Annotated in this window: 56 protein-coding genes and 1 other RNA gene (2 of these 57 cut by a window edge); 38 read left to right on the top strand and 19 right to left on the bottom strand. The window is 64.7% G+C overall.

Annotated features, from left to right (window positions below):
- On the top strand, window positions 1–503 hold the final stretch of the coding sequence (locus RBA41_RS10260; protein ID WP_306623536.1) for a glycoside hydrolase family 9 protein. It extends 1,234 nt beyond the left edge of the window; only the last 503 of its 1,737 coding nucleotides appear in the window; its start codon lies off the left edge, out of view; the stop codon is at window positions 501–503.
- 141 nt (window positions 504–644) lie between these two features.
- Here the strand turns inward: RBA41_RS10260 and RBA41_RS10255 are convergent, their stop codons facing one another.
- From RBA41_RS10255 to RBA41_RS10235, 5 genes are all read right to left on the bottom strand, one after another.
- Window positions 645–1,709, bottom strand: a complete 1,065-nt coding sequence (locus RBA41_RS10255; protein WP_306623534.1) for an oxidoreductase — start codon at window positions 1,707–1,709, stop codon at window positions 645–647.
- Between the two features lie 2 nt (window positions 1,710–1,711).
- Complete coding sequence (locus tag RBA41_RS10250; RefSeq protein ID WP_306623532.1) at window positions 1,712–3,196, bottom strand: S8 family serine peptidase; 1,485 nt, start codon at window positions 3,194–3,196, stop codon at window positions 1,712–1,714.
- A 9-nt stretch (window positions 3,197–3,205) separates the two neighbouring features.
- Window positions 3,206–3,505: a hypothetical protein gene (locus tag RBA41_RS10245; protein ID WP_306623530.1), complete on the bottom strand. Its 300-nt coding sequence runs from the start codon at window positions 3,503–3,505 to the stop codon at window positions 3,206–3,208.
- Between the two features lie 87 nt (window positions 3,506–3,592).
- Window positions 3,593–4,063, bottom strand: coding sequence for a tRNA (uridine(34)/cytosine(34)/5-carboxymethylaminomethyluridine(34)-2'-O)-methyltransferase TrmL (gene trmL, locus RBA41_RS10240; RefSeq protein ID WP_099874399.1), 471 nt, complete (start codon window positions 4,061–4,063; stop codon window positions 3,593–3,595).
- Window positions 4,064–4,083: 20 nt separating this feature from the next.
- Window positions 4,084–4,818: a ComF family protein gene (locus RBA41_RS10235; protein WP_306623528.1), complete on the bottom strand. Its 735-nt coding sequence runs from the start codon at window positions 4,816–4,818 to the stop codon at window positions 4,084–4,086.
- A gap of 109 nt (window positions 4,819–4,927) precedes the next feature.
- Between RBA41_RS10235 and RBA41_RS10230 the strand changes: the two genes are divergently transcribed.
- The 7 genes from RBA41_RS10230 to RBA41_RS10200 all read left to right on the top strand — a co-directional run bounded on the left by RBA41_RS10230 (window position 4,928) and on the right by RBA41_RS10200 (window position 10,961).
- Window positions 4,928–5,851, top strand: a complete 924-nt coding sequence (locus tag RBA41_RS10230; RefSeq protein ID WP_306623526.1) for a methyltransferase domain-containing protein — start codon at window positions 4,928–4,930, stop codon at window positions 5,849–5,851.
- Between the two features lie 414 nt (window positions 5,852–6,265).
- Entirely contained in the window at window positions 6,266–7,450 is a 1,185-nt protein-coding gene (gene coxB, locus RBA41_RS10225; RefSeq protein WP_445352070.1) for a cytochrome c oxidase subunit II, read from the top strand.
- Window positions 7,451–7,463: 13 nt separating this feature from the next.
- On the top strand, window positions 7,464–9,059 hold the full coding sequence (ctaD, locus tag RBA41_RS10220; protein WP_099874403.1) for a cytochrome c oxidase subunit I: 1,596 nt from the start codon (window positions 7,464–7,466) through the stop codon (window positions 9,057–9,059).
- 69 nt (window positions 9,060–9,128) lie between these two features.
- Entirely contained in the window at window positions 9,129–9,233 is a 105-nt protein-coding gene (locus tag RBA41_RS10215) for a cytochrome oxidase small assembly protein (protein WP_229413311.1), read from the top strand.
- A gap of 6 nt (window positions 9,234–9,239) precedes the next feature.
- Window positions 9,240–9,794: a cytochrome c oxidase assembly protein gene (locus tag RBA41_RS10210; protein WP_306623523.1), complete on the top strand. Its 555-nt coding sequence runs from the start codon at window positions 9,240–9,242 to the stop codon at window positions 9,792–9,794.
- Window positions 9,795–9,802: 8 nt separating this feature from the next.
- Window positions 9,803–10,027, top strand: a complete 225-nt coding sequence (locus RBA41_RS10205; protein WP_306623521.1) for a DUF2970 domain-containing protein — start codon at window positions 9,803–9,805, stop codon at window positions 10,025–10,027.
- Window positions 10,028–10,100: 73 nt separating this feature from the next.
- Window positions 10,101–10,961 (top strand): cytochrome c oxidase subunit 3, encoded by an 861-nt coding sequence (locus RBA41_RS10200; protein WP_306623519.1) that lies wholly within the window; start codon window positions 10,101–10,103, stop codon window positions 10,959–10,961.
- Between the two features lie 136 nt (window positions 10,962–11,097).
- Here the strand turns inward: RBA41_RS10200 and RBA41_RS10195 are convergent, their stop codons facing one another.
- On the bottom strand, window positions 11,098–11,298 hold the full coding sequence (locus RBA41_RS10195) for a twin transmembrane helix small protein (protein ID WP_306623517.1): 201 nt from the start codon (window positions 11,296–11,298) through the stop codon (window positions 11,098–11,100).
- Window positions 11,299–11,334: 36 nt separating this feature from the next.
- Here RBA41_RS10195 and RBA41_RS10190 point away from each other — a divergent pair, with 36 nt between their 5' ends.
- The 6 genes from RBA41_RS10190 to RBA41_RS10165 are packed head-to-tail and all read left to right on the top strand — an operon-like array spanning window position 11,335 to window position 16,358.
- A complete protein-coding gene (locus RBA41_RS10190; RefSeq protein WP_306623516.1) occupies window positions 11,335–12,063 on the top strand; it encodes an SURF1 family protein in 729 nt (242 codons plus the stop codon).
- Window positions 12,041–12,646 (top strand): SCO family protein, encoded by a 606-nt coding sequence (locus RBA41_RS10185; protein WP_374709523.1) that lies wholly within the window; start codon window positions 12,041–12,043, stop codon window positions 12,644–12,646. Before RBA41_RS10190 ends, RBA41_RS10185 begins: the two co-directional genes overlap by 23 nt.
- A 3-nt stretch (window positions 12,647–12,649) precedes the next feature.
- On the top strand, window positions 12,650–13,795 hold the full coding sequence (locus RBA41_RS10180; RefSeq protein ID WP_306623515.1) for a COX15/CtaA family protein: 1,146 nt from the start codon (window positions 12,650–12,652) through the stop codon (window positions 13,793–13,795).
- The gene (cyoE, locus tag RBA41_RS10175; RefSeq protein ID WP_306623514.1) at window positions 13,792–14,685 is read left to right on the top strand and encodes a heme o synthase; all 894 of its coding nucleotides are present in this window, start codon (window positions 13,792–13,794) and stop codon (window positions 14,683–14,685) included. The genes RBA41_RS10180 and cyoE overlap by 4 nt, the downstream gene beginning before the upstream one ends.
- The gene (locus tag RBA41_RS10170) at window positions 14,682–15,269 is read left to right on the top strand and encodes an SCO family protein (RefSeq protein WP_306623513.1); all 588 of its coding nucleotides are present in this window, start codon (window positions 14,682–14,684) and stop codon (window positions 15,267–15,269) included. Before cyoE ends, RBA41_RS10170 begins: the two co-directional genes overlap by 4 nt.
- Before the next feature lie 27 nt (window positions 15,270–15,296).
- A complete protein-coding gene (locus tag RBA41_RS10165; RefSeq protein ID WP_306623512.1) occupies window positions 15,297–16,358 on the top strand; it encodes an AI-2E family transporter in 1,062 nt (353 codons plus the stop codon).
- Window positions 16,359–16,482: 124 nt separating this feature from the next.
- On the opposite strand, the gene RBA41_RS10160 is transcribed toward RBA41_RS10165, so the two are convergent.
- Both RBA41_RS10160 and RBA41_RS10155 read right to left on the bottom strand, forming a co-directional pair.
- Window positions 16,483–17,823 (bottom strand): hemolysin family protein, encoded by a 1,341-nt coding sequence (locus RBA41_RS10160; RefSeq protein WP_306623511.1) that lies wholly within the window; start codon window positions 17,821–17,823, stop codon window positions 16,483–16,485.
- A 58-nt stretch (window positions 17,824–17,881) separates the two neighbouring features.
- Window positions 17,882–18,790 carry a LysR family transcriptional regulator gene (locus tag RBA41_RS10155; protein WP_306623510.1) on the bottom strand — a complete coding sequence of 303 codons (909 nt, stop codon included), beginning with the start codon at window positions 18,788–18,790 and terminating at the stop codon, window positions 17,882–17,884.
- 105 nt (window positions 18,791–18,895) lie between these two features.
- Between RBA41_RS10155 and RBA41_RS10150 the strand changes: the two genes are divergently transcribed.
- The 5 genes from RBA41_RS10150 to RBA41_RS10130 all read left to right on the top strand — a co-directional run bounded on the left by RBA41_RS10150 (window position 18,896) and on the right by RBA41_RS10130 (window position 27,343).
- Window positions 18,896–19,930 carry a DUF475 domain-containing protein gene (locus RBA41_RS10150; RefSeq protein WP_306623509.1) on the top strand — a complete coding sequence of 345 codons (1,035 nt, stop codon included), beginning with the start codon at window positions 18,896–18,898 and terminating at the stop codon, window positions 19,928–19,930.
- 107 nt (window positions 19,931–20,037) lie between these two features.
- Window positions 20,038–20,613 carry a TerD family protein gene (locus tag RBA41_RS10145; protein ID WP_306623508.1) on the top strand — a complete coding sequence of 192 codons (576 nt, stop codon included), beginning with the start codon at window positions 20,038–20,040 and terminating at the stop codon, window positions 20,611–20,613.
- A gap of 55 nt (window positions 20,614–20,668) precedes the next feature.
- A complete protein-coding gene (locus RBA41_RS10140; protein WP_306623507.1) occupies window positions 20,669–21,364 on the top strand; it encodes a TIGR00266 family protein in 696 nt (231 codons plus the stop codon).
- Between the two features lie 17 nt (window positions 21,365–21,381).
- Window positions 21,382–21,963, top strand: a complete 582-nt coding sequence (locus RBA41_RS10135) for a TerD family protein (protein WP_306623506.1) — start codon at window positions 21,382–21,384, stop codon at window positions 21,961–21,963.
- A gap of 232 nt (window positions 21,964–22,195) precedes the next feature.
- The gene (locus RBA41_RS10130; protein ID WP_306623505.1) at window positions 22,196–27,343 is read left to right on the top strand and encodes a RecQ family ATP-dependent DNA helicase; all 5,148 of its coding nucleotides are present in this window, start codon (window positions 22,196–22,198) and stop codon (window positions 27,341–27,343) included.
- 46 nt (window positions 27,344–27,389) lie between these two features.
- On the opposite strand, the gene ggt is transcribed toward RBA41_RS10130, so the two are convergent.
- The 5 genes from ggt to rpoH form a co-directional block, all read right to left on the bottom strand.
- A complete protein-coding gene (gene ggt, locus RBA41_RS10125) occupies window positions 27,390–29,138 on the bottom strand; it encodes a gamma-glutamyltransferase (protein WP_306623504.1) in 1,749 nt (582 codons plus the stop codon).
- A 6-nt stretch (window positions 29,139–29,144) separates the two neighbouring features.
- The gene (locus tag RBA41_RS10120) at window positions 29,145–29,570 is read right to left on the bottom strand and encodes a hypothetical protein (protein ID WP_306623503.1); all 426 of its coding nucleotides are present in this window, start codon (window positions 29,568–29,570) and stop codon (window positions 29,145–29,147) included.
- Between the two features lie 142 nt (window positions 29,571–29,712).
- The gene (locus RBA41_RS10115) at window positions 29,713–30,447 is read right to left on the bottom strand and encodes a PEP-CTERM sorting domain-containing protein (protein ID WP_306623502.1); all 735 of its coding nucleotides are present in this window, start codon (window positions 30,445–30,447) and stop codon (window positions 29,713–29,715) included.
- Window positions 30,448–30,627: 180 nt separating this feature from the next.
- The gene (locus RBA41_RS10110; RefSeq protein WP_306623501.1) at window positions 30,628–31,122 is read right to left on the bottom strand and encodes a PEP-CTERM sorting domain-containing protein; all 495 of its coding nucleotides are present in this window, start codon (window positions 31,120–31,122) and stop codon (window positions 30,628–30,630) included.
- Window positions 31,123–31,367: 245 nt separating this feature from the next.
- Window positions 31,368–32,267 (bottom strand): RNA polymerase sigma factor RpoH, encoded by a 900-nt coding sequence (gene rpoH / locus RBA41_RS10105; RefSeq protein WP_054266431.1) that lies wholly within the window; start codon window positions 32,265–32,267, stop codon window positions 31,368–31,370.
- A 454-nt stretch (window positions 32,268–32,721) separates the two neighbouring features.
- Here rpoH and RBA41_RS10100 point away from each other — a divergent pair, with 454 nt between their 5' ends.
- Both RBA41_RS10100 and RBA41_RS10095 read left to right on the top strand, forming a co-directional pair.
- On the top strand, window positions 32,722–32,871 hold the full coding sequence (locus RBA41_RS10100) for a hypothetical protein (protein ID WP_306623500.1): 150 nt from the start codon (window positions 32,722–32,724) through the stop codon (window positions 32,869–32,871).
- 122 nt (window positions 32,872–32,993) lie between these two features.
- On the top strand, window positions 32,994–34,013 hold the full coding sequence (locus tag RBA41_RS10095) for an Rpn family recombination-promoting nuclease/putative transposase (RefSeq protein ID WP_306623499.1): 1,020 nt from the start codon (window positions 32,994–32,996) through the stop codon (window positions 34,011–34,013).
- A gap of 87 nt (window positions 34,014–34,100) precedes the next feature.
- Here the strand turns inward: RBA41_RS10095 and ftsX are convergent, their stop codons facing one another.
- From ftsX to RBA41_RS10075, 4 genes are all read right to left on the bottom strand, one after another.
- Window positions 34,101–35,021 (bottom strand): permease-like cell division protein FtsX, encoded by a 921-nt coding sequence (gene ftsX / locus RBA41_RS10090; protein WP_306623498.1) that lies wholly within the window; start codon window positions 35,019–35,021, stop codon window positions 34,101–34,103.
- Complete coding sequence (locus tag RBA41_RS10085; RefSeq protein ID WP_306623497.1) at window positions 35,018–35,692, bottom strand: cell division ATP-binding protein FtsE; 675 nt, start codon at window positions 35,690–35,692, stop codon at window positions 35,018–35,020. The genes ftsX and RBA41_RS10085 overlap by 4 nt, the downstream gene beginning before the upstream one ends.
- A gap of 6 nt (window positions 35,693–35,698) precedes the next feature.
- The gene (gene ftsY, locus RBA41_RS10080) at window positions 35,699–36,850 is read right to left on the bottom strand and encodes a signal recognition particle-docking protein FtsY (RefSeq protein WP_306623496.1); all 1,152 of its coding nucleotides are present in this window, start codon (window positions 36,848–36,850) and stop codon (window positions 35,699–35,701) included.
- Between the two features lie 134 nt (window positions 36,851–36,984).
- Window positions 36,985–37,926 (bottom strand): MerR family transcriptional regulator, encoded by a 942-nt coding sequence (locus RBA41_RS10075; RefSeq protein WP_306623495.1) that lies wholly within the window; start codon window positions 37,924–37,926, stop codon window positions 36,985–36,987.
- 302 nt (window positions 37,927–38,228) lie between these two features.
- On the opposite strand from RBA41_RS10075, the gene RBA41_RS10070 reads away from it, so the two are divergent.
- The 9 genes from RBA41_RS10070 (at window position 38,229) to RBA41_RS10030 (ending at window position 45,417) form a co-directional block, all read left to right on the top strand.
- The gene (locus RBA41_RS10070; protein WP_306623819.1) at window positions 38,229–39,527 is read left to right on the top strand and encodes an NAD(P)/FAD-dependent oxidoreductase; all 1,299 of its coding nucleotides are present in this window, start codon (window positions 38,229–38,231) and stop codon (window positions 39,525–39,527) included.
- The gene (locus RBA41_RS10065) at window positions 39,514–40,320 is read left to right on the top strand and encodes a DUF1365 domain-containing protein (RefSeq protein WP_306623494.1); all 807 of its coding nucleotides are present in this window, start codon (window positions 39,514–39,516) and stop codon (window positions 40,318–40,320) included. The genes RBA41_RS10070 and RBA41_RS10065 overlap by 14 nt, the downstream gene beginning before the upstream one ends.
- Window positions 40,317–41,549: an SAM-dependent methyltransferase gene (locus RBA41_RS10060; RefSeq protein ID WP_306623493.1), complete on the top strand. Its 1,233-nt coding sequence runs from the start codon at window positions 40,317–40,319 to the stop codon at window positions 41,547–41,549. Before RBA41_RS10065 ends, RBA41_RS10060 begins: the two co-directional genes overlap by 4 nt.
- 1 nt (window position 41,550) lies before the next feature.
- Entirely contained in the window at window positions 41,551–42,087 is a 537-nt protein-coding gene (locus RBA41_RS10055; RefSeq protein WP_306623492.1) for a chalcone isomerase family protein, read from the top strand.
- Complete coding sequence (locus RBA41_RS10050) at window positions 42,084–43,319, top strand: MFS transporter (protein WP_306623491.1); 1,236 nt, start codon at window positions 42,084–42,086, stop codon at window positions 43,317–43,319. Before RBA41_RS10055 ends, RBA41_RS10050 begins: the two co-directional genes overlap by 4 nt.
- 18 nt (window positions 43,320–43,337) lie before the next feature.
- The gene (locus tag RBA41_RS10045; protein ID WP_306623490.1) at window positions 43,338–43,892 is read left to right on the top strand and encodes a DUF3833 domain-containing protein; all 555 of its coding nucleotides are present in this window, start codon (window positions 43,338–43,340) and stop codon (window positions 43,890–43,892) included.
- Window positions 43,889–44,656, top strand: a complete 768-nt coding sequence (locus RBA41_RS10040) for an SDR family NAD(P)-dependent oxidoreductase (protein ID WP_306623489.1) — start codon at window positions 43,889–43,891, stop codon at window positions 44,654–44,656. The genes RBA41_RS10045 and RBA41_RS10040 overlap by 4 nt, the downstream gene beginning before the upstream one ends.
- Window positions 44,653–45,087, top strand: coding sequence for a nuclear transport factor 2 family protein (locus RBA41_RS10035; RefSeq protein ID WP_306623488.1), 435 nt, complete (start codon window positions 44,653–44,655; stop codon window positions 45,085–45,087). The genes RBA41_RS10040 and RBA41_RS10035 overlap by 4 nt, the downstream gene beginning before the upstream one ends.
- A gap of 102 nt (window positions 45,088–45,189) precedes the next feature.
- Entirely contained in the window at window positions 45,190–45,417 is a 228-nt protein-coding gene (locus RBA41_RS10030; protein ID WP_306623487.1) for a hypothetical protein, read from the top strand.
- 107 nt (window positions 45,418–45,524) lie between these two features.
- Here the strand turns inward: RBA41_RS10030 and RBA41_RS10025 are convergent, their stop codons facing one another.
- Window positions 45,525–47,228, bottom strand: a complete 1,704-nt coding sequence (locus RBA41_RS10025; RefSeq protein WP_306623486.1) for a thiamine pyrophosphate-binding protein — start codon at window positions 47,226–47,228, stop codon at window positions 45,525–45,527.
- A gap of 191 nt (window positions 47,229–47,419) precedes the next feature.
- Here RBA41_RS10025 and RBA41_RS10020 point away from each other — a divergent pair, with 191 nt between their 5' ends.
- The gene (locus tag RBA41_RS10020) at window positions 47,420–47,584 is read left to right on the top strand and encodes a CNNM domain-containing protein (RefSeq protein WP_306623485.1); all 165 of its coding nucleotides are present in this window, start codon (window positions 47,420–47,422) and stop codon (window positions 47,582–47,584) included.
- On the top strand, window positions 47,577–48,623 hold the full coding sequence (locus RBA41_RS33585) for a CNNM domain-containing protein (RefSeq protein WP_445352069.1): 1,047 nt from the start codon (window positions 47,577–47,579) through the stop codon (window positions 48,621–48,623). Before RBA41_RS10020 ends, RBA41_RS33585 begins: the two co-directional genes overlap by 8 nt.
- Here the strand turns inward: RBA41_RS33585 and RBA41_RS10005 are convergent.
- The gene (locus RBA41_RS10005; RefSeq protein WP_306623484.1) at window positions 48,616–50,040 is read right to left on the bottom strand and encodes a pectate lyase family protein; all 1,425 of its coding nucleotides are present in this window, start codon (window positions 50,038–50,040) and stop codon (window positions 48,616–48,618) included. The two genes, RBA41_RS33585 and RBA41_RS10005, sit on opposite strands and share 8 nt — an antisense overlap.
- A gap of 167 nt (window positions 50,041–50,207) precedes the next feature.
- On the opposite strand from RBA41_RS10005, the gene rnpB reads away from it, so the two are divergent.
- The 6 genes from rnpB to RBA41_RS09975 all read left to right on the top strand — a co-directional run.
- An RNA gene (rnpB, locus tag RBA41_RS10000) (RNase P RNA component class A) lies at window positions 50,208–50,560 on the top strand.
- Window positions 50,561–51,129: 569 nt separating this feature from the next.
- Entirely contained in the window at window positions 51,130–51,558 is a 429-nt protein-coding gene (gene mraZ / locus RBA41_RS09995) for a division/cell wall cluster transcriptional repressor MraZ (RefSeq protein WP_054266448.1), read from the top strand.
- A gap of 12 nt (window positions 51,559–51,570) precedes the next feature.
- Window positions 51,571–52,533: a 16S rRNA (cytosine(1402)-N(4))-methyltransferase RsmH gene (gene rsmH / locus RBA41_RS09990; protein ID WP_306623817.1), complete on the top strand. Its 963-nt coding sequence runs from the start codon at window positions 51,571–51,573 to the stop codon at window positions 52,531–52,533.
- Complete coding sequence (gene ftsL / locus RBA41_RS09985) at window positions 52,530–52,802, top strand: cell division protein FtsL (RefSeq protein WP_306623483.1); 273 nt, start codon at window positions 52,530–52,532, stop codon at window positions 52,800–52,802. The genes rsmH and ftsL overlap by 4 nt, the downstream gene beginning before the upstream one ends.
- A complete protein-coding gene (locus tag RBA41_RS09980; protein WP_306623482.1) occupies window positions 52,799–54,583 on the top strand; it encodes a peptidoglycan D,D-transpeptidase FtsI family protein in 1,785 nt (594 codons plus the stop codon). The genes ftsL and RBA41_RS09980 overlap by 4 nt, the downstream gene beginning before the upstream one ends.
- A 20-nt stretch (window positions 54,584–54,603) precedes the next feature.
- Window positions 54,604–55,067: the beginning of a UDP-N-acetylmuramoyl-L-alanyl-D-glutamate--2,6-diaminopimelate ligase gene (locus tag RBA41_RS09975; protein WP_306623481.1), read on the top strand. Its footprint extends 1,069 nt past the window's final position; the window shows 464 of its 1,533 coding nt (coding positions 1–464); the start codon lies at window positions 54,604–54,606; its stop codon lies off the right edge, out of view.

The following is a 55,067-nucleotide window of genomic DNA, read 5'->3' as shown; positions in this document are numbered from 1 at the left end:
GCATCGATGGCCTGGCCGCGGCGCTGACCGCCAAATGGCGCGCCTCGGCCTATGGCGTGGCGATGCAGGGGACCGACTTTGTCTGGGGCAGCAATGCGGTGGCGCTGAACCAGTCGATGATGCTGCTGCAGGCGTATCGCCTGAACGGCAAGCGCGATTACCTCGACGCGGCGCAGGCCGGCCTCGATTATGTTTTGGGCCGTAACGCCACTGCGTATTCGTTCGTGACCGGGTTCGGGGCGCGCCAGGTGCGCCATCCGCATCACCGGCCGTCGATGGCCGACCAGGTGGCGGCGCCGGTGCCGGGCTTTCTGGCTGGCGGGCCGCATGCGGGCCAGCAGGACAAGGGCGACTGCAAGGCGCAATACCCGTCTGCGCTGCCGGCGCTGTCGTATATCGACGACGACTGCAGCTACGCCAGCAACGAAGTGGCGATCAACTGGAATGCGCCGCTGGTGTACGTGTCGGCGGCGCTCGACGTGCTGGGCGGGGCCGCGCCGTGAAACGGGACGACCCGTACGTGATGCTGGCGATGCTGGTGCGCCAGGAGCAGTTGCTTCAGTTCGAGTTTTTCAACAGCGACATCGTCGAACTTGGGTCCCCGCCGAGTGCCGCCTTGGCGCGGGGACGACGGGTCTACTGTTCTATTCAAACGCCACGCTACGCTGCTGCGCGTGGCTTTGCATGGCCATGCGGATGATCTTGATCACCGCCAGGCCTTCGCGCGCCGTCACCGGCAGGCTTTTGCCGTGGGCGATGGCGTCGAACACGCGCTGATAGTATTCCTGGTAGCAGCCGGGCAGCGATTGCGCCTTGCCGGTCACCGTCAGCGCCCCCTTCACGAAACTGAGCTGCGCGTGCAGCGATTCCGGTTCCACGCCCCAGCCGGGCGCGCCGGGACGTTCGCCGCGCATCAGTGCCGCTTCCTGCGGGTCCATCCCATGCTTGATGAAACTGCCCGTATCGCCATGCACGGTGAAGCGCGGCCCCGCCTGCAGCACCAGCGAGGACGCGTGCAGGATCACGCGGCGCGCGCCGTAGCGCATGGTCAGGTGAAAATAGTCGTCGGCGGCGTCGCTGCCGCTGTCGGTGCTGCGCTGCACACCGATGTCGCAGTTGACGCAATCGGGATTGCCGAACAGGACCAGCGCCTGGTCGATCAGGTGCGCGCCCAGGTCGTACAACATGCCGGAACCGGGCAAATTCTGTTCGCGCCAGCGTCCGCGCACAGTGGGGCGGTAGCGGTCGAAATGCGCCTCGTACATGTTGATGGGCCCGAGCAGGCCCGCTTCGATGGTCTGGCGCAGGGTCAGGAAATCGCTGTCCCAGCGCCGGTTGTGGAATACGCTCAGGTGCAGCTGCCGCTGTTCGGCCAGCGCGATGAGCTCGGCGCCTTCGTCGAGGGTGATGGTGAACGGTTTTTCCACCACCACGTGCTTGCCGGCCAGCAGCGCCTGCCGGGCCAGCGGCGCATGGCTGGCGTTGGCGGTGGCGACCACCACCAGATCGACCTCGCCCGACGCCATCAGCTCGGCCGGGTCGGCCACCACCTCGACATCGGGAAAGTCGCGCAGCACGCGCTCGCCCTGGCTGGAGCACACGCGGGTCAGGCGCAGGCCCGGCACCGAGGCAATCAGCGGCGCCTGGAAGGTGGCGCCGGAAAAGCCGTAGCCGATCAGCCCGACCCGTACTTCGCTTGCTGAATCCATCGCTACGCCTGCTGCCAGGCGGCGAAGGCGTCGACCAGGCCGGCCCCGGTGGCGCCATCGATGCCCGGTCCGGCCTTGATGCCCTTGCCTTCCGGATCGCTTGACGGGCTGGCCGAGCCGTCGCGCACGTCGATGGCGGTGCGCACCAGCAAGGCCTTGATCTCGGCGGGCGTGAGCTTGGGGTTTTTCTGCAGCAGCAGGGCGCACACGGCCGCGATCTGCGGGGCCGAGGCCGAAGTGCCGCTGAACACGGCCCAGCCGTCGCCGGCGGTGGTGCCGTCATGCTCGGCGTTGCCGGTATCGATGTCGGCCCCGGGCGGGACCGGCAGCATGATGTAGTCGGCATTGGGCAGCATGCCGACCAGGCCGCACACATCGGGCACGTGGCGGCCTGAATAGATGCCGCTGGTAAAGGCCGACGCGTAATCGGACGCTTTCATGGCGCCGTCTTCGGCCACGAAGGTGCCGCCGACGCTGAGCACTTCCGGCATCGAGGCCGGGAAAGCGTAGTGGCCGTTGCCTGCAGAAAAGACCACCAGGATGCCGCTGGCAATCGCCGCCTGGATTTCCGCTTCCAGCGGTTTCAGCCCGTTCGGCAATTCCTTCAGTTCGGAGGTGCCATTGTTGTCGCGCAAGTCGTAGCACATGCTCACAGTAATGACGTGCGGCCTGTGCTTGAGCGCTTCCTGGAAGCCTTCGAGGATGCTGGCGCCGCCGTTCGGATCGGCATCGTCGCCCAGCTTGACGCCGATGAAGGTCACTTTCGGCGCCACCGCGAACACATTGGCCGACTCGCCCGTGCCATGGCTGCCCGGATCGGTGTGGCGGTTGGTGGCCGAGGGCGCCAGCACCACCGAGGAGGTGAAGCCGTTGCGCGTGAAGAAGGGATGCGAATGGTCGAAGCCGGTATCGATCATGGCCACCCGGATGCCTTCGCCGTGGTGACGTTCCTTGTGGATATGGGTCGCGTTGAGCTTGGCCGGCACATCCTTGAGCACGTCGAGGTGGTAATAGCCGACCGCCGGCGGGCGCGCGCTGGTGCCCGGGTCGGCCAGGTAGATATGGGGCCACTGGATATAGGCGTCATCGATCAGCGCCGAGAGGGCGGGATCGGGATTCCATGGAGCGCCCTTGGCCGGGTAAAACACGCGGTCGCTCGAATAGCTCTGCTTCTGGCTCAGGTTGAACGGGGTCAGGCGCGTGCCGAATACTTCCTCGAACTGGGCCACGGTGCCGCGCACCGATACCGTCATGCGCCCGCGTCCGGAGACGATGAAGCCGCGCTGGCGCAGCGCCTCGATCGCCGATTCCATTTCGCCGGGGGCGGGCTCGAAGCTGAGGATGCTGCGCGAAGACAGGCGCGCCGCCAGCTTGGTCGGACCGGCGCTGGCGCCGCCCTTGAAGGTGACGGCGATGCGCAGCTCGGCGTCGGGCGGCGCGGGCTCGTTCAGGGCAGGGCGGGGCGGGCTGGGTTTGAAAGGCTGCATGGATTCCCCCTAGGTAGGTTGGCTCGTCGCCGTGTGGCGTGGAGCGATGGTAATCAGGCTGACGGCGTGTTCCAGATCCGCCGGAATCGCGAGTGCCGGTGTGGATGTTACATCGGATGCGAACCCAGCCCTTACATTTGGAATTGGTCCGAATAATTTTTCTGCGTCGGCCAGCGAGGTTTCAGCCGAGATGGTGGCCATGCCGCAGGCGGTCACGTGCATGCCGTGCGCCTCGAGCAAGGCGCACAGGGCGGGGTCATCGCTGCGATCGCGGGCGGGATCGCGCAGCAGGAGCTGGAGCTTGATCATGACGGAGCGGACAGGGGAACGCTGATGTCATGATAGTAAGGCTTCGCGGAAATTTTTGCCGGACTGATGCAATCGTGCGGCAGCTTCTCACGCGCCGCCGGCGTAGCCGTTCTGGCGCCATGCCTCGAACACCACCACGGCCACCGTGTTCGATAGATTCAGGCTGCGGTTGTCCGGGCGCATCGGCAGGCGGATGCGTTGTGCTGGAGCGAAAGATTCACGCAGTGCGGGCGCCAGGCCGCGCGTTTCGGCGCCGAACACGAAGACGTCGCCCGGCAGAAACTTTGCTTCGGCGAACGGCGACGAGCCGTGGGTGGTCAGCGCGAACATGCGCGCCGGGTCGGGCTGGCAATCGCTCAGGTACGCTTCCCAGTTCTTGTGGACCTTCATGGTGGCGTAATCGTGGTAGTCGAGCCCGGCGCGCTTCATCTTGGCGTCGTCCAGCGGGAAACCCAGCGGTTCGATCAGGTGCAGCTGCGCCCCCGTGTTGGCGCACAGGCGGATGATGTTGCCGGTATTCGGCGGGATTTCGGGTTCTACCAGTACGACGTGGAACAAGTCATTCTCCTTTTGTAAAGTCAGTGCGGCGGCGTGCGCGCAAACACCAGATTGCTCACGCGCGCGGCGCCGAAGCGCTTGAGCGTGGCCGCCAGCGCATTCAGTGTGTGTCCGCTGGTCATGACGTCGTCGACCACGCCGATGTGGCGCCCGCGCACGTGCGCCAGCATGTCCGGCGCCACCAGAAATGCATGGCGCATATTGTTCTTGCGCTCCTGCGCCGTCGCGCCCGATTGCGCCGGCGTGTCGAGCCGGCGCAGCGTCAGCCGCGGCTGCAGGGGGATGCCCAGCAGCGCCGATAGCGGCCGGGCAATTTCGAGCGCCTGGTTGTAGCCGCGCTCGCTCAGCCGCGCCGGGCCCAGCGGCACCGCACACAGAAGCTCGGGCAGCGCGAAGCCGGGTGCGGCCAGCACCGCCCTGTGCAGCGTGCCCGCGCACCAGGGCGCCAGCGCGAGGGCGCCGCCGAACTTGAGCCGCAGTACCAGCTGGTCGAGCGGACTGGCGTAGTCGCTGGCGGCCACGGTGGCGTCGTAGGCCGGCGCATCGGCCAGGCAGGCGCCGCAGGCCAGACCGGCGTCGGCGGCGCCGAGCGGATTGGCGCAGCAGCGGCAGCGCGCCGCGCCGGCGGCCACGAACTGGCGCGCGCAGGGCGCACACACAGGGGCGTCGGCGCCGCCCCCGCACAGGGCGCAGGAGGAGGGCAGCAGCGTGCGCAGCATGCCTGCCATGGTGTCGCGCTGCGGCCACGCGCTCATCGGACTGCCCTTTCAAAATGGGAATGCGGCAAACGGGAATACGGCAAACGGGAATACGGCAAACGGGTACACTGCCGGCATTATCTCATCTCAGCTCATTTCACCCTCCATGGCTACCCCCGATACCCTGAGCGCGCCGATCGACCTGGCGCGCGTGCGTACCCTGTTCTCGCGTCCGCAGCGCGTGGAACGCTCCGATTTCCTGCGGCGCGAGATCGCCGCCCGCATGCATGAGCGCCTGATGCTGGTCAAGGTGGCGCCCAAGCGCGTGCTCGACGCCGGCTGCGGCAGCGGCGCCGACCTGGCGTTGTTGCAAAAAGATTATCCCGCCGCCCACATCGTCGGCCTCGACGCGGCCGCCGCCATGATCGAGGCGGCCAAAACGCCGGCCTCGGCCCTCAAATCGCTCAACCAGATGCTCAGCCGGCTGTTGCCGGGCAAGGCCGGGGTCGATTTGCTGTGCGGCGATTTCGGCAGTTTGCCGTTCGGACCGAATTCGGTCGACCTGGTGTGGTCCAACCTGGCCTTGCACTGGCATCCCCAGCCCGACCGCGTGTTCGCGGAATGGCGCCGGGTGCTGCGCCAGGATGGCTTGCTGATGTTTTCCAATTTTGGCCCGGATACCCTGTGCGAGCTGCGCACGGCCTTTGCCGAGGCCGATGCCGGGACCGGCCCCACCCCGCACGTGCTGCCTTTCGTCGACATGCACGACTTCGGCGACCAGCTGGTGGAGGCCGGGTTTTCCACCCCGGTCATGGACATGGAAGTCATCACGGTCACCTACGACACGGCCGCCGCCCTCTTGGCCGACGCCCGCGCGCTGGGCGGCAATCCGCTCGCCACGCGCCGGCGCGGCCTGTTCGGACGCGCGGCCTGGCAGCGCATGCTGGCGGCGCTGGAGCGGCAGCGCCGCGCCGACGGCAAACTGGGCTTGACATTCGAGGTGATCTACGGCCACGCCTTCCGTCCGGCGCCGCGCGTGACGGCCGCCGGCGAGGCGATCATCCGGTTCGAGCCGCGCAAGGGGCGCTGATGGTTCGTCAAGCGTTTTAGGTGCGGGCCTGCCACTTGTACCAGACATGGTACAAAAGGGCCGTCAAAGCGGGGCAAACAGGCGACGGCTGACCCGTTTCGGCAGGATTTTCCCTTGATGAGGGTGGGTATCCTTGAGTATAATCAACGACTAATTTTGTCGACTGTGTTGTTCAAGGCCGTAAATCGCGGTGCTGGTTCAGCGGTGCAGCAGTCGAAAGCGATAGCAAGTCAGCGTTCATCAGTGTGCTTTGTTCACCTATGGCCGATGTCAGGGTTCCAGTCGGGTCCGCCGTGCCGTGAGCGCGCCGGGACGATATGGGCCCTTTTTGTGCGATGGTTTCGGAGCGCCGTCATCCGCTCAGGATGCTCGGCGTAGAAAAAATATTTTTATTTTTGGGTGGTTGGGGAAAACATGACATATGCAAAGCGACTTCAGGCCTTGATGTTCGGTCTGGCAATTTCGGCCAGCATCCCAGCGCTGGCCGCACCGGTGGAGGGACGTCCGGTGGATTACCAGCTGAACCTGCAAATGCCAGTGACGAAGATTGCGTCGGAAATCAACGACCTGCACACCTGGATGATGATCGTCTGTATGGTGATCTTCGTCGCGGTGTTCGGCGTGATGTTCTATTCGGTCTTCAAGCACCGCCGTTCGCTGGGCCACAAGCCGGCCACCTTCCACGAATCGACCGCTGTCGAGATCGCCTGGACCGTCGTCCCTTTCCTGATCGTGATCGTGATGGCGCTGCCGGCGACCAAGACCGTGGTGGCGATGAAAGATACCTCCAACGCCGACATCACCATCAAGGCCACCGGCATGCAGTGGAAATGGGGCTACGACTACCTGAAGGGCGAGGGCGAAGGCATTTCCTTCCTGTCGAGCCTGTCGACCCCGCGTTCGCAAGTCGGTTCGCCCGGCGTGGAGCCGACCGAAGCGCGCGGCGTCAACTACCTGATGGAAGTCGACAATGAAATCTACGTGCCGGTCAACAAGAAGATCCGCATCGTCCTGACCGCCAACGACGTCATCCACGCCTGGATGATCCCGGCCTTCGGCGTCAAGCAGGATGCGATTCCCGGTTTCGTGCGCGATACCTGGTTCAAGGCCGAGCAGATCGGTGTCTACCGCGGCCAGTGCGCCGAGCTGTGCGGTAAAGAACACGCCTTCATGCCGATCGTGGTCAATGTCGTCTCCGACGCCGACTACACCAAGTGGGTCGAAGGCGAGAAGAAGAAAATGGCTGCCCTGGCCGACGATCCATCGAAAGTGTGGACCATCGACGAACTGAAGGTCAAAGGCGAAAAAGTCTACACCACCAATTGCGTGGTCTGCCACCAGGCCAACGGCAAGGGTGTGCCGAACGCGTTCGCCGCGCTCGACGCTTCGCCGATCGTGCTGGGCGCGAAAGCGGAACAGATCAATGTGCTGCTGCACGGCCAGAAGTCGGGCAAGTACCCGACCGAAATGCCAGGCTGGAAACAATTGTCGGATTCTGATATTGCTGCGGTGATTACCTACACCCGCAACAACTGGTCGAACAAGGCAACGGAAAATATCGTTCAACCAGCCGAAGTCCTGGCTGCACGTAACAAGTAATCGGGAGTAACTCATGAGCACAAGCACACTAGATCACGCACACGGCCATGACCACGATCATAGCCACGATCATCCGACGGGCATGACCCGCTGGCTGTTCGCCACCAATCACAAGGATATCGGTACCCTGTACCTGTGGTTCTCGCTCATCATGTTGCTGTCCGGCGGCGTGCTGGCGCTGATGATCCGTACCGAACTGTTCAAACCGGGCCTGCAATTCTTCCAGCCCGAGTTCTTCAACCAGCTGACCACGATGCACGGCCTGGTGATGGTGTTCGGCGCGATCATGCCGGCCTTCGTCGGTTTCGCCAACTGGATGATCCCGCTGCAAGTGGGCGCTTCCGACATGGCGTTCGCACGGATGAACAACTTCTCGTTCTGGCTGCTGCCGCCCGCGGCCATCCTGCTGGCGACCTCGTTCCTGGTGCCTGGCGGCGCAACCGCTGCCGGCTGGACCCTGTACGCGCCGCTGTCGACCCAGATGGGACCCGGCATGGACATGGCGATTTTCGCGATGCACCTGATGGGCGCGTCGTCGATCATGGGTTCGATCAACATCATCGTCACCATCCTGAACATGCGCGCTCCCGGCATGACCCTGATGAAAATGCCGATGTTCTGCTGGACCTGGCTGATCACCGCCTACCTGCTGATCGCCGTGATGCCGGTTCTGGCTGGCGCGATCACCATGACCCTGACCGACCGTCACTTCGGCACCTCGTTCTTTAACGCCGCCGGCGGCGGCGACCCGGTCATGTACCAGCACATCTTCTGGTTCTTCGGTCACCCCGAGGTGTACATCATGATTCTGCCTGCGTTCGGTATCGTCTCGCAGATCCTGCCGGCGTTTGCCCGCAAGCCACTGTTCGGCTATGCCTCGATGGTCTACGCGACCGCCTCGATCGCGATTCTGTCGTTCATCGTCTGGGCTCACCACATGTTCACCACCGGCATGCCAGTGACCAGCCAGCTGTTCTTCATGTATGCAACCATGCTGATCGCGGTGCCGACCGGCGTTAAGGTATTCAACTGGATCGCCACGATGTGGAAGGGTTCGATGACCTTCGAGACCCCGATGCTGTTCTCGGTCGGCTTCATCTTCGTGTTCACCATGGGTGGCTTCACCGGCCTGATCCTGGCCGTGACCCCGATCGACATCCAGCTGCAGGATACCTACTACGTCGTGGCGCACTTCCACTACGTGCTGGTCGCCGGTTCCCTGTTCGCCCTGTTCGCCGGTTTCTACTACTGGTCGCCGAAGTGGACTGGCCACATGTACAGCGAATTCCGCGGCAAGATGCACTTCTGGCTGTCGCTGATCACGTTTAACATCACCTTCTTCCCGATGCACTTCCTGGGCCTGGCGGGGATGCCGCGCCGCTATGCGGATTACCCGGCGCAGTTCACCGACTTCAACACGATCGCCACCATCGGCGCGTTCGGTTTCGGCCTGTCGCAGGTGTACTTCCTGTTCTGCGTGATCCTGCCGACCATCCGTGGCGGCGCCAAAGCGGCCGACAAGCCATGGGATGGCGCTGAAGGCCTGGAGTGGACCGTGCCGAGCCCGGCCCCGTTCCACACCTTCGAAACACCGCCGACGGTAAAGTAACGGTAAAGTAATACAGCGGCGCGGGCAGCGAGTTGTTGCCCGCGCCACTGAACTTGTAAGTGATACGCCATGTCCGATCCAAAAAAACCGAACAATGCAAGAACCGGCCTGATTCTGGCCGTGCTGGCGGCGTTTTTCTTTGCCATGGTATTTATCAAACGTATTTGGCTGTGAGCTGACGTGGCAACTGAAGAATCCGGAAAGCTCAAGCTCAATCGCACCATGCTCGGCAAGCTGCTGGTCGTGGCGGTCATCATGTTCGGTTTCGGCTACGCCCTGATTCCCGTGTACAAGCACTTGTGCGAAATGCTGGGAATCAACGTACTGACCCAGTCCGATGGCACGGTAACGTACGACAAGAATACCCAGATCGACACCTCGCGCAAGATCACGATCGAGTTCGATGGCAATTCGCAGGGTCCGTGGCGTTTCCGCCCGACCACGAGCTCGATCGAAGTCCATCCGGGTGAACTGACCACCGTGCTGTACGAGGTGGTCAATACGCAAAACCGGACCGTGCAGGCGCAGGCGATTCCCAGCTTCGCGCCGCAACTGGTGATGCAGCACTTTAAAAAAGTCGAGTGCTTCTGCTTCAAGCAGCAGACCTTGAAGGCGAATGAAGCGAAGCAGATGCCGGTGGTGTTCTACATCGATCCGGCCCTGCCGCGCAACGTGAAGACGATGACCTTGTCGTACACGTTTTTCGAGATTGCCGGTACCCAGGCAGCAAAGTAAGGGCCGCCATGACGGATGTGAAGCAAGGCGAAGAAAGCACGACCGGCGCCAAGGCGTCTTTCGGCGCCACGATGAAAGCGGTGTTCTGGTCTTTCCTGGGCATCCGCAAGCGCAGCGATTACGAAAAAGATTCGGCCAGCCTGAATCCGGTGCATGTGGTAATTGCCGGATTGATTGGGGTGATGTTGTTCATTGGCGTGCTGGTGGCATTGGTGAAATTTGCCGTGTCGTAAAATCAGCCGCCCGATTAAGTTTTTACAAATTAGCAATAAATTCACCGCATACAGTTTGATTTAGGAGATGAAGATGAGTTCACCACACGCCGCCGCACCGTATTATTTTGTGCCGGGCCCGTCCAAATGGCCGATGGCCGCCGGCTTGTCGCTGCTCGTCACGATGATCGGCGCTTCGGCCTGGGTCAATGACGTATCGTGGGGCCCGGTGGTCAATATTGCCGGCATCCTGGCCACCTTGCTGGTCATGTACTTCTGGTTCGGCGACGCCATCGGCGAATCCGAAGCGGGCCAGTACGGCAAGCGCATCGATCTGTCGTTCCGCTGGTCGATGAGCTGGTTCATCTTCTCCGAAATCATGTTCTTCGGCGCCTTCTTCGGCGCCCTGTTCTATGCGCGCACCATCACCACGCCGTGGCTGGGCGACCTCGATCACAAGATCATCTGGCCTGATTTCGCGGCCCAGTGGGGCGGCGCCAGCCCGGCCGGCACCATCGACAGCTTCACGACCATGGGTCCGTTCCCGATCCCGACCATCAATACCGCGCTGCTGCTGCTGTCGGGCGTGACCCTGACCATTTCGCACCACGCCCTGCGCGCCGGCCACCGCGCCAAGACCGCGGTATGGCTCGCCGCTACCATCGTGCTCGGCTTCGTCTTCATGGGCTTCCAGGCCTACGAGTACATGCACGCTTACCAGGACCTGAACCTGAAACTGACCTCGGGCATCTACGGTTCGATCTTTTACCTGCTGACCGGTTTCCACGGTTTCCACGTGACGCTCGGCGCGATCATGCTGTCGGTGATCCTGTACCGCGTCATGAAGGGCCACTTCACCGCCGAGAACCACTTCGGCTTCGAAGGCGCCGCCTGGTACTGGCACTTTGTCGACGTCGTCTGGCTCGGTCTGTACGTCGTCGTCTACTGGCTGTAAATGGCGGCATGCAGCGGAGGGTGCGCCCTCCGGCAGGTTTAGAACAAGAAAAACCGGGGACAGTCCACCAAGCGGTGGCCTGTCCCCGGTTTTTTGCGGTTGGGAATAACCTTGACGGGCTGAGGGTCGCTCAGTATCAGCGAATGCCGGTCGGCGCGATCCAGCCCATCTTGTAGCTGCCCAGCAGCAACAGGAACAGGGTGACCGAGAGGCCGACGCGCATCGCCAGCGCGTGCACCGTGCGGTTGCTCTTGCCCTTGTCGCGCATCAGGAAGAACAGGGCCGAGCCCAGGCTTCCGATGATGAGCATGAAGGCAATAGCGACGAGGATTTTCATAATGAGCTCGAATTTTTTGAGTAAGGCACCATTGTAATGCGTATCCGCTTCCGGTTTCGGGCGATCCCCTTCGTGGCCACGATGCTGCTGGTGGCGCTCGGCATCGCCCTGGGGCGCTGGCAGGATGGGCGCGCCGCCGAGAAAATCGGCCTGCAGCAGACGATCACGGCGCGCGCCGGCGCCGCCCCGCTGGTGCTCGGCGCGGCCGCGCTCACGCCCGCCCAGGTCGAGCTGCGCCCGGTCACCGTCACCGGCACCTTCGTGCGCGACTGGCCGCTGTTCCTGAATAACCGTCCGCAGGAAGGCAAGGCCGGCTTTTACCTGCTGATGCCGCTGCGCATCGAGGGCAGCGATATGCATGTGCTGGTGGCGCGCGGCTGGCTGCCGCGCTACACCGGCCAGTACGACCGCCTGCCGGAGTTCGATACGCCGGCCGGCACGGTGACCGTCACGGGCCTGGCGCGCGCTGGCATGGGCAAGGTGATGCAGCTCGGAACGGCGGCGCCGGTCGCGCCCAAGGCCATCCTGCAAAACCTGACGCCGGCCGAGTTTGCGCAAGCGAGCAAGCTGGCGGTGCAGCCCTTCTTTATCGAGCAAAGCGGCCCGGCCCCGGCCGGCGACAAGCTGGTGCGCAACTGGCCGGCCCCCTCCCTGAACGTGGAAAAACACCAGGGTTATGCATTTCAATGGTATGCGCTGGCAGTCATGGCGCTGCTCTTTTTCGTGATTACAGGATTTCAACGTGGAACAAAACAAAACGACTAAAGCAAGTCAATGGAGCGGCCGCTGGAAACTGCTGGCCGTGGTCTTCGTGTGCGCGGCGCCGATGCTGTTTTCCTACCTGACCTATTACGTGATCAAGCCGACCGGGCGCACCAACTACGGGACCCTGATCGAGCCGCAAAAGTACCCGATCCCGCCGGCGATGGGCATCACCACGCTCGACGGCAAGCCGATCGCGCTCGACGCCTGGAAAGGTAAATGGATCATGCTGCAGGTCGGCCCGGGCGAGTGCCCGCAAGCCTGCCGCGACCAGCTGGTCGCGATGCGCCAGCTGCGCCTGATGCAGGGCAAGGAAATGGAGCGCATCGAGCGCGTCTGGCTGGTGACGGACGCGACCCCGATCGACACCATGCTGATCCGCGTGGTCGACGGCACCCGCATGCTGCGCGTGCCGGCCGCGGCGGTGACGTCCTGGCTGCCGGTCGAGGCGGGCGGCAAGGTGGACGAGCACATGTACCTGATCGACCCGATGGGTCACCTGATGATGCGCTTCCCAAAGCAGCCTGATCCGGCCAAGGTGAAGAAGGACATGTACAAGCTGCTCAAAGCTTCCGCGATCGGTTAAGCGATGCAGCTCTCGTCCATGGTGCAACTGGGGTTGATCGGCCTGCTGGCGGCCTGCCTGCCGCTGGCGATGGTCTGGATGTCGTCCGACCCCAACAAATACCGCAAGCTGGTCTGGGTCACGGTGTTCCTCACGTTCGACCTGATCGTCTTCGGCGCCTTCACGCGCCTGACCGATTCGGGCCTGGGCTGCCCGGACTGGCCGGGCTGCTATGGCGCCGCCAATCCTTTCCTCGCGCATGCCGAGATCGTCGCCGCCGAAACCTTGATGCCGACCGGTCCCGTGACCGTGGTCAAGGCCTGGATCGAAATGATCCACCGCTACCTGGCGATGGGCATTGGCGTGCTGATCGTGGCGCTGATGGGAACCGCCTGGGTTCAGTGGCGCAAGACGCGCCGCACCGAGTTCGCGCCCGGCCTGCCGACCACGCTGTTCGTGTTCGTGCTGATCCAGGGTGCCTTTGGCGCCTGGACCGTGACGCTCAAGCTGCAGCCGGTCATCGTCACCATCCACCTGCTGCTGGGCATGGGATTGCTGTCCATGCTGGTGTGGCTGGGTGCGCGCCAGAACCGTGCCGCCGCGCTGGCGCATGGGCGCTTTACCGCGCCGGCGGCTGCCACACCCTCCGGCGCGCCCACCATGCTGGGCCGCCTGGCGCTGGCCGCCGCCGTGGTGCTGACGATCCAGATCGCCCTGGGCGGCTGGGTCAGCACCAACTACGCGACCCTGGCCTGCCTTGATTTCCCGCTTTGCAACGGCAAAGTGGTGCCCGAGATGGACTTCGAGCACGGCTTTACCCTGTGGCGCGAGCTGGGCAAGACCGCGGCCGGCCACTACCTGCCGTTCTCCGCCCTGACCGCGATCCACTGGGTGCACCGCAACTTCGCCTTCGTCGTGCTGGCCGTGCTGGGCCTGGCGGCGTGGCGCGCGCGCGCCCATCCGGGCGTGGCCAGGCATGCGCGCGGGATCGCCATCGTGCTCGCCGTCCAGGCCGCGACCGGCATCGCCACCGTCTACCTGAACTTCCCGCTGACCATCGCCGTGCTGCATAATGCCGGCGCCGCGCTGCTGGTGCTGATGGTGACCATGTTAAACTACAAGATCAAGTACCCCTCCGGCCCGGTACTGCAAGCAAGCCACCACCAATGACAACCCAGACCGCAACACATAAAACCGCCAACCGCGCCGCCCAGTACTGGGCGCTGACCAAACCGAGAGTCACCCAGCTGGCCGTGTTCTGCGCCGTGATCGGCATGCTGCTGGCCACCGAAGGCATGCCCGACTGGCGCATTCTGGTGCCGGCCACGGTCGGCATCTGGCTGCTGGCCGGCGCCGCGTTCGCCGTCAACTGCCTGGTCGAAGCCGAGATCGATGCGCGCATGGCGCGCACCGCGCGCCGCGCCACCGCCATGGGCGAACTGACCAAGACCCAGACCCTGATCTTTTCGGCCATCATCGGCGGCGCCGGCATGGTCGTGCTGTACACGATGGTCAACCCGCTGACCATGTGGCTCACCTTCGTGACCTTTGTCGGCTACGCCGTCATCTACACCATGATCCTGAAACCGGCCACGCCGCAAAACATCGTCATCGGCGGCCTGTCGGGCGCCATGCCGCCGGCGCTCGGCTGGGCCGCGGTGGCCAACGACGTGCCGATGCAAGCCTGGCTGCTGGTGCTGATCATTTTCCTGTGGACCCCGCCGCACTTCTGGGCGCTGGCCATGTACCGGCGCGACGACTATGCGCGCTCGGGCCTGCCGATGCTGCCGGTCACGCACGGCATGAATTTCACCGGTTTCCACGTCTGGCTGTATTCGATCGCGCTGGCGGCCACCACGGTGCTGCCGTACGCGGTGCGCATGAGCGGACACATCTACCTGGCCGCGGCCGTGGTGCTCAATGCCGTGTTCCTGTGGCATGGCTGGCAGGTGTACCGCCACTATTCCGACCAGGTGGCGCGCAAGGCGTTCACCTGGTCCATCATTTACCTGTCGCTGCTGTTTGCCGCCTTGCTGCTCGACCACTACGTCAAAATATGATCAAAAAATTGCTCGCCCTGTGCGCGCTGGGCCTGCTGCTGGCCGCGTGCGACAAACCGGCCGCCAAGGCGCCCGCTTTCCAGAATACCGACCTGACCGGCCTGCCGTACGCGCGCGAATTCGCGCTGACCGATCACAACGGCAAGCCGCGCACCCTGGCCGACTTCAAGGGCAAGGTGGTGGTGATGTTTTTCGGCTTCACCCAGTGTCCGGACGTGTGCCCGACCACCATGGCCGAAATGGCGGCGGTGATGAAGGAACTCGGCCCCAAGGCCGACCAGGTGCAGGTGCTGTTCGTCACCATCGACCCCGCGCGCGACACCAGGGAGTTGCTGGCCCAGTACGTGCCGGCGTTCGACCCGCGCTTCCTCGGCCTGTATGGCGATGCCGACGCCACGGCCAAGGTGGCCAAGGAATTCAAGGTGTTCTACGCCAGGGTCGACGGCAAGGCCGAGGGCAGCTATTCGATGGACCACACCGCGGCCAGCTATGTGTTCGACCGCAACGGCAAGGTGCGCCTGTTCGTGCGTCATGGCAAGGGCCCGGGCCCGATCGTGCACGACATCAAACAATTGCTCGACTGATCCACCTACTTATCTGACGGGGCGACCATGGACCAAGCACGCGGCAGCAAGAATTACGCCTACATGGGCGCCATCGCGCTGCTCACCATCGGCTGCCTGTACGTGCTGCGGCCGTTCCTGGCGGCGATCCTGTTCGCCGCCGCCATCGTCATCTCTTCCTGGCCGATCTACCTGTACGTGCTGGGGCGCATGCGCGGCCGCCGTACCCTGGCCGCGCTGACCCTGACGTTGACCTTGACCTGCCTGGTGATCCTGCCGATCGCGCTGGTCGCCTACAACCTGGCCGACGATATCGGGCGCTTTTACGAGCAGCTCAAAACCGCCGTTGCCACCGGCCACGTCGAGCCGCCGGCCTGGCTGCGCCAGATTCCGCTGGTCGGCGAAACGCTGTACACCTATGTGGGCAACCTGGTGTCGAGCCGCGAACAGATGATGGAACTGGCCCAGCGCCTGCTGGAGCCGGCGCGCCACTACCTGCTGGGCGGCGGGATCGTGCTCGGCGCCGGCGTGGCGCAGATGAGCCTGGCCGCGTTCGTCAGCTTTTTCCTGTACCGCGACGGCCACACTTTGCTCGTCGCCATCGGCGTGGCCATGGACCGCATCATCGGCGAGCGCGCCCAGAGGATCGCCAGCACCGTCAGCCAGACCGTGCGCGGCGTCATGTACGGTTTGCTGGGAACGGCGCTGGCGCAAGCCCTGGTGGCCGCCATCGGCTTTGTGATTGCCGGGGTGCCGGCGGTGCCGCTGCTGGCCGTGGCCACCTTTGTGATGTCGCTGGTGCCGGTGGGCCCGCCGATCATCTGGGGCGGGGCGGCGATCTGGCTGTTCAACCAGGGCCAGACCGGCTGGGCCATCTTCATGGTGGTGTGGGGCTTGGTGCTCATCAGCGGTGTCGACAACGTGGTCAAGCCAATGCTGATCAGCCGCGGCAGCAGCCTGCCGTTCCTGCTGGTGTTGCTCGGAGTATTGGGCGGGGTGCTGGCCTTCGGTTTCGTCGGCCTGTTCATCGGCCCGACCCTGCTGGCGGTGGGTTACTCGCTGATGCGCGAATGGACCGGCATCGAGCCGGCGGTCGTCAACGCCGTCTAGGCAGAATCCCATTCCATCCGGTGTCAGACCTGACACCGGGCGCGGCCGGCACAATCACAATTGCCGTCATTGATTAGTGAAGCCGGGATCGTATCCGACCCCGGACCTGCCTCCGGGAGTGTGCCTAGTCCTGCTCGTCGGTGTCGATGGTGCGCTCGATCTGCGGGATCACCTTGATGAGCACGATGCGCGGACCGTTCATCTTCTTGACCACGATGTCGAAGTGCGGGAATTCGATCCGCTGGCCCTGCTTGGGAATGTCGCCCAGCTTGACCATCAGCAAACCACCCACCGATTCCACTTCATCCAGTCCCAAGGTCTCGTTATCGATATCGATGCCGAGAATGCGTTCGAGCGAGAAGATCGGCAGGCTGGCCTTGCCGATCAGGGTGCCGTCCGGCTGGCGCAGCCAATCGTTTTCGTTGAGGCGGAATTCGTCACGGATTTCCCCGACCATGGCGCCGAGCAGGTTGTCGAGCGTGATGAAGCCGACCGGGCGCTTGCCCTTTTCACCGATCAGCGCAAAGTGCGGCGCACCGTCGCGGAAACGGCGGAACATTTGCTGCGCCGGGGTGCGCGCCGACATCGTCTCGACCGGGCGCAGGAACTGGTTCAGGTCCTTGATCGGACGCCCGGCTTGCTGGGCGAAAAACAAATCCTTCAGGTGAATCACGCCGAGCACGTCTTCGCCATTGGCATCGAAGTAGGGATAGCGGCTGAAACGGTTCCTCACCACGGTCTGCAAATTGTCTTCGAGCGACTTGCTGGCGTGCAGGGCGATGACTTCATTGATCGGACGCATCAGGTCGGCCACCGACAGCTGGCTGAAGTCGAGCGACTGGGCCAGGATGTGGCGCTCGTCGCGGGTGAACTTTTCGCCGGGCTGGCTGGTGCGCAGGATCAGCTTGAGTTCATCGGTGGAATAGTGCGCGTCATGCCCGCCCGGACCGGACAGGCCCGCCAGGCGCAGCACCATGTTGGCGCTGCCGTTGAGCACGTAAATGGCGGGGTACATCGACCAGTAGAACACGTACAGCGCCGGCGCGGTCCACAGGCCGACCACTTCCGGATTGCGGATCGCCAGCGATTTCGGGGCCAGCTCACCGACCACGATGTGCAGGAAGGAAATCACGCTGAAGGCGACCACGAACGATACCGTATGGATAATTTTCTCGGAGTCGATGCCGATCATGCCGAATACGGGTTCGAGGATGCTGGCAAAGGCCGGTTCGCCCACCCAGCCCAGGCCCAGCGAGGCGAGCGTGATGCCCAGCTGGCAGGCCGACAGGTAGGCATCGAGCTGGCCGTGGACCTTGCCCAGCAGGCGCCCGCGCAGGCCCTGGCTCTTGGCGATGGCGCGCACGCGGGTTTTTCGGAGCGTGACGATGCCGAATTCGGCCGCCACGAAAAAGCCATTGAGCACGACCAGGAACAGGGCGAGCAGGACCAGTAAGGCATTTTGCATAGAGAGTGGTGTTAGTTTTTCGCTTGGCCACAGGGGACCGGGATGGACATTGTACCGTTCATGGCGTGCTGAACACACCCTGATGCACGGCCGAGAGGATCGCTTCGACCGCCGGATGCTTGATTTTACGTTCGTTCGAGATGGCGTAGACGTGCTCGCGCACCTGCGGCACGTGGCCGGCCAGCACCGCCCCGAACTGGTCGGCCAGGTCGGTGGCCAGGGCCGCCGGCGCGAAAAACAGGCCGGCGCCGCGCCGTCCGAAGGTGTTGAGCAAGGCGTTGTCCTCGAATTCGCCCACCACGTCGGGGCGCACATTGTGCAGCTCGAACCATTCGTCGATGCGTCCGCGCAAGGCGTTGTTGCGGGTCGGCAGCAGGAATGGCGCGCCGTTCAGGCTGCCCGGAAAGCCGTCGGAGTAGGCCCCGGCCAGGGCCGGCGTGCCGACCACGATGGTGTCGCTCTCGAACAGCATGTGGCTAAATACGCGCAGGGTGGTGCCCGAGCGTACCGCGCGGTCGGTCAGCACCACGTCCAGCTTGTGCAGGGCCAGGTCGGCCAGCAGGGCCTCGAACTGGTCTTCGTAGCACACCAGGCGCACCGGCGTGGCCAGGTGCAGGGTCGCCTCGAGCAGGCGGAAAGCGGTCAGCTTGGGCAGGGAATCGGAAATGCCGACGGTGAGCCGGGTGCGTCCGCTGTCGGCTTCGCCCAATGCTTCCTGCAACTGTTCGCCCAGCAGGAAGATCTGGTCGGCATAGGCCAGCGCCAGGCGCCCGGCCTCGGTCAGCTGCAGGCCGCGGCCCTGCTGCATGAACAGGGCCTTGCCGATCGATTGCTCGAGCTGGGTGAGCTGGGTGCTGATGGTCTGGATCGCCAGTCCCAGGCGCTCGGCGGCGCGCGTGACGCCGCCTTCCTTGGCCACCACCCAGAAGTAGTACAGGTGGCGAAAATTCATTCCAGTATTTTTCATGCTTCGGTTTTTCAGAAGTAATAGTCAGATTATCTCCTATTTTTAAAAGTGTTGCTTAGGGATACACTGCATGCATCAAAATAACAGTAGAGGGAAACCCCGCTTATGAAGCATTTCAGAATTTCATTCCTCGTCACCTTCGTCTGCCTTGCGGTAGCCGGATGGTGGGGCTACCAGAACCACGGGGTGAGCGGCATGTTCACGGCGCTGGGCGTGGCGGCCATCCTGGGCATCATGGAAGTGTCGCTGTCGTTCGATAACGCGGTCGTGAACGCCTCCGTGCTCAAGACCTGGGACGATTACTGGCAAAAGCTGTTCCTCGGCGTCGGTATCATCATCGCCGTGTTCGGTATGCGCTTGCTGTTCCCGCTGGTCATCGTGGCGCAAGCTGCCGACCTGGGCATCATCGAAGTGTGGAACCTGGCGCTGTCCGATCCCAAGGCCTACTCGGCGCACCTGACCGCCCACCATGCGGAAGTGGCGGCCTTCGGCGGTATGTTCCTGTTGCTGGTATTCCTGAACTTCCTGCTCGACGATGAAAAAGAAACGCACTGGCTCGGTAGCCTGGAAGAAAAGCTCGGTTCGCTCGGTAAAGTCGGCTCGATCTCGGTGATGATCGCCCTGGGTACCTTGATGGCCAGCATGACGATGGTCGCCGAAGCGCAAAAGATGGTCGTGCTGATGGCCGGTCTGTGGGGGATCTTGATTTACGTGGGTGTGGATACGATCAGCAGCCTGCTGGAAAGCGAAGACCAAGGCAGCAATGTCGGCGACATGGTCAAGCGCGGCGGTATCGGTGGCTTCCTGTACCTGGAAGTGCTCGATGCATCGTTCTCCTTCGACGGCGTGATCGGCGCGTTTGCGATCACCACCGACGTCGTGATCATCATGCTGGGCCTGGCAATCGGCGCGATGTTCGTGCGTTCGATGACGGTGTTCCTGGTCAAGAAGGGCACGCTCGACGAATTCGTCTACCTGGAGCATGGCGCACACTATGCGATCGGTATCCTGGCGCTGATCATGTTGGCAAGCATGAAGTTCCATGTGCCTGAAATCTTTACCGGCCTGATCGGTGTGGCCTTCATCGTTGCCTCGCTGTGGTCGTCGGTGCGTCACAAGAAACTGGAGCTGGCGGCGTAATCATCCTGCTCAGCCCAGCGTAATACAAACGCGGCAGACTGAGGAACACCAGTTTGCCGCGTCATTCACCCGGTGTTCATTGTCTTACTAACTTTTGGAGAATCAAAATGCCAGTCAGCTTGCAAAAAGGCGGTAACGTCAACCTGAGTAAAGAAGCCCCCGGCCTGACGAAAATGATCGTCGGCCTCGGCTGGGACACCCGCGCCACCGACGGCAGCGCGTTCGACCTGGACGGCGCGGTCTTCCTGCTGACCGCCAGCGGCAAGGTCCGTTCCGACGCCGACTTCATCTTCTACAACAACCTGAAATCGGCCGACGGCTCGATCACCCACTCGGGCGACAACACCACCGGCGCCGGCGACGGCGACGATGAAAGCGTCACCATCGACCTGGCCAACGTGCCGGCCGATATCGACAAGGTGGTGCTGGCCGTGACGATTCACGATGCCGAGACACGCCGCCAGAATTTCGGTATGGTGTCGAAAGCGTTCGTCCGCTGCATCAACGCCGCCGGCAACGCCGAAATCGCCCGCTACGACCTGTCGGAAGACGGCTCGACCGAAGCGGCCATGATCTTCGGCGAAGTCTACCGCGCTGGCGCGGACTGGAAATTCCGCGCCATCGGCCAGGGTTTCCAGGGTGGCCTGGGCCCCCTCGCAACGAGCTACGGCGTCAACGTTTAAGGTGTTTTGCGGCCCGCGCGCTAGTGCCGGCGCGGGCCGCCAATAAGGAGCACACATGCCAGTTTTTACAGTCACAGGCGATATCGACCCTTTCCTGCACGTGTCCATGACGCGCGGCGAGACGATTTACTGCGAATCGGGCGCGATGGTCATGATGGAGGCCGCGCTCGACCTCAAGGGCAAGATGCAGGGCGGCATCGGCAGCGCGCTGATGCGGCGCTTCGCCAACGGCGAATCGTTCTTCCAGCAGCACATCGAAGCGGTGCGCGGCGATGGCGACTGCCTGCTCTCGCCGACCCTGCCGGGCGCGATGCAGATCATCGAGGTCGGCCAGCGCCAGTACCTGCTCAGCGACGGCGCCTTTGTCGCCGCCAGCGCCAAGGTCGAGCTCAAGGTGCGCACGCAAAGCCTCGGCAATGCGCTGTTCGCCGACAGCGGCGGCTTTTTCGTCACCGAGACCAGCGGCACCGGCCAGCTGATCGTGTCCGGCTTCGGCGCCCTCAATGAGCTGGTGGTCGAGCAGGGCAAGGACATCACGATCGACAACTCGCACGTGGTCGCCTGGGACAGCAGCCTGCACTACACGCCGTCTATCACGACTGGCAACAGTGGCGGCTTTTTAGGCAATCTGATCAACAGCCAGACCAGCGGAGAGGGCATCGTGCTACGCTTCTCCGGCAATGGCAAAGTTTATATTTGTTCGCGCAACCGTGCCTCGTTCCAAGCCTGGGCGGCAGGCAGCGCGCGCTAAACACAAGGAGTCATACCATGTCAGTCAATCTGCAAAAAGGCCAGAAAATTTCTCTGGATAAAGAAGCCGGCAGCACCCTGACCCGCATCACCATGGGTCTGGGATGGGATGCCATCAAGACCAAGGGCTTGTTCGGCTTCGGCGGCAAGAGCCAGTCGGTCGACCTCGACGCATCGTGCCTGCTGTTCGACGAGAGCAACCGGGCGATCGATGCGGTCTGGTTCCGCCAGCTCAAGAGCAAGGATGGCAGCATCGTGCACACGGGCGACAACCGCACCGGCGCCGGCGACGGCGACGACGAGCAGATCCTGGTCGACCTGACCCAGGTCCCGGCCAGCGTCAAGTCGCTGGTGTTTACCGTAAACAGCTTCACGGGCCAGAATTTCTCGCAGGTCGAAAACGCCTACTGCCGCATCATCAACGGGGCCGACCAGAAGGAAGTGGCGCGCTTCAATTTGTCCGTGCAGGGCGACCACACGGCCCAGATCATGGCCAAGCTGTACCGTCACAACGGCGAGTGGAAAATGCACGCGATCGGCGAAAACGGCAGCGGCCGTACCTTCGACGAACTGATGCCGAAGATCACCCCGCACCTGTAAGCCTGTCAGCCGGCGCGCCGGCCGGGCCTAGCCTGGCCGGGCCGGGCCTGACCCGGCATGGCGCTTTGCGCGGCCAGCGCCCCGCACCATTCCCCGTTTCCATGCGATGCGGGTTTTTGGCGCGGGGCGCTTCTTTTTTGTGCGTTGGTCAAGGGCGCGCTGCTAGAATCGCACTCGGAACAGCCAGCGAGGACCGACCCGCGGTGCGCCACTCTTCATTGCAAAGCGTTGTATGACCCTTGACCTCACCTGCGTGCCCGCGCAGCCGGATCCGCCATCAGCGGGCATCGCGCCACGCTGCCTGTCGGTCGACCTGGAAGTGGGCCTCAAGGATGGCCGCATTCACCAGTTCGCCGCCGTGCGCGGCGATACCGGTGCCGCCTTCGTCTTCACCGAAGGCAACTTTCACGCGGCGCTGGCGCAACTCGACGACTTCGCCGACCCGGTGGCCTTCCTGCTCGGCCACAACCTGATCAAATTCGACGCCATCCACCTGGCCGCTGCCGCGCCGCACCTGCGCCTGCTCAAGCTGCCGATGGTCGACACGCTGCGTCTCAATCCGCTCGCCTTTCCGCGCCATCCGTACCACCACCTGGTCAAGCACTACAAGGAGGGCCAGCTGCGGCGCGGCAGCCTGAACGACCCCGAACACGATGCGCGCCTGACGCTGCAGCTGTTCGCCGACCAGCTGGCCGCCTTGCGCGACATGCAGGACAGCGCGCCGGACCTTCTGCTGGCCTGGCACTGGCTCACCACCGGCGCCGATACCCTGTCCGGACTGAACTCGGTGTTCATGATGGTGAGGCGCGCCGCGCGCCCGGGCCAGGCCGAGGCCATCGCCGCCATCCTGCGCCGCCTCGATGGACAGGCTTGCGTGACCGAGGCGCGCGCCGTCGCCGCCGACGCGCCCGCGCTGGGCTGGGCGCTGGCGTATGCGCTGGCGTGGCTCTCGGTCGCCGGCGGCAGTTCGGTCATGCCGCCCTGGGTGCGCCACCAGTTTCCGCGGGCGGCGCAACTGGTGCGGCGCCTGCGCGACAGCGCCTGCGGCGCTGCGGATTGCACCTGGTGCGGCGAGCGCCACGACCCGCGCAAGGAACTCAAGCGCTGGTTCGGCTTCGATGCCTTCCGCCCCGAACCGTGCGACGGGCAGGGACGCCCGCTGCAGGAAGCGATTGTCGACGCGGCCATGCGCGGGCGTCACGTTCTCGGTATCCTCCCGACCGGTACCGGCAAGTCGCTGTGCTACCAGATCCCGGCCCTGTCGCGCTACGACAAGACCGGCGCGCTGACGGTCGTCATCTCGCCGCTGGTGGCGCTAATGGCCGACCAGGTAAGCGGGATGGAAGCGCGTGGTATCGGCTGCGCGGTGGCGATCAACGGCCTGCTCTCGATTCCGGAGCGGGCCGCCGCCCTGGACCGGGTGCGCCTGGGCGAGGCCGGCATGGTCATCGTCTCGCCCGAACAGCTGCGCAGCCGCGCCTTGCGGCGTGTGCTGGAGCAGCGCGAGATCGGCGCCTGGGTGCTCGATGAAGCACATTGCATCTCGAAATGGGGCCACGATTTCCGTCCCGACTACCGCTACGTGGGCCGTTTCATCCGCGAGCGCGCCGGCGCCGGCGACATTGCCCCGGTGCTGTGCCTGACCGCGACCGCCAAGCCGGATGTGGTGGCCGACATGCTGGCGCACTTCCGCGACAAGGTCGGCATCGACCTGACCGTGCTCGATGGCGGCGCCAGGCGGGTCAACCTGTCGTTTTCGGTAGTGCCGACCACCCCGGCCGAAAAATTCGCGCACATTCATCAGTTGCTGGAAGCCGAACTGCCCGCGCACGCGCCCGGCGGCGCGATCGTCTACTGCGCCACCAAAAAGCAGACCGAGGAAATCGCCGCTTTCCTGCGCCAGAAAGACGTGAGCGCTGGTCACTTCCATGCGGGCCTGCGTGGCATGGTCAAGAAAGACACCCAGCACGCCTTCATCGCCGGTGAGCTCAAGGTGATCGTCGCCACGAACGCCTTCGGTATGGGGATCGACAAGCCGGACGTGCGCCTGGTGATCCATGCCGACATTCCCGGCTCGCTCGAAAACTATCTGCAGGAAGCCGGGCGCGCCGGGCGCGATTGCGGCGCCGCCCGCTGCGTGCTGCTCTACACGGTGGAGGATGTGGAGCGCCAGTTTGCCATGTCGGCGCGTTCGCGCCTGTCGCAGCAGGATATCCAGGTGGTGCTCAAGGCGATCAAGCGCCTGGAGCGCAAGAAACACGGCGACGCCGACATCATCGCCACGGCCGGCGAAATCCTGACCGAAGACGCCGCCGGCGACTTCGCGCGCGACTCCACCACCGACGACACCCGCGTGCGCACCGCCATCGCCTGGCTGGAAGAAGCCCGGCTGCTCACGCGCGAGGAAAACCAGGTGCAGATATTCCCGTCCTCGCTACGTGTGGCCACCCTCGAAGAAGCTGAAAAAAAGCTGGCCGGGTACCCGCTCTTCAAGGAAAAACGCGACGCCTTGCTGGCGCTGGTGGACGCCCTGATCGGCGCCGATGCCGATCAAGGCATCTCCACCGACGAATTGATGAACGCCTCCGGCCTGTCGGCCGAAAAGGTGCGCGCCGCGCTGTATGAGCTGGAACAGTACAAGATCGCCAGCAACGACACGGCGCTGACCGCCTTCGTTCACGTGGCCGTGGAGATGTCGTCGAAACGCTTGCTCGAACAAGCCTGCGCACTCGAGGTGGCGCTGCTCGACGCCATGCGCGAAGGCGCGCCCGACCTGGCCAAGGGCGGCACCTCGGTGCTGCACCTGCGCCACGCCAGCCAGCGCCTGAAAGACGCCGGCCTGGCGCATGCCTTGCCCGACAAGCTGCTGCGCATCGTGCGCAGCATCGCCAACGACGGCCATGGCGACGATGGCGTGGGCAGCTTCAGCGTGCGCCAGCTCGACGCCGAGAGCGTGCAGGTCACCTTGCAGCGCAGCTGGAACCTCATCGCCGGCACCGCCGCCCTGCGGCGCGACGGCGCCGCCAAGCTGCTCGGGCACCTGGTCGCCAGCCTGCCGGCCAGCGCGCGCGGCAACGACCAGCTGGCCAGTACCACCCTCGGCCAGCTGCTCGCGGCGATCGAGGGTGACCTGGAACTGGCGGGCCGGGTGAAATCCTGTCCCAGGCTGGTCGACCGCGCCCTGCTGTGGCTTCACGAGCAGGGCGTGATCCGCCTGAACAAGGGGATGGCCGTGTTTCGCCCCGCCATGACGATCCGCCTGGCGCCCGAGCGGCGCGGCTTCTACAAGGCCGACTTCGCGCCGCTGGAACTGCACTACAGCGAACAGGTGGTGCAGATTCACGTGATGGCCGAATACGTGCAGCGCGGCTTGCAAAAGATGGCGGACGCGCTGCAGCTGGCGATGGATTACTTCAGCATGGAGCGCGACCAGTTCATCGCGCAATGGCTGCCCGCGCGCGAGAAGGAACTGGAGCGCCAGACCACGCCGGCCTCGTGGCGCGCGATTGTCGAAAGCCTCGGCAACAGCGCCCAGCAGCGCATCGTGGCCGACGACCGCGAACGCACCAATGTGCTGGCGCTGGCCGGTCCCGGATCGGGCAAGACGCGCGTGCTGGTGCACCGCATCGCTTATCTGGTGCGGGTGCGGCGCGAAAATCCGCGCGCGATCCTGGTACTGACCTATAACCGCCACGCCGCGGTCGACATCCGGCGCCGCCTCGCCGCCCTGATCGGGCGCGACGCCGGCGGCGTGATCGTGCTGACCTGCCACGCGCTGGCGATGCGGCTCGCCGGCATCAGCTTCGACAAGCGCCTTGGCGCCGACGAGGAGCTGCTCAAGCAAGTCATTCCGCAGGCGGTGGCCTTGTTGAACGGGACCGGCCTCGCGCCGCAGGAAGCGGACGAACAGCGCGACCGCCTCCTCGGCGCCTTCCGCTGGATCTTGGTCGACGAGTACCAGGACATCGGGCCGGACCAATACGCGCTCATTTCGGCGCTGGCGGGGCGCAACAGCGCCGACGAGGATGCGCGGCTGAGCCTGCTAGCGGTCGGCGACGACGACCAGAATATCTACGCCTTCAACGGCGCCTCGGTCGACTTCATCCGCCGCTTCGAACAGGACTACAGCGCCAGAGCGGCGTTCCTGACCGAGAATTACCGCTCGACACGGCACATCATCGACGCCTCCAACCTGGTGATCGCAGCGGCCAGCTGCCGCATGAAAGGCGCGCACCCGATCAGCATCGACCGCGCGCGCGCCAAGCTTGACGCGGGTGGCGCGTGGCAGGAGCGCGACCCGGTCGGCCGGGGCCGCGTGCAGATCATCGACGCCGGCGCCGACGATGCCAGCCAGGCGCTGGCCATCATGGCCGAGCTGCGCCGCCTGGCCGCGCTGGACCCGGGCTGGGACTGGGCGAGCGTGGCGGTCATCGCGCGCGAGTGGAAAACCCTGGAGCCGGTGCGCACCTTCTGCATGCTGCATGCCATCCCGGTGCAATTGGCCAATGAAGAAACCGCGCAGTTCTGGCGCCTGCGCGAAACCCAGGCGCTGGTGCGCTCGCTGCGCGGGGACGAGGCAGCCCTGGTCGACACGGCCGCCATCGAGGCCTGGCTCGACGCCCGGGCGCCCGGCACCTGGATCAATCTCCTGCGCCAGGCGGTGCAGGAGTATGCGCTGGAGACCGGCGGCGCCGAACTGCCGGTGGCGCACTTCATCGAATGGCTGGCCGAATGGGGCCGCGAAGCGCGCCGGCGCCAGACCGGTTTGCTGCTGCTGACGGCGCACCGCGCCAAGGGGCTCGAGTTCGACCACGTCGCCGTGGCCGACGGCCACTGGGACAGCTTCGGTCCCGGCGAAGACGCCGATGCGCCGCGCCGCCTGTACTACGTAGCCATGACGCGGGCGGCCAGGACGCTGGTCCTGGCGCGCTTTGCGCCCGCGCGCGGCCGGCCGGCCAGCCTGCTCGATCAACTGCCCGACGCGCCATGCCTGCTGCGCCGGGCGCCGCTGGCGATGGACGCCAGCCGGGGCGCCTTGCGGCGGCGCTATCTGCAGCTCACGCTGCAAGATGTCGACATCGGCTTCGCCGGCCGGATGGCGCAGGGCGATCCCGTCCACCGCGCCATTGCCGCGCTGCGCATCGACGACCCGCTGCAGCTGCGCCTTGGCAAAACCAGGTGGGAACTGGTCACGCCCGCTGGCGTGGTGGTGGGGCAACTGGCCAGGGCGTTCAAACCGCCAGCCAATCTGCGCTGGATCGCGGGCCGCGTGGCGGCCATCCTGGTGCGTCAGGCGCAAGACGGCGACCCCGAGTTCCGCCACCTGGCCCGTTGCGGCGAGTGGGAAGTGGTGCTGCCCGAACTGGTCTTCGACGTTTGATGCCGGGCTCAAGCCGAGCGCCGCCGCGGCATCGGCGGCATGCTCTTCAGTTGGCGCTTTTCTGCACCAGCGCGCTGCCCACGCCGTGGCGCTTGCCTTCGCTCACCGCCGTCACGGTGCCGTCGGCATTGAACACGATGGCGTTCGCCGCGCCGATTTCTTCCGGTTTGGCGCGCCACTTGTAGCCGAGTTTTTCCAGGGCCAGCGCCTGCGCGCTGCCGGCGAAGCCCGGCTCGGCGTCGGTGGCCGCATCGTTGCGCTGGCTCAGGCGCGGGGCATTGATGGCCTTGTCCATCGGCATGCCGAAGTCGACGTGGTTGACGATGGTTTGCAGCACCGTGGTGATGATGGTCGCGCCGCCCGGGCTGCCGACCGTGAAGGCCGGCTTGCCGCCTTTGAGCACGATCGTCGGCGCCATGCTGCTGCGCGGGCGCTTGCCGGCCTCGGGCACGTTCGGGTGCGGGCCGCTGAAATCGAAATCGGTCATTTCGTTATTGAGCAAAAAGCCGTAGCCCGGCACCACGATGCCGCTGCCGCCCCATGATTCGATGGTGAAGGTGTAGGCCACCACATTGCCGTCCTTGTCGGAGACGGTCAGGTGCGTGGTGTGGGCGTTGTCGGCCAGCAGGCGCGCAGCCTGCGGACGCTGCGGCACGCTGGGGTCGTTCTGGAACGGATACGGGTCGCCCGCCAGCACCTTCGGTCCGGCGCGCTCGGCATTCATCTGGGTGCGCCGGCGCGCCGCGTAATCCTTGCTGAGCAGGCCGGCCACCGGTGCGTCGACATATTCGGGATCGGCCAGGTAGGCGTTGCGGTCGGCAAAGGCCAGGCGGCTCGCTTCCATGTACAGGTGCTCGGCGCTGGCGCGCGGCAGGCTCTTGAGGTTGTGGCCTTCGAGCAGGTTGAGCGCTTCGCCGATGGCGATGCCGCCGCTGCTCGGCAGGGGCATGCCGTACACCTCGTAGCCGCGGTAGGTGGTTTTCACCGGCTGGCGGATGCGCGCTTCGTAGTTGGCCAGGTCGGCCAGGGTGATGGCGCCGGCGCGCACGCGCACGCCGGCGGCCACCGGCGGCTTGCCCACCGCCTCGACGATGGCGCGCGCGATCGGGCCCTGGTAAAAGGCTCTCTGGCCCTGGGCGCCGATTTCGCGGTAGGCCTTGGCCATGCCCGGATTTTTCAGCACGCTGCCGACCGCCAGCGGCTTGCCGTTTTTCAGGAACAGGGCGCTGCTGCTGCTGAAAAGCTGGAACTTTTTCTGGTTCTCGGCGCTCATGCGGTGGAAATTTTCGCTCACCTCGAAGCCCTTGGTGGCCACGCCGATGGCCGGCGCGAGCACTTGTTTGAACGACATGGTGCCGTAGCGGCTGAGCGCTTCGTGCCAGCCGCGCACGGTGCCGGGCACGCCGACCGAGGCGCCGCTGGCGAGCGTGGCGCCGAAGTCGCTGTCCTTGCCGTTTTCCTGGAATACCGTGGGCGTGACGCTGGCCGGCGCTGTTTCGCGGTGATCGACCGTGATCACGCGCTTGTCCCTGGCCAGGTAGATCATCATGAAGCCGCCGCCGCCGATGCCGCAGCTGTAGGGATCGGTCACGCCCAGGGTGGCGGCCGCGGCGACGGCGGCGTCGATCGCATTGCCGCCCTTGTCGAGGATGGCCATGGCCGACTGCGACGCCTGTTCGCTGATGGTGGCGACGGCGCCGCCGGTGCCGCTTGCCACCGGGGTCCTGGCCTGGCCCAGGGGAATGATGAGGACGATGGAACAGGCGAGGGCGAGGCGGCGGGCGGCGTGAGTCATGTCGTCTTATCGGCTTTCGGGGGCAGGTTGGCTGATGGTCAGGGTCACCGCTTGCGGCGGGCCCGGCGGCACATTGGTTGGCAGCGGGGCCGGCGGGTCGGTGGCCAGGGCGATGACCAGATTGGGCTGCTGCGTCGATGTGTAGGCCGGCGCGGCCGGTTCGAGCGCAAAAGGCTCGGCCCCGAGCGGAAAGATCAGGGTGAAGTGGTAGACAATCTTGCCGGCGGTGATGCAGCGCACGTCGGGCGGACAGCGGCTGTCGTCGATGCGGTCGAAGCGCAGGGTGGCGTCGGGCGCCACGGTGGTGCTGGTCTGCGGCAGCAAGGAAATGGTGCCGTCGTATTTTCGGTGCATCGATGTTTCCTTCATTGGCGCGGCGGTGCACCCGGTAAACACCCAGGCGGCGGCGAACGCGAAAATCAGCTTGATCATGATGGGCTCCTCATTAGTGGGAAAGCCGATCATAGATCATATCAATTTCGCCACTGTGTGGCCGCGCAATTGACGAGCCGGCGCGCTGGGGCACCGTGCATGCCCGTCGGCAAAGGAAGGGCCGGCCTGGCCGCCCCGGCAATTATGCTTGCGCCACGCTGTCCTGCAGGCGGCGGCGGGTGCGGCGGGTCAGGCCGATCACGGCCAGGCCGAGCGCCAGCATGGCGTAGGTTTCCGGTTCCGGCACGGCGGTGGTGTAGACGGTCAGGGTCGGGTTGAGCACGCTCAGGCCAGCCCACGAATCCTGGCGGTGGACGACGCCATCGGGCGTGGTCCAGACCGCCGGGGAGGCGAACATGGTCATGCTGCTGTTCAATGACATGGTGAGCATGTCCCTGAGCGTCAGGTTGGCGGCGCTGAACACGAAGGATTCGTTGCCGTTGAGCTTGTTGACGCTGCGGGAGTGGCTGCCGTTCCAGTCGTTCGCGCCGCTGGCGAACAGGCTGACCGAAGCACGGTTGCTGGCCGTCCCGGCGCCTGCCAGGCCGTCCGGCGGCACGGCGGTGTCGAGGGTGCCGACGAAGGTGCCCGAGAAGGAATAGCCGGTGACCTGATAGCCGGAACGCACGGCAAACGTCATGTCGGCGGAGTAAGCGTTGCCGTCGGCATCGCTGGTAGTGCCGGCCATGCTGCTGGCAAAATCGCTGAAACGGATCGTGGTCGCGCCGTCCACGTCGGATACGAGCACGTCGGCCACGGCCGAATCAGGGTTGGTGAAAGTGAAGCCGGTTGCCTCGATCACGGTCGGCGCGGCCGATGCCGTGGCGGACACAAAAGCCAGCGCGGCGGCGCTCATCTGCAATTTAAACAAGTTCATTGGTCCCATTCCTTTTCATGTCACGTCGACGAACGCCGCAACGGCGCTTCCAGGCTTGCCATCATAATCGAGGGAAAGCCGAAGATCATAGAACAACATTGTAAGAAATGTATTGGGAGCGATACTGTGCGGGAACAGCAACGCCGGCCGCCAGCCGCGGGGGACGGCGGCCGGGCCGGTTTATGTGTCGAGGCTGTCCTGCAGGCGCTTGCGGGTGCCGCGCGTGAGGACGATGACGGCCACGCCGACGGCGAGCATGACATAGGTTTCCGGTTCCGGGACCGACTGCGAGGCCACGCTCGGCCGCGCATTGGCGGCGCCGAAGCTGCTGCGCGCTTGCTTGGCATAGCTGGCGCGCACTTCCGGGTAGCTGTGGCGCGCGTCCGATCCGCCCCATGACGCCACATTGCCGTTGGCATAGGCGCTGATGGCGCCGCCCAGGTCGACATCGCCGAGCAGCGCGTCGGCGGGACGCAGGTGCATGGCGCGCCCGACGTCGCCCAGGCCGAGCTGGCCGAGAACGCGGTTGTCGGCCAGCTCGATGCCGGCGTGGTACGCGGTTCGTTTGCTGACGTTATTCAGGGTGGGGGACTCGATCAGGGCCGGCGCGGCGCCGGCCAGGCCGGGCGCCAGCAGCAGGGCGGCCAGGCTTCGCGTCCATGTTAAGTATTTCATTTGCAGACTACCTATTCATGTTTAGCTGTGAAAAAGGCGGTGACGGCGCGCGGGGCAGCGCTCGGGGCCCATGTTGTTGCCGCGCTCAGACACCGGCACGGTATGCATGATACGTCAAACTCGCATTATAAATATGTAATCAAGTGTATTGACTTGTACAAGCTTGACGATGTGTACCGACGAAAAAAATGCCGCCTAGTCTACACCAGGCGGCATCGGCGCGGGGGCGCCAGGCGTGCGCGGGCTCAGATATAAGCCGACAACGCGCCTTTCATTTTCTTCAGGGCAGCGCTTTCGATCTGGCGAATGCGCTCGGCGGAGACGCCGAATTCGTCCGCCAGCGCGTGCAGGGTGGCACCGGAACCGTCGTCGTTGGCCAGCCAGCGCGCTTCGACAATGCGGCGCGAACGGGCGTCGAGCTTGCCCAGCGCCGTTTCCAGCCCTTCGGATTGCAATCGCGTGACCTGTTCGGCTTCGAGCACCTTGGTCGGCTCGGACAGGTCCGACGACAGGTAGGCGATCGGCGAGAACTTGTCATCTTCGTCGTCGGTCGGCGCTTCGAGCGCGATGTCGCGGCCCGACAGGCGCGTTTCCATCTCGATCACTTCTTCGCGCTTGACGTCGAGCAGCTTGGCCAGCGCATCGATCTGGGTCGGGGTCATGGCGTCCAGGCCCTGCTTGTTGCTGCGCAGGTTGAAGAACAGCTTGCGCTGGGCCTTGGTCGTGGCGACCTTGACCAGGCGCCAGTTCTTCAGGATGTACTCATGCATTTCGGCCTTGATCCAGTGCATGGCGTACGACACGAGGCGCACGCCCTGGTCCGGATCGAAACGCTTGACCGCCTTCATCAGGCCGATATTGCCTTCTTGAATCAAATCGGCGTGCGGCAGGCCGTAGCCGAGGTAGCCGCGCGCGATCGACACCACCAGCCGCAGGTGCGACAGCACCAGCTCCTGCGCGGCGGCGAGATCGTTATTCTTTTGCAGGCGCTGTGCCAGGGAAATCTCTTCCTCGTGGGTCAGCATCGGCAGGCGGTTCACCGCCGAGATATAGGCGTCGATATTGCCCAGATTGCCGGTGAAACCGAGTCCTAAAGCACGATTGCCGGTCGGAACCAATGCGGATTGTGCGGACAACGTCATCATGTATTTCCTCGTAGAGTGTCTGTGCTGCATCATCAAATGCCCGGGCCGGATGCGGGTCCGGGGCGGCTGTTGCGGTCTGATGCCAGCGGTGGCTTCGGGGATTCCCCGCCATGCAAGACCCTATATTAGCACTCTCTCGTGTTGAGTGCCAATGCCGAGAATTTATGGCAGTGATAGCGAAATGTTATTACTTCAAGGCAACCATAAATTTGCAGATTTCACTCTAGTGGAGGCTACTATTTGAGCCTTGATACAGATCAAATTTGCGGTGCGCCGGATCGCCATGCGTTTGCACCGGCGCAGTATTTGCGTCCGGTCCCAGTGTCGCCGATCATGGCGGCCGCCTCTGTTCGTTTACACACGCAATGCGCTCGTAAAAAGTCAGGGCCGCGTATGGATAAAATGCAATCTTTTCGTTAAAACATCATCTCTCTCTCCGCTGTCGAAAGGCAGCATGAATCCCATCATCATGGCTGGCGGCGAGAATGACAACTATCTGTATGGCGGGGCCGCGCCGGAAGCGGTGAACGGAAAGGGCGGCATTGACGTTCTGTCCGGACAACGACACGCTCGACGGCGGCACCGGCACCGTTATCATGAGTAGTCGCTTACTCCGGCGGGACGGGAGGTTTATTGCGGAAACAGAGGCAAGGGAGCCGCTCAAGCGCCGGCGCGCGCGTCTGAGGCAGCGCAAAGGGTGGGCAGGGACGCTCGCTACAATGCGCCATGCCCGCCCTTCACGACCTCGGATACCGCTCGCTGTTCGCCCACCCGGAACTGGTGCGCGAACTGATCACGGATTTTACTTCCTTCAAGCTGCTCGACGAGGTCGCGCTGTCGGCGTTCGAACGGGTCAATCCGGCGTATGTGAGCGAGCACCTGTCGGCGCGCCAGGATGACATTGTCTGGCGCGTGCGGGTCGGCCAGCAGTTTTTGTACGTGTACATCCTGCTCGAATGCCAATCCGGCGTGGACCGCTGGATGGCATTGCGCATGCAAACCTACATTGGTTTACTGTACCAGGACCTGGTCAAGCGCCACGAATTGTCCCCTGGCTTGCTGTTGCCGCCGGTGCTGCCGCTGGTGTTCTACAACGGCTCGCCGCACTGGAGCGCCAGCACGGAGCTGGCCGGGCTCCTCATGCAAGCGCCCGCCGAGCTGGCGGCATTCCAGCCAACCCAGCGCTACGTACTGATCGACCAGCAGCGCCTGGACAGGACGGCGCTGGAAGCGAATGCCAGCTTGCTGGCGCTGCTGTTCCGGCTTGAACTTTCACTCTTTCCCGATGTCTCAACGAAGGTCTTGCCTGCGCTGGCGACGTGGTTCAAGGAAGCGCCCCAGGCCAGCCTGCGGCGCTCGGTCCAGGTGTGGGTGAACGGTTTGCTGGCGCGCGCAACCGGCAATTCCGGATTGTTCATGGTTGATAGCGCGCAGGAGGATGCTGACATGGGAGACAAACTTGCAACTTGGGCCGAGCAGCTCGAGGAGATCGGCTTTCAAAAGGGATTCGCGTTGGCGGAGAAGGCCAAGGAAGACGGCAAGGCGGAAGGCAAGGCGGAAGGGCAAGTCATTGCCCTTCGCGGGATGCTGGGCAGCCTGTTGCGCAGCCGGTTCGGCGACTTGCCGGCGCCGGCAGCGCAGCGTATCGCCCGGGCCACTCAGGCAGAGCTTGAACAGTGGTTCGAGCGCAGTCTCAGTACGCCCAGCTTGCAGGCGGTGTTTGACGATGGCGCGGCATCCACTTAGTCCGGCCATGGCATGAGCGAGGCCGGCGGTCGCGCCGTGAGGCGCGTGATTCAGGCCAGGCAGATCCTCACTGGCGACATTTCCGCCCTAGCGCAGGCGCGCCAGGTGCCTGCGCACCGACAGCACCGCCCCGGCCAGGCCGAGCGCGGCGCTCACCGCCAGCAGCACGCCCATCGCCACCGGATTGAGCGGCGCCAGCTGGAAGGACGAGCCGTACAGGCGCGCGAACTCGCCGATGGCCGTATTGAGCGGCTGCAGCGACAAGGTCACCGCGCCCAGCGCCACGCCGCCGGCGCACAAGCCCAGCAGACCCCCGGTGTAATAGAAGGGACGGTGGATGAAGCCGTCGGTCGCGCCGATCAGTTTGCTCACGGCGATTTCGTCGCGCTGGGTCAGCACCTGCAGGCGGATCGTATTGAACACCACCGCAATGACCACCATGCCGAGGGTGACGGCCAGCAGCAGCAGGATCAGGCGCATCACGCGCAGCAGGGCGGCCAGGCGCTTGACCCAGGCCGAATCGACCTGCACCGCGTCCACGCCCGGCAGCACGCGCAGGCGCTCGGCGATGGCGTCGACGCTGCCCGCTTCGCTCACGCTGCGGAAACTGTCGAGCTTTAAGACATAACCGTCCGGCAGGGGATTTTCGCCCAGCGTGGTCAGGACATCGGCCAGGCCGTTCTTGCTTTTCAGGCTGTCGAGCGCCTGTTCGCGCGAGACGAACATGATGCGCGACTTGGGGTCGGCCAGGATCGCGCGGATGGCCGGTTCCAGCGCCTGCGCCTGCTCGCGCGTGGTCTCGGCCTTGGTGAAGACGCTGATTTCCGGCTCGACCGAGAGCTGCTCGGACATCGGCCGCACATTGTCGAGCAGGGTCAGGCCCGCGAACGGCAAGGTGAGCGCGATGGCGACCACGATCACATTGAACAGGAAGCTGAGCGGCGACTTGCCCAGCTGGCCGAGCGCCGAGCCGATGGCGAAACCGTGTTGGCGGAACCAGCGCTTCATGTGGCGTCTCCCGCCACGCTGCCCTGGTCGAGCCGGATCACGCGCGCGCTGCCCTGGCGCGCGGCGTCGTACAGCACCAGTTCGTCATGGGTGGCGATCAGGCAGGTCACGCCCACCGAATGAAAGGCGCGCAGGGCGTCGAGCACCTTGTCGGCGCTGGCGCGGTCCAGATTGGCGGTCGGTTCGTCGGCCAGGATGATCTGGGGCCGGTTGACGATGGCGCGGGCGATCGCCACGCGCTGCTGCTCGCCGCCCGACAGTTCGAGCGGCCGCGCCAGCGCGCGTGCTTCCAGCCCGACTTTTTCCAGCGCGGCGCGGGCCCGCAGTTCGGCCTCGGCCTTCGACGCGCCGGTGACCAGCAGGGGCAGCATGGTGTTGGCCAGGATCGAACGGTCGGTCAGCAGGCGCTGCTGCTGGAAAATCAGGCCGAGGTTGCGCCGCAGGTAGGGCAGGCTGGCGTTTTTCATGCGCCCGATATCCTGCTCGTTGACCAGCACGCTGCCCGAGGTGGGGCGCTCCATGGCCGCGATCATCTTCAGCAGGGTCGACTTGCCGGCGCCGGACGGACCGGCCAGGTAGACCAGCTCGCCGCGGGCGATGTTCAGGTTCACTTCGCGCAGGGCGGTGGCGTCGGCCGAGTAGGTTTTGGAGACACACCGGAATTCGATCATGGACGCTTATCCCAGCAACGCCTCGACGAATTCGTCGGCGCTGAACGGTTGCAGGTCTTCGATTTTTTCGCCGACCCCGATGAAATACACGGGAATCGGGCGCGTGCGGGCAATCGCGGCCAGCACGCCGCCCTTGGCGGTGCCGTCCAGCTTGGTGATCACGAGGCCGGTCAGCTGCAGCGCATCGTCGAAGGCCTTGACCTGGGCCAGGGCGTTCTGGCCGGTGTTGCCGTCGATGACCAGCAGCACTTCGTGCGGGGCGCCATCCATGCCCTTGCCGATCACGCGCTTGATCTTTTTCAATTCTTCCATCAGGTGCAGCTGGGTCGGCAGGCGGCCGGCCGTGTCGACCATGACCACGTCCATCTTGCGCGCCTTGCCGGACTGCACGGCGTCGAAGGCCACGGCGGCCGGGTCGCCCGATTCCTGGGCGATCACGGTGACGTTGTTGCGCTGGCCCCAGACCATCAATTGCTCGCGCGCGGCGGCGCGGAAGGTGTCGCCGGCGGCCAGCAGCACCGACTGCTCGTACTTCTGCATGTGCTTGGCGAGCTTGCCGATGGTGGTGGTCTTGCCGGCGCCGTTCACGCCCGCGATCATCATCACCAGCGGTTCGTGGCGGCCCAGTTCGAGCGGCTTGACGAGCGGGCGCAGCATGTCGGTCATGAGCACCTTGAGCGCGGCCTTGACGGCGGCCGCGTCGAGCAGCTTGTCTTCCTTTACCTTGCGGCGCAGCTCGGTGAGCAGGAAATCGGTGGCGTCCATGCCGGCGTCCGACATCAGCAGGGCCGCTTCCAGCTCTTCGTACAGGTCTTCGTCGATGCGCGCGCCCACGAACAGCAGGCTCAGGTTGTTCGAGGTTTTCGACAAGCCCGCTTTCAGGCGCGCCATCCAGGAGCTTTTGCTGTCGGCATCGTTGCCGAGGCGCTCGGCGGTTTCCGGAATCAGCTCGCTGCCGAAGGCGGGCAGCGGCGCCGGCGCGACGAAGGTCGAGGTGGTGCCGTAGCGGCGCGACGGCGCTGCGGCCGCAGGCAAGTCCGGCGCGGCCGCGGCTTGCACGATTGCTGCGGGCACGGCCGCTACCGGAGGAGGCGGAGCGCTCTGCGGTGGCGGCGGAAGATCGGGAGCGGGCGGTTTTTTCTTAAAAAAACTAAACATGGGAGTGTGGTGGAGGGCGCAGCATGCTGATGCCCGGCGGCGCCGGGCACGACGAAATCGATGCCGCGTATTTTACCAGAGCAGGGCCGGGTTTCCCCTGGCGGGCTGGCCGGCAGCGTCGATTGCTTGCCCGCCTAAGCGGTAAGCGCGCTGTTCCGGGCCCGCCAGCGCGCCACCGCCGCATCGATGTCGTGCAGGTCGAGCACGCGGTTGGGCCCGAGCTGGCGCCGGGCCAGCGCGGCGCAGCTGCCGCCGGCCCACACCTGCACGCTCGCGCCCAGCCGGTTTTGCAGCTCCACCACATTGTCGACCGCCGCGCGCGGCGACATCACGCTCGAAAACGAGAGCGCCACGATATCGGCGCGCTGCACCCGCGCCGCCTCGACGATATCGGCCAGCGGCGTCTGCACGCCGAGCGAGACGCAGTGCGCCCCTTCCAGCGCGAACAGCGCTTCAGCCATCAGCAGGCCCAGGCCGTGGCGTTCCTGGGGCACGGTGGTGAGCAGGATGCGCGGGGCGGCGTCGATCTGGCCGGTCTGCTGGTTGGCCGCGAAGATCGCGTTGCGCATCACGCTTTGCAGCAGTTCGGCGAACAGGTGTTCTTCAAAAATGGCCAGGCCGCCGGTGGCCCAGGTTTCGCCCACCAGCGTGGTCAGCGGCGCCACCAGTTCCAGCACGAAGCGGCGCAAGCCCAGTTGCAGCAGCGACTGGGCCATTTTCTGGCGCAGCTCGTGCATCTGGTGCGCCTTGATCATGACCAGGCACTGGCGCAGCACCGGATCGTCGGCGTCGGCCGCGATGGTGCCGGTGCCGGACTTGCTGGCCATGCTGCTCAGCTCTTCGGTGTCCAGATGCATGATCTTGCCGGGCCGGTAACCCATGTCCAGCAGGCGCTTGACCACCCGCAGGCGCGCCACCTGGTCGAGCGGATACAGGCGCTCGCCGTTGGCGTCGCGCTGCGGCTGCGGAAAGTTGTAGCGCCGTTCCCACACGCGCAGCGTTTCCTTGGGGATGCCGGTGTCCCGTTCCACGTCGCTGATGCTGCTGAAGACGGCAGTGGTCTGTGCTTGGCTCATTGTCGCATTCATCGTTTGTTCAGGACATCGTCCCGATTGTAAGTCGAAATAGTAAACAAAAAACTACTCTTTGTATCAGCTTGTTTTCGCTGGTCGCCGCCGGCGCCACATGATGCCATGCCTCTTGATATTCCTGCTTGGTAATAAATCGTGTTTCTTGAATCCAATTTCCTACCCACGACGTATAAATCAATGACAGTTCAGTTTGTCATGGACAAATCGTTGACATATTTCATTATTTCACGGATTATCCGTCAGGTGGCAAGTTTGTCCTAGACAAAACAAAGAAAACGGGTGGAATGATGAAGATAGCGGTGATTGGGGCAGGGATTTCAGGTTTGTCGTGCGCATACCGGCTTGTCCAGGGCGGGGCGGACGTGACCCTGTACGAAGCGGGCGCTTACTTCGGTGGCCACAGCAACACGGTGGACGTGACCCTCGATGGCATCACGCATGGCGTGGACACCGGATTTTTGGTGTTCAACGAGCGCACCTACCCGAACCTGATTGCCCTGTTCGCCGAACTCGGCGTGGAAACGGCGCCCAGCGACATGTCGTTCTCGGTCAAGCTGCCGCTCGGGCCGGAGCGCGGCGCGCGCATGCTGGAATGGGCCGGCAGTAATCTCGACACCGTGTTCGCCCAGCGCGGCAACCTGCTGCGTCCGCGCTTCCTGGGCATGGTGCGCGATATTTTGCGCTTCAACCGCCACGCCACCAGCCTGGCCGTGGCCAAGCGCATGCCGGCCATGTCGCTGGGCGACTTCCTCGACCTGCATGGCTACAGCGCCCAGTTCCGCGCCTGGTACCTGCTGCCGATGGCGGCCTGCATCTGGTCGTGCCCCTCGGACCAGATGCTGGCCTTCCCGGTGGCGACCTTCATCCGCTTCTGCCACAACCATGGCTTGCTGCAGGTGAGCGACCGGCCCCAGTGGCGTACGGTGCGCGGCGGTTCGCGCAACTATGTCGACAAACTGCTGGCCGCCATTCCCCAGCGCCGCCTGGCGTCCCCGGTCACCGGCGTGACGCGCAACCCGGCCGGCGGCGCGCGCTCGGTGCGCGTCGATACCGCCATCGAAAGCGAACAGTTCGACCATGTCGTCATGGCTTGCCACAGCGACCAGTCGCTGGCGTTATTGAAAGACGCGCGCGAAGACGAGCGTTCGGTGCTGGCGGCGGTGCGCTACCAGCCCAACCGCGCCGTGCTGCATACGGACGCCAGCTGCCTGCCGCGCAGCCGCAAGGCCTGGTCGGCCTGGAATTACCAGAGCACGGCCTCGGTCACGCCGCAGGTGTGCGTGCACTACCTGCTCAACCAGCTGCAGCCGCTGCCGTTTACAACGCCGGTGATCGTCTCGCTCAATCCGATCGATGAGCCCAATCGTGCCCGCGTGCTGGCGTCGTTCGACTACGCGCACCCGGTGTTCGACGACGCCGCCGTGGCCGCGCAAGCGCGCCTGGCCGGCTTCCAGGGCCACCAGAACACCTGGTTCGCGGGCGCCTGGACCGGCTATGGCTTTCATGAAGATGGCCTCAAGTCCGGCCTTGCCGCCGCCGCCGCGCTCACCCGCATGATGCAGGGCGCGCAGCATGCGGCGGCCTGACCCCGCCGTCGATGCGCGCGCGCAGCTGTGCTTCGGCCAGGTGCGCCACACGCGCCTGCGCCCGGTGGCCAATGCGTTCGCCTACGCCACCTATTACGTGCGCCTGCCGCTGCGCGCGATGGGTGCGCAGGGCTTCGGTTGCGCGCTGTTTTCGCGCAACCGCTTCAATCTGCTGTCATTTTCCGACGCCGACCATGGCGACGGCAAGGCCCCGCTGGTCGACTGGATCGACGCGCTGCTGCACAAGGAAGGCATTCTCGACGCCGATGGCGAGGTGTGGCTGCAAACCATGCCGCGGGTGCTCGGCTTCGTCTTCAATCCGGTCTCGTTCTGGTTTTGCCACCGGCGCGACGGCGCCCTGCGCGCGCTGGTGTGCGACGTGCGCAATACCTTCGGCGAGCGCCACTTTTATCTGCTCGACACCGGGGCCGACATCGCCAACGGCCAGGAGCTCCATGCGCGCAAGGTGTTCCACGTGTCGCCGTTCTGCCAGGTGCAGGGCGGCTACCGCTTCCGCTTCACGCACGTGCGGCGCTTGAAGGATGGCCAGCCGCAGGACAGCACCCTGGCCTGCATCGATTACGACGACGCCGACGGCGCGCTGCTGCAAACGAGCGTGTCGGGCAGCGCCACGCCGATCACCTCGGGCAGCGCCGCGCGCGCCTTCTTCGGCTTTCCGCTGATGACGGCCGGCGTGGTGGCGCGCATTCATATTCAGGCGCTGCGCCTCTGGCTGCGGCGCGTCCCGTTCTTTTCCAAACCGACTCCACCTCAACATAAGGTAACCCGATGAGCTCCCAATCCCTGCCATCGCTTGCACCGGCCGCTTCCGGCCTGCGCGTCGCCACGCCCGCGCCATCGTCCGCCAAGCTCATTCTCAAGCTGCTCGGGAACCTGAAACACGGCGCGCTGACCCTGATCACGCCGGACGGCGCGCAGCGTCACTTCGGCGACGAGTCGGTGCCGGTCATCCTGGAACTGAACAACTGGAACTGCTTTAGCGCCGCCATGCGCTCGGGCGACATCGGCTTTGCGGAAGCCTATATCGACGGCGACTGGAACACCAACAACCTGACCGGCCTGATCGCCCTGCTGGCGCGCAACCGCGCCGCCATCGAAACGCTGGTCTACGGCAGCTGGTGGGGCAGCCTGGCCTACCGCATCAAGCACCTCCTGAACCGCAACAGCAAGGCCGGCAGCCGCAAGAACATCCACGCCCACTACGACATCGGCAATGAGTTCTATAAACTGTGGCTCGATCCGTCGATGACGTATTCGAGCGCCCTGTACACCGAAGCCAGTGGACGCGACCTGGAACAGGCGCAGAAGGCCAAGTACCGCGGCATCCTGCACCAGCTGGAGGTCTCGCCCGGCCAGAAGGTGCTGGAAATCGGCTGCGGCTGGGGCGGATTCGCCGAACTGGCGGCGCGCGACGGCGAGGTGCATGTGACCGGACTGACCCTGTCCGAGCAGCAGCTGGCCTACGCCAGGAACCGCCTGCAACAAGCCGGCCTGTGTGAGAAGACCGACCTGCGCCTGTGCGACTACCGCGACAGCGCCGGCCAGTACGACGCCATCGCCTCGATCGAGATGTTCGAGGCGGTGGGCGAGAGCTACTGGCCCAGCTACTTCGAGTGCATCGCGCGCAACCTCAAATCGGGCGGGCGCGCCTGCATCCAGACCATCGTGATCGCCGACGAACTGTTCGAGCGCTATCGCAAGGGCACGGACTTCATCCAGCAGTTCATTTTCCCGGGCGGGATGCTGCCGTCGCCGTCGGCCTTCGAGCGCATGGCGTTTGAGCACGGCCTCACGGTGACGCACCAGCACCGCTTCGGCATCGATTACGCCGACACCCTGGTCGAATGGCGCAAGGCGTTCCACGCGCGCCTGGACGAGGTGCGCGCGCAGGGCTTCGACGAGCGCTTCATCCGCACCTGGGAGTTTTACCTGTGCTACTGCGAGGCCGCATTCCGCGAAAAGAACACCGACGTCATGCACTTCACCCTGACGAAAGCCTGAGATGCGGCGCCGCCAGGTTCTGTTATCCGCGTGTGCGCTGCTGTCGATGCCGGCCTTCGGCGCCGCCGCCGCGCCGGCCCACATCGAAGAAAACCTGCCGCAGGCGCGCCTGGCGGGCAAGGGTACCTACACCTGGTTCGGGCTGGCGATCTATGAAGCCGAACTGTGGGTGGGCGATAAAGGCTACCGCGCCGACCTGCCGTTCGTGCTGGACCTGCGCTATGCGCGCAAGCTCGATGGCGTCAAGATCGCCGAGGCCAGCGCCGACCAGATGGAAAAAACCGGCGCCGGCACGGCGGCCCAGCGCGCGCAGTGGCTGGCCAGGATGAAGACCATTTTCCCCGATGTGAAAGAAGGCACCCATATCAGCGGCGTGTTCGTGCCCGGTGGGGGCGCGCGTTTTTACCTCGATGGCAAGGCGCTGGCGTCGGTGCCCGACCCGGCGTTCGCGCGCGCCTTTTTCGGCATCTGGCTCGACCCGGCCACCAGCGCACGCTCGCTGCGGGCCGCGCTGCTCAAAGACGCTGGCGCGCGATGAGCCGGCTGTCGCTGCCGATGCTGCTGTCGTACGGCCTGTTCGGCCTGCCGCTGGCGATGGTCGCGCTGCCGATCTATGTTTACCTGCCCCAGTTCTATGCCGGACGCGCCGGGCTGTCGCTGGCGCTGATCGGCGCCGTGCTGCTGACCGCGCGCGTGGCCGCCGCCTTCATCGACCCGCTGCTCGGCTGGTGGATCGAGCGCGGGCAGGGCGCCTACGCGCGCTTTGTGGCGTTGTCGCTGCCGGTGCTGCTGGCCGGCTTCGTGGCGCTGTTCCACCCGCCGCCGCTGGGCAGCCTGGCGACCATGGCCTGGTTTCTCGGCGCCCTGATGCTGGTCTACGTCGGTTTCAGCATCGCCACCATTGCGCACCAGAGCTGGGGCGCGGCGCTGACCCAGGCCCCGCTCGAGCGCGCGCGCGTAAGCGGCGTGCGCGAAGCCTGCGGCCTGGTGGGCGTGGTGCTGGCGGCGGCGGTGACGGGCAAGGCCGGCTACGACGCCCTGAGCGTGGCCTTCGCCGTCGCCCTGGCCGCGGGCGGCGCGCTGCTGCTGGGCCGGGCGGCGCGGCCGGCCATCGGCAAGGCATGCGCCGCGCGGCCCGACTGGCGCGCCATGACGGCGCCGTTTCGGGAAGCGCCGTTTCGCGCCCTGTTCGCGGTCCTGATCGTCAACGGGATCGCATCCGCGATTCCGGCCACGCTGTTCCTGTTCTTTGCGGCCGACCGGCTGCAGCTGGGCGCCATGTCCGGCCTGTTCCTGATTGTGTATTTCGGCGCGGCGGCGGCCTCCATGCCGCTGTGGATCGGCGCCGCCGCCCGTTTCGGCGAGGCGCGCGCCTGGGCCGCCGGCATGCTGCTGGCGGCCGCCGTTTTCGTCTGGGCGTTCGGGCTGGGCGCGGGCGCGAGCATCGCCTTCGGCGTGATCTGCCTGTTGTCCGGACTGGCGCTGGGCGCCGACCTCGCGCTGCCGCCGGCGCTGCTGGCCGGCGTGATCGGCGCGGCCGGGCATGCCGGCGGGCGCGAAGCGGCCTACTTCGGCGTATGGAACTGGGGCGTGCAGATGACGCTGGCGCTGGCCGCCGGCATCGCCCTGCCGCTGCTGGCGTGGCTCGGCTACGTGCCCGGCGCCGGCGGCGGCACCACCGCGCTGGCGGCGGCCTACGCGCTGCTGCCGTGCGCACTCAAATTGCTGGCCGCCGCCATGTTGTGGCGCGCGCCCCTGCGCCACTGTTAACTTATAAAGGATTGAACGATGACACTCTCAAAAATCTTCGCCGCCGGCGCCCTGGTGCTGGCCATCGCCGGCTGCAGCACGCCCACCCCCGAAACGTACGCGAAGCAGTCGCCGAGCCTCGACATCACCCAGTATTTCAACGGCACGCTGGACGCGCACGGCATGTTCCAGGACCGCTCCGGTGAAGTCATCAAGCGCTTCGTGGTGGTGATGCGCTGCCAGTGGAATGGCGACACGGGCGTGCTCGATGAAGATTTCGTGTACTCCGATGGCACGCGCCAGAAGCGCGTCTGGACGCTGACCAAAACCGGGCCGGGAACCTTCACGGCCACCGCGGCGGACGTCGTCGGCACCGCGCGCGGCACGGTGTCGGGCAATGCGCTGCGCTGGCAGTACGTGCTGGCGCTGCCGGTCGACGGCAAGGTAATCAACATGGACATGGATGACTGGATGTTCCTGATCGACGACAAGGTCATGCTGAACCGCACCGCGATGAGCAAGTTCGGCGTGAACCTGGGCAGCGTGACCCTGTCGTTCAGCAAACGCCCCGCCACGGGCGTGGCGCCGCAATGAATCCGCGCGTCAAGGAGTGGCGCGGGCGGCGCGTGTGGATGATCGGCGCCTCGACCGGCATCGGCGAAGCGGCCGCGCACCTGCTGCTCGACCTGGGTGCGCGCGTGGCGTTTTCCGCGCGCAGCGCCGGCAAGCTGGAACAGACGGTGGCGGGCGAGCCGCACGCGCTGGCGCTGCCGCTGGACGTGACCGACCGTGCCAGCGTCGACGCGGCCTGCCAGCGCATCGTGGCCGCCTGGGGCGGCATCGACCTGGTGCTGATCGTGGCCGGCGGCTACAACGAAATGCGGGCCGATGCGATCGACCTGGCGGCGGCCAACCAGATGATCGACCTGAATCTGCGCGGCGCCTTCAATTGCCTCGACGTGGCGCTGCCGCTGCTGATCAAGCAGGGCGCGGGCGGGATCGGCATAGTGGCGTCGGTGGCCGGCTACGGCGGGCTGCCCAAGGCGCTGGTATACGGGCCGACCAAGGCGGCGCTGATCAACCTCACAGAGTCGCTGTACCTCGATTTGCGTGCGCGCGGGATCGCTGTGTACCAGATCAATCCGGGCTTCGTCGACACGCCCCTGACGGCGCAGAACGACTTCAAGATGCCGGCCCTGATGAGCGCCGCCGATGCCGCGTATGCGATGGTGGAGGGGATCGAGCGCGGGGCCTTCCACATCCACTTCCCCAGGCGCTTCACCAACAGCATGCGCCTGGCGCGGCTGCTGCCGTATCGTCTGTATTTCTGGCTGATTCACAAGGTGACCGGATTATGAACCGCGCGCCGGAACTGGCACGGCTGGTGCGCTTTTACGAGAATATCGAGCGCGCCTCGGTGCGCGCGCAGCTGACGCAGATTTACGCGCCCGATGCGCAGTTCAAGGACCCGTTCAACGAGGTATGCGGGATTGAGCCGATTATCGGCATTTTCGTGCACATGTTCGCACAGGTCGAGCAGCCGCGCTTCGTGGTAACGTCCACGATGCTGCAGGGTGACGAGGCCTTTCTGACATGGGAGTTTCTGTTCCGGATGAAGCGTTTTTCCAAAGCGCCGCAATGCATCCGCGGCGCTACCCGGATCCGCTTCGATGCGGGCGGGGCGGTCATGATGCATCGCGATTATTGGGATGCCGCCGAGGAGTTATATGAAAAGCTTCCATTGATAGGAAGTGTCATGCGCTGGCTCAAACGTGCTGCTAATAATTAGACTGTATGGACTGGCACACATATGCATCAATCCGGCTCAAGATTAGCTATGCTTTTATCGGAAAAGGGTATAAATTATTACAAAACGATGACAGGAGGCAGTGTGAAAAGCCCAGACAATTTCAGCTTGTTGATTTCGCCGGAGACGATCCATGTGGCGGGGTCGATGTGGATACGCAACGTCATCGGATTGGCGTTTATCGCCACGGTGGCTTGTTTCTTTACGGCGCCAGTGACCGAAGCGCCAAGCGCCTACGACCGGCCGCTGCCTATGCCAGCCGAGCTTGGTCTTGAACTGCTGCCGCAAGCGCAGCTGGTCAGTCCGCAGTAACTCGTTCTTTCCCGATTTTCAAGACGAAGCGCATGGCTTGTACGGCATGCGCTCCTTCTTGTGCCCGCCATCGATACCAGTGGTATCGGTAGCGGGATAAGCTTCGCTTACTTCGCGGCCTGTGCAGCTTCAGCCGTCTTCCTGATGGTTTCCAGCGTCGCATTCGGGGTAATCAAATTGCCGTCGTAGCGCAGTTCGATCACCGCCGGCAATGACTTGTCGCGTGTATGCGCCAGCGCGCGTGTCAGGGCCGGGCCGAACTCCGCTGTCGCGTTGACCACCTCGCCATGCGCGCCATAAGCCTTGGCCAGTTCCGCAAAGTCCGGGTTATGCAAGCTGGTGCCCGATACCCGGCCCGGATAATCGCGTTCCTGGTGCATGCGGATGGTGCCGAACATGCCATTATTAAAAACGATAATAATCACGCCGGCTTTGTATTGCACCGCCGTGGCCAATTCCTGGCCGTTCATCATGAATTCGCCATCGCCGGCGAAGGTCACCACAGTACGTGTCGGATCGACAATCTTTGCCGCTATTCCCGACGGAACGCTGTAACCCATCGCGCCATTCGTCGGCGCCAGCTGGGTACGCATGCCGCCATAGCGGTAAAAGCGGTGCGCCCACGATGCGTAATTACCGGCGCCATTGGTGATGATGGTATCGCGCGGCACTTGCGCCATCAGGTCCTGCACCACTTGCCACAGGTCGAGCGGGGCCTTGCCATCCTTGAAAATCGGCGGCTGTTCCTGGTAGGCGGCCAGCTCGGCTTTCGCCTCGGCCACGCTGCCGCGCCAGGCGGACGCATCGACCGGTTCCATCGCGGCCAGCATGGCGCAGGCTTGCGCGGCGCCGCTATTGATCATCAGCTCGGCCTGGTAGACGCTGCCCAGTTCCTCGGCATCGGCATGGAAATGCACCAGGCGCTGGGCCGGCACAGGCGAGGCCAGCAGGGTGTAGCCGCCGGTCGTCATTTCGCCCAGGCGCGGGCCGATGGCGATCACCAGGTCGGCGTTTTTCACGCGCGCGGCCAGTTTCGGATTGATGCCGATGCCGACGTCACCTATATAGTTGGGGTGGGCGTTGTCGAGCAGGTCCTGGAAACGGAAGGTGCAGCCGACCGGCAGGGCATTGGCTTCGGCGAAGCGCTGCAGGTCGGCGCAGGCCTGGGCGTTCCAGCTGGCGCCGCCGAGCAGCACGACCGGACGTTTTGCGCCGGCCAGCATCTCGCGCAGGGTGGCGATCTGCCCGCTCGACGGCGACGCCTGCACCGGCTGGTAGCGGCGCGTGTCGGCCACGCTGGCGCTGTCGATCAGCATGTCTTCCGGCAGGGCCAGCACCACCGGGCCCGGACGGCCGCTGGTGGCAACCTGGAAGGCGCGCGCGATGTATTCCGGGATGCGGTCGGCGCGGTCGATCTGGGTGACCCATTTGGCCATCTGGCCGTACATGCGGCGGTAGTCGATCTCCTGGAACGCTTCGCGGTCGATGAAGTCGTTGCCGACCTGGCCGATGAACAGGATCATCGGGGTCGAATCCTGGTAGGCCGTGTGCACGCCGATCGAGGCGTTGGTGGCGCCCGGGCCGCGCGTGACGAAGCAGATGCCGGGCTTGCCGGTCAGCTTGCCGTAGGCTTCGGCCATGAACGCGGCGCCGCCTTCCTGGCGGTTGATGATGAAGCGGATGTCGGAATCGTGCAGGGCGTCGAGCACGTCGAGGTAGCTTTCGCCGGGAACCCCGAAGGCGGTGTCGACGCCGTGAATGTTGAGCGCATCGACCAGAATCTGGCCGCCACTGCGGGAAGGGTGCGTCATGTCGTCTCTGCCTTGATGGTTGAGTATGCGCCATTCTATGCGAGCCGATTCTCGCAAGCTTTTGAAATTACGACATTAAATATCAGAATTACTATCCCGGGCGAAGGGCGCGCGACATTGGCCTGCCTCAAACCCCGGCGATATGGCAGGGCTAACTTGGGTGGATTCACCGTCCGCGCAAGCTAGCTTCCATGGAATTGCTGATCATCCTCGTCCTCATCCTGCTCAATGGCGTGTTCGCCATGTCCGAGCTGGCGCTGGTGTCGGCCAAACGCGCGCGGCTCGAGAAAATGGCCGGGGAGGGCCGCGGCGGCGCGCGCGCGGCGATGCGGCTGGCCGACGACCCCAGTGCCTGAGTTCGTGGCCGCCGTCATCGCGCCGCCCCTGCAGGCGCTGTCGCGGGCGATGGCGCCATTCGTGCGCCTGTTGTCGGCCTTGAGCGACCTGAGCATGCGCATGCTGGGCATGGGACGGGCGCCCGACAGCGCCCCGACCGCCGACGAGATCAGCGGCATGCTCAGGGAAAGCGCCGACGCCGGCGTGCTCGACAAGACCGAATCGGACATCGCCGAGCGCGCCCTGCGCCTGGACGACCAGCGCCTCGATGCGCTGATGACCCCGCGCGCCGACCTGCAGCTGATCGACCTCGATGGCGATCGCGGCGACAACCTGGCGCGCATCGCGGCCAGCCCGTTCAGCCGCTTTCCGGTGGTGCGGGGCGACCCGTCGAACGTGCTGGGGGGAGTCGATGCGGGCGAGCTGTTCGCCCAGGCGATCCGGCAGCGGGCGCTCGAAGCCATCGATATCGGCGCGGCCATGCATCGGGCGCTGCTGGTGCCGGCCACGGTCAGCGCGCGCGGCTTGCTGGAACAGTTGCGCCAGCAGCACGCCGAGCTGGCGCTGGTGGTCGACGAGCACGGCCAGCTCAAGGGCATGGTGACCCTGAACGACCTGATGGCGGCCCTGATCGGCGTGCTGCCCGGGAACGATGCGCGTGAACCGGATGCCGTGCGGCGCGACGATGGCAGCTGGCAGCTGGCTGCTCGATGGCGACCTGCCGTTGGCGCGCCTGCGCGAACTGCTCGGGATTGGCCTGGCGCTGCCCGGCGAAGCGAGCGGGGCCTACCAGACCCTGGCCGGGTTTGTGCTGGAGCAACTTGGGCATATGCCTGCGGCGTCCGACCGCTTTGTGTGGGAACGCTATCGTTTCGAGGTGGTGGATATGGACCGGCACCGGATCGACCGGGTGCTGGTGTCGGAGCTGGGGGAGGCCGGCGGCACTGCGCCGGCCCAGCCGCGCTAGCGCGCGACGCAAGCGTGCGACGCAAGCGTGTGACACTCCCATGCACAATGCCGCGGCCGGGGGCGGGCCGCGGCATTGCGGGGTTTACCTGACGCTGAGCTTGCCGGCTCCTGCATTCCGCAAGACCGATTCGCGCACTTTCGACGCATCGATCACGGCCGGGGTGTACGGCAGGGTCCAGCCGATCGCGTTGCTGAACTTGCAGCTTTCGCCGCCCATGCCCAGTGCCGCGCCGTTCAGCAGGGAACCGCTGTCGACGATGGCACCGGTTTTGCTGGACGAACCCGAAGCCTCGACCACATCGCCGCACTCCTTGGCACCGAGGACGTCGAAGGCGTTGTGCTGCGACACGATCTTGGCCTTGTAGCCCACGCCGATGCTGTAGTGGTGCGGGTACAGCTTGGCATCGCGGTCGCCCTGGAAGTAATTGTTGTAGATGTGTACCTTACCGAAACGCACGCGCGGCGAACGGCCGGTGATGTCCAGGTAATGATTGCCGTTGAAAGTCACCGTCAGGTGGCCATCGTCGGAGGTGGTGTCGTCGGACGAGCCGACCAGGGTGTTTTTCTCGTGCAGCTTGAACACATTGTTCGACACGGTCACGTAGTCGGCGCCGTTCTTGATGTCGAGCGAGCCATCGTGGCATTGCTTGAGTTTGCCATTCTCTTTCGGGAACTGGTCGTCGGTGCGCGGCGCATCGGTGAAGGTGTTGTGGTCGATCCAGACGTGGGTCGACTTGTCGACGTTCATGCCGTCGTAGCGCGAGTTCCAGTTGCCGGTACTGGTATCTTTCGGGTCCCATACCGGGGCGATGTCGCATGGGTTGGCGATGGTCAGGTTGCGCACGATGACGTTGTCCACGCCCTTGATCATGATGCGGCCGTTGACGATGCCCGCATTCGGGCCCACGCCGATCAGGGTACTGTTCGACGGCAGCGAAATCAGGCTGCGCACGCCCTGGTCGGCGACACTCTTGAACGGAGCGTCGGCGGCCATGTCGATGGTGCCGTAGACTTTGATCTGCACCGGTTTGCCGCCCTCGGTCTTGAGTGCGGCCAGCAGTTGCGATGGCGTGCTGACCAGGAAGACATCCTTCTGTGCCGCCGCCGCGCCGCCGCGGGTGCCGGTGCCGTGGCTGGCCCATCCGGTTGGCGGGGCTGCTTGCGTCACCGGATCGCTGCCGGCTGGCGGCGTGGTCGGTGGGGTCGTTGGCGGGGTGGTCGGCGGCGTGGTGCCGCCATCGAGCGGGCCTACTGCGCATTTCTTGTCGAGACCCGGATAAGGATCGCTGCCGAATGTGGCCACGGTGCAGGCAACTTTGCCGCTGAGCGATTTGACGACCCATTTGTTTTTGATGCCGAAGGACACCTTGCGCTTGCTGGCGCCGACATCACAGGTTCCGCCCTGGGCGGCGCATTTCGAGAAACCTTCCGGCCAGTCCGCGCCATGCGCGGTGGTGCTGGCGAAGAGAGTGGTGCTGATCAGTGCGACGAGGGGCAACAATTTCATTTAGTTTCCTTTTTATAAATTTTCGATATTGTAATTGTATGTATGTACGCTGGGTAACTCGGCTGCGATCACATTTTTGACAAGATTGATATTGAAATCGGTATCGGTGGCGCGGCGATGGCCGGAAACCTGGCCGCGATGGCCGCGGCGCGGTACAATGGAGGGGTGAAGCAGGCCAGACAGTCGCTGGCTGGCGCGTAATGCGTCGGCGGGAGGAAGGTCCGGACTCCATAGAGCAGGGTGACGGTTAATGGCCGTCCGCTGAAAGCCGACCGGCGCAAGCCGGGGAGTATAAGGCGAGGAATAGGGCCACAGAGACGAGCGTATTAAGTTACGGTGAAACGCGGTAACCTCCACCTGGAGCAATCCCAAATAGGCACGCGTTGAGGCGGCTCGCGGAGCGTGCGGGTAGGGAGCTTGAGCGCCGGAGTAATTCGGCGCCTAGAGGAATGGCTGTCATAGCGAATGCCTGCAAGGGTAGTCGCCGTAACAAAATCCGGCCTATCGGCCTGCTTCACATTGAATATCCGGCGCGCAATGCGCCAACGCAACCATGCCGCGCCCGTGCCAGGGCGTGCGCACGCCAGCCGCTGGCGGGCTGCAATCATTTCCCGCATATTCCGAATCCTTGCGCTACCCGAGGCGCGTTTTCGCACAGCCGCGCCCGCGCCGCGTCAAGCCGGCGCCGCGCGGGGCCGCGCTATAGCGCCCGCGCGGCCGGTCTACCACAGTCCGGCCCCCGCACAAGACAAATCACTCATTCGTTGCGTAAAAGTAAGCAGATGTAATTATTTTAAGCTTTGTTGTGTCTCGCAAACCCATGTGTATAGATGAGGTTGAACATTCACTGTCTTGTCTAAGTCTCTAATTTTTCGACATATTTTACTTTGAAGATCCTTCAAGGTAATGCGCTAAGTCCTTGACTTCATTAACAAAATTCCCATTTGGCACGATTGAAAGCGCTTGACCGTCCAGATGGCATCATCTAAAGTGGGCAACTGTGTGAAAAAGTGTAGTTTTGTGGGAGAAAAATGATGCTCCTGGCGCCAAAACACCGACTTCATAATAACTTTTCCAAGTAGGTAACTCGTGTTTCAAGGCGCGTCCGCAATCAATCTCGATGCGAAAGGCAGGATGTCCATCCCCGCCAAGCATCGCGACGCACTCGCAGTCCAGTGCGAAGGCCGCCTCACGCTCACCCGCCATCCGCACGGGTGCCTGCTGTTTTTTCCGCGTCCGGTGTGGGAATCGCACCGCGAGCAAATTGCCGCCTGGCCGATGTCGGCCCGCGCGTGGCAGCGTATTTTCCTCGGCAACGCATGCGATGTCGAGCTCGATTCCGCGGGCCGCATCCTCATTTCCCCCGAGCTGCGCAGCGCCGTCGGCCTGACCCGTGAAGTCATGCTGCTGGGCATGGGCAGCCATTTCGAGATCTGGGATGCCGCCAAGCTGGCCGAAGATGAGCAAGCCGCCGTCGCCGGTGGCATGCCCGATGTGTTGTCTAATTTTTCTTTCTAAGGCGCGCCGATGATGAATGTGGTGGCGGTGCCGGAATTTCAGCACCGGACGGTGTTGCTGGACGAAGCGGTCGATGCGCTCGATCTGACGGGTGCGCGTGCCGATGGCACTTATATAGACGGGACCTTCGGTCGCGGTGGACACAGTCGCCTGATCCTGTCGCGCCTGGGCCCGAAAGGGCGCCTGTTCGCCTTCGACAAGGATGTGCAGGCCATCGCCACGGCGGGCCAGATCATCGATGCGCGCTTCGAGATCGTGCACGACAGCTTCGCCACCATGCAGCAGGCGCTGGCCGCGCGCGGCGTGGACCAGGTCGACGGCATCCTGCTCGACCTGGGTATTTCCTCGCCGCAGGTGGACGACGCCGCGCGCGGTTTCAGCTTTCGCAACGACGGTCCGCTCGACATGCGCATGGACACCACGCGCGGCGTTTCCGCCGCCCAATGGCTGGCCAGCGAGACAGAACAACAATTGGAAAGGGTCATTCGCGATTATGGGGAAGAACGGTTTGCTTTTCAGATTGCAAAGGCGATTGTTGCTCGCCGGGCAGTCGAACCAATTTCAAGCACACGACAGCTTGCCGGCATCGTGGCAAACGCGGTCAAAACCCGGGAGAAGGGCAAGGATCCGGCAACCCGGACCTTTCAGGCTATCCGGATTTTCATCAATAAAGAGCTTGAAGACCTTGAAACAGGCCTGAGCGCCGCCTACGCCATGCTCGCGCCCGGCGCGCGCATGGCCGTGATCAGCTTCCACTCGCTGGAAGACCGCATGGTCAAGCAGTTCCTGGCCAGCAAGGTCAAGGTCGAGCAGCCCGACCGCCGCCTGCCGATCCGCGCGGTCGACCTGCCGCAGCCGCTGATGAAGCTGGTAACCAGGATGAAGCCGTCCGACCTGGAAATCGGCGGCAATCCGCGCGCCCGCTCGGCCGTGATGCGGGTGGCCGAACGCCTGCCCGCCCGGAGCGCGCCGTGAACGGCAAGATCAACATCGTGCTGGCCGCGCTGCTGGTCGGCTGCGCCCTGTCGCTGGTCAATGCCCAGTACCAGTCGCGCAACCTGTTCATCGAGCTGGGCAAGCTGGAACAGCAGGCGCGCCAGCTCGACATCGACTGGTCGCAGCTGCAGCTGGACCAGTCGACCCTGGGCACCAACGCGCGCATCGAACAGATCGCGCGCGACAAGCTCGACATGACGCCGCTGACCCCGGCGCGTACGCAGTACCTGACGGAAGGGGCGCAATGAAACGCGGTAGCAATGGTGCGGCAGGCGCGCGGGTAGCGGCCTCGAAAGGCGTATCGTTCTCGAAAAGCCCGGTCCTGGCGGTCAGCCTGCCGACCTGGCGTTCGCGCGTCGTGCTGTTCGTGCTGTTCGCGGCCTTTGTCACGCTGGCCGGCCGTGCCGTGTGGCTGCAAACCGTGACCGACGAGGTCCTGATCAGCTACGGCAAGCAGCGCTACGAGCGCACCATCGAACTGCCCGCCACGCGCGGGCGCATCCTCGACCGCAACGGCCAGGTGCTGGCATCTTCGGTGCCGGTCAAGGCGGTATGGGCCATCCCCGAAGACGTGCTGGCCTCGCCGCCGGAAAAACTGCGCGCCCTGGCCGCGCTGCTCAAGATGAGCGACGCCGAGCTGCGCAAAAAACTCGATTCCGACCGCACCTTCGTCTACCTCAAGCGCCAGGTGGAAATGCCGGTGATCGACCAGATCGCGAAACTGGACATCAAGGGCCTGGACACGCGCAAGGAATACAAGCGCTTCTACCCGCAGGGCGAAATCGCGACCCACCTGGTCGGGTTCACCAACGTCGAAGACGCCGGCCAGGAAAGCATGGAACTGGCCCAGCAAAAGACCCTGGTCGGCACCACCGGCAGCCGCCGCGTGATCAAGGACCGCCTCGGCCAGATCGTCGAAGACGTGGGCCTGTCGAAAGAGCCGCACGACGGCCGCGACCTGACCCTGTCGGTCGACAGCAAGCTGCAGTACATCGCCTTTACGCAGGTAAAGGAAGCCGTGGCCAAGTTCAAGGCCAAGGCCGGCGCCGCCGTGGTGCTGGACGTGAAAACCGGCGAAGTGCTGGCGCTGGCCAACTGGCCGACGTACGACCCGAACGACCGCAAGGGCCTGACCGGCGCGCAGCTGCGCAACCGCGTCATCACCGACACCTTCGAGCCGGGTTCGACCCTGAAACCGTTTACCGTGGCGCTGGCGCTCGACACCGGACGCGTCACGCCCAACACCCGCATCGATACCGGCGCCGGGCGCCTGGTGATCAACGGCGCGCCGATTTCCGACACCAAGCCGCACGGCGTGATCTCGGTCGCCGAAATCATCGAAATGTCGTCCAATATCGGCACCTCCAAGATTGCGCTGTCCATGCCGCCGCGCGAAATGTGGGAGATGTTTACCGAAGTCGGTTTCGGCCAGCAGCCCAGGTTCGGTTTTCCCGGCGCGGTGGCGGGGCGCGTGCGTCCGTACAAATCGTGGCGCCCGGTCGAACAGGCCACCATGAGCTACGGGAACGGCATCTCGGTCTCGCTGCTGCAGCTGGCGCGCGGCTACATGATGTTCGCACGCGATGGCGACACCATTCCGCTGTCGTTCCAGAAGGTGACCGAGCTGCCGGTGGGGCGCCAGATCATCAAGCCGAAAACCGCGCGCGACATGCGCGAAATGCTCGAACGCGCGGTCTCGGGCCAGCACGGTACCGCCAAGCAGGCGCAGATCGCCGGCTACCGCGTGGGCGGCAAGACCGGCACCGCCTACAAGGTCGAAAACGGCAAGTACGCCATGCCGCGCAAGTACATCGGCAGTTTCGTGGGCATGGTGCCGATGTCGAATCCGCGCTTCATCATCGCCGTCATGATCGACGAACCGACCGCGCTCGGCCACTTCGGCGGCATCGTGGCGGCGCCCACCTTCGCCGCGCTGGCCGCCAACGCGCTGCGCGCGCTTAACATTCCGCCCGACTCGGACGTGACCGAAATCGTCGCGCCGTACGATGGCTCCGGGGAGGTCATGTAATGGGTCATGCAATGCCGTCTATGAATCCGCAGGAAATCTGCGCCTGGATCGCCCAGGCGGCGCCGGGCGCCAGGGTGGTCTCCGACTCGCGCCGCGTCAAGGCGGGCGATGTGTTCTTCGCCTATCCGGGCGACGCCGCCGACGGCCGTGCCTACATCGGCAAGGCCATCGCGCAGGGTGCCGCCGCCGTCGTCTACGACGAGCACGATTTCGCCTGGACCCCGGCCTGGAATGTGCCGCACCTGGCCGTGGCCGACCTGAAGGCGAACGCCGGTCCGATCGCCCACGCTTGCTACCAGATGCCCGACGCCGCCATGTTCACCGTCGGCGTGACCGGCACCAACGGCAAGACCTCGTGCGCGGTCTGGCTCGGCCAGGCCTTTGCGCGCCTGGGCCAGAGCGCCGCCGTCATCGGCACCCTGGGCGTGGGCCTGTTCAACGGCCGCGGCGAGGTCGAGTACGACGTCACCGGCTACACCACCCC

Source organism: Massilia scottii (assembly GCF_030846495.1).
In the GTDB taxonomy this organism is placed as follows: Bacteria; Pseudomonadota; Gammaproteobacteria; order Burkholderiales; family Burkholderiaceae_D; genus Telluria_A; species Telluria_A violaceinigra.
Note: the sequence above shows the minus strand (reverse complement) of the source record. Positions and strands in the feature narration are given on the sequence as shown.

What these genes read in the sequence shown, in the direction of transcription:
- RBA41_RS10255 (WP_306623534.1), bottom strand. Translation starts at nt 1,709, where the DNA reads ATGGATTCAGCAAGCGAAGTACGGGTCGGGCTGATCGGCTACGGCTTT.
- RBA41_RS10250 (WP_306623532.1), bottom strand. Translation starts at nt 3,196, where the DNA reads ATGCAGCCTTTCAAACCCAGCCCGCCCCGCCCTGCCCTGAACGAGCCC.
- RBA41_RS10245 (WP_306623530.1), bottom strand. Translation starts at nt 3,505, where the DNA reads ATGATCAAGCTCCAGCTCCTGCTGCGCGATCCCGCCCGCGATCGCAGC.
- RBA41_RS10235 (WP_306623528.1), bottom strand. Translation starts at nt 4,818, where the DNA reads ATGAGCGCGTGGCCGCAGCGCGACACCATGGCAGGCATGCTGCGCACG.
- RBA41_RS10230 (WP_306623526.1), top strand. Translation starts at nt 4,928, where the DNA reads ATGGCTACCCCCGATACCCTGAGCGCGCCGATCGACCTGGCGCGCGTG.
- coxB (WP_445352070.1), top strand. Translation starts at nt 6,266, where the DNA reads ATGACATATGCAAAGCGACTTCAGGCCTTGATGTTCGGTCTGGCAATT.
- ctaD (WP_099874403.1), top strand. Translation starts at nt 7,464, where the DNA reads ATGAGCACAAGCACACTAGATCACGCACACGGCCATGACCACGATCAT.
- RBA41_RS10215 (WP_229413311.1), top strand. Translation starts at nt 9,129, where the DNA reads ATGTCCGATCCAAAAAAACCGAACAATGCAAGAACCGGCCTGATTCTG.
- RBA41_RS10205 (WP_306623521.1), top strand. Translation starts at nt 9,803, where the DNA reads ATGACGGATGTGAAGCAAGGCGAAGAAAGCACGACCGGCGCCAAGGCG.
- RBA41_RS10200 (WP_306623519.1), top strand. Translation starts at nt 10,101, where the DNA reads ATGAGTTCACCACACGCCGCCGCACCGTATTATTTTGTGCCGGGCCCG.
- RBA41_RS10195 (WP_306623517.1), bottom strand. Translation starts at nt 11,298, where the DNA reads ATGAAAATCCTCGTCGCTATTGCCTTCATGCTCATCATCGGAAGCCTG.
- RBA41_RS10190 (WP_306623516.1), top strand. Translation starts at nt 11,335, where the DNA reads ATGCGTATCCGCTTCCGGTTTCGGGCGATCCCCTTCGTGGCCACGATG.
- RBA41_RS10180 (WP_306623515.1), top strand. Translation starts at nt 12,650, where the DNA reads ATGCAGCTCTCGTCCATGGTGCAACTGGGGTTGATCGGCCTGCTGGCG.
- cyoE (WP_306623514.1), top strand. Translation starts at nt 13,792, where the DNA reads ATGACAACCCAGACCGCAACACATAAAACCGCCAACCGCGCCGCCCAG.
- RBA41_RS10170 (WP_306623513.1), top strand. Translation starts at nt 14,682, where the DNA reads ATGATCAAAAAATTGCTCGCCCTGTGCGCGCTGGGCCTGCTGCTGGCC.
- RBA41_RS10165 (WP_306623512.1), top strand. Translation starts at nt 15,297, where the DNA reads ATGGACCAAGCACGCGGCAGCAAGAATTACGCCTACATGGGCGCCATC.
- RBA41_RS10160 (WP_306623511.1), bottom strand. Translation starts at nt 17,823, where the DNA reads ATGCAAAATGCCTTACTGGTCCTGCTCGCCCTGTTCCTGGTCGTGCTC.
- RBA41_RS10155 (WP_306623510.1), bottom strand. Translation starts at nt 18,790, where the DNA reads ATGAAAAATACTGGAATGAATTTTCGCCACCTGTACTACTTCTGGGTG.
- RBA41_RS10150 (WP_306623509.1), top strand. Translation starts at nt 18,896, where the DNA reads ATGAAGCATTTCAGAATTTCATTCCTCGTCACCTTCGTCTGCCTTGCG.
- RBA41_RS10145 (WP_306623508.1), top strand. Translation starts at nt 20,038, where the DNA reads ATGCCAGTCAGCTTGCAAAAAGGCGGTAACGTCAACCTGAGTAAAGAA.
- RBA41_RS10140 (WP_306623507.1), top strand. Translation starts at nt 20,669, where the DNA reads ATGCCAGTTTTTACAGTCACAGGCGATATCGACCCTTTCCTGCACGTG.
- RBA41_RS10135 (WP_306623506.1), top strand. Translation starts at nt 21,382, where the DNA reads ATGTCAGTCAATCTGCAAAAAGGCCAGAAAATTTCTCTGGATAAAGAA.
- RBA41_RS10130 (WP_306623505.1), top strand. Translation starts at nt 22,196, where the DNA reads ATGACCCTTGACCTCACCTGCGTGCCCGCGCAGCCGGATCCGCCATCA.
- ggt (WP_306623504.1), bottom strand. Translation starts at nt 29,138, where the DNA reads ATGACTCACGCCGCCCGCCGCCTCGCCCTCGCCTGTTCCATCGTCCTC.
- RBA41_RS10120 (WP_306623503.1), bottom strand. Translation starts at nt 29,570, where the DNA reads ATGATCAAGCTGATTTTCGCGTTCGCCGCCGCCTGGGTGTTTACCGGG.
- RBA41_RS10115 (WP_306623502.1), bottom strand. Translation starts at nt 30,447, where the DNA reads ATGAACTTGTTTAAATTGCAGATGAGCGCCGCCGCGCTGGCTTTTGTG.
- RBA41_RS10110 (WP_306623501.1), bottom strand. Translation starts at nt 31,122, where the DNA reads ATGAAATACTTAACATGGACGCGAAGCCTGGCCGCCCTGCTGCTGGCG.
- rpoH (WP_054266431.1), bottom strand. Translation starts at nt 32,267, where the DNA reads ATGATGACGTTGTCCGCACAATCCGCATTGGTTCCGACCGGCAATCGT.
- RBA41_RS10100 (WP_306623500.1), top strand. Translation starts at nt 32,722, where the DNA reads ATGAATCCCATCATCATGGCTGGCGGCGAGAATGACAACTATCTGTAT.
- RBA41_RS10095 (WP_306623499.1), top strand. Translation starts at nt 32,994, where the DNA reads ATGCCCGCCCTTCACGACCTCGGATACCGCTCGCTGTTCGCCCACCCG.
- ftsX (WP_306623498.1), bottom strand. Translation starts at nt 35,021, where the DNA reads ATGAAGCGCTGGTTCCGCCAACACGGTTTCGCCATCGGCTCGGCGCTC.
- RBA41_RS10085 (WP_306623497.1), bottom strand. Translation starts at nt 35,692, where the DNA reads ATGATCGAATTCCGGTGTGTCTCCAAAACCTACTCGGCCGACGCCACC.
- ftsY (WP_306623496.1), bottom strand. Translation starts at nt 36,850, where the DNA reads ATGTTTAGTTTTTTTAAGAAAAAACCGCCCGCTCCCGATCTTCCGCCG.
- RBA41_RS10075 (WP_306623495.1), bottom strand. Translation starts at nt 37,926, where the DNA reads ATGAGCCAAGCACAGACCACTGCCGTCTTCAGCAGCATCAGCGACGTG.
- RBA41_RS10070 (WP_306623819.1), top strand. Translation starts at nt 38,229, where the DNA reads ATGAAGATAGCGGTGATTGGGGCAGGGATTTCAGGTTTGTCGTGCGCA.
- RBA41_RS10065 (WP_306623494.1), top strand. Translation starts at nt 39,514, where the DNA reads ATGCGGCGGCCTGACCCCGCCGTCGATGCGCGCGCGCAGCTGTGCTTC.
- RBA41_RS10060 (WP_306623493.1), top strand. Translation starts at nt 40,317, where the DNA reads ATGAGCTCCCAATCCCTGCCATCGCTTGCACCGGCCGCTTCCGGCCTG.
- RBA41_RS10055 (WP_306623492.1), top strand. Translation starts at nt 41,551, where the DNA reads ATGCGGCGCCGCCAGGTTCTGTTATCCGCGTGTGCGCTGCTGTCGATG.
- RBA41_RS10050 (WP_306623491.1), top strand. Translation starts at nt 42,084, where the DNA reads ATGAGCCGGCTGTCGCTGCCGATGCTGCTGTCGTACGGCCTGTTCGGC.
- RBA41_RS10045 (WP_306623490.1), top strand. Translation starts at nt 43,338, where the DNA reads ATGACACTCTCAAAAATCTTCGCCGCCGGCGCCCTGGTGCTGGCCATC.
- RBA41_RS10040 (WP_306623489.1), top strand. Translation starts at nt 43,889, where the DNA reads ATGAATCCGCGCGTCAAGGAGTGGCGCGGGCGGCGCGTGTGGATGATC.
- RBA41_RS10035 (WP_306623488.1), top strand. Translation starts at nt 44,653, where the DNA reads ATGAACCGCGCGCCGGAACTGGCACGGCTGGTGCGCTTTTACGAGAAT.
- RBA41_RS10025 (WP_306623486.1), bottom strand. Translation starts at nt 47,228, where the DNA reads ATGACGCACCCTTCCCGCAGTGGCGGCCAGATTCTGGTCGATGCGCTC.
- RBA41_RS10020 (WP_306623485.1), top strand. Translation starts at nt 47,420, where the DNA reads ATGGAATTGCTGATCATCCTCGTCCTCATCCTGCTCAATGGCGTGTTC.
- RBA41_RS10005 (WP_306623484.1), bottom strand. Translation starts at nt 50,040, where the DNA reads ATGAAATTGTTGCCCCTCGTCGCACTGATCAGCACCACTCTCTTCGCC.
- rsmH (WP_306623817.1), top strand. Translation starts at nt 51,571, where the DNA reads ATGAATGTGGTGGCGGTGCCGGAATTTCAGCACCGGACGGTGTTGCTG.
- RBA41_RS09980 (WP_306623482.1), top strand. Translation starts at nt 52,799, where the DNA reads ATGAAACGCGGTAGCAATGGTGCGGCAGGCGCGCGGGTAGCGGCCTCG.